The organism is Microbispora sp. H10670 (assembly GCF_014161385.1).
Taxonomy (GTDB): Bacteria; Actinomycetota; Actinomycetes; order Streptosporangiales; family Streptosporangiaceae; genus Microbispora; species Microbispora triticiradicis.
Genome location: NZ_JABBWW010000002.1, coordinates 282,669 through 337,624, shown reverse-complemented (window position 1 = coordinate 337,624; position 54,956 = coordinate 282,669). Strand labels below are relative to the sequence as shown.

Genomic DNA, 54,956 nt, shown 5'->3' with positions numbered 1-54,956 from the left:
CGGCGCCACCGGGGCGCCCGTCCTGCTGCACCCGGCCGACCTGCCGCTGTGGCGGCTCACCCACCCTGACCGGGAGCCCGAGGGCGCCCTGTCCGACGGGCAGATCATCGAGGTGGCCGGGACCCGCCTCGAAGTGCTGCACACGCCCGGCCACGCCCCCGGCGCCTGCTGCTTCCGCGCACCGGACCTGGGTGTCCTCTTCACCGGCGACACGCTGTTCCAGGGCGGACCAGGAGCCACCGGCCGTTCGTTCTCCGACTTCGGGGTCATCATCGGCTCGATCCGCGACCGCCTGCTGACCCTGCCGCCCGAGACCGTCGTGCACACCGGCCACGGCGACAGCACGACCATCGGCGCCGAGCAGCCCCACCTCGACGACTGGATCCGCCGAGGTCACTGATCCCACCCAGGGCACCGGGAACCGCTTCGGCGGGAAAACGAGGGGAAAAGGCCCGCCCGAAAAGCACGCCCTTAACCTTGACGTGATTTCTGCCCGGTGTCATAGTCTGGGTTGCTGATCAGCGCCCGACTCCCATCCCTCGTCCGCCGTCCAGAACAGCTAGGTATGTTAGCGCAAACATTTGTTAGCGCTAACAATCGGCTACGAAGCCGAGCAGGATGTATGGAGGAACGATCCAACATGGCGAGACCCCCCATCCGTTCCGTACACCGGAGAATCCTGACCGCCGGTGCGGCGATCGTGACGGCGCTGGCCGGCGTCACGATCGCGACGGCGCCGACGGCGCAGGCTGCGCCCCCTCCGGCCAGGCCGCAGGGCCCGTGTGACATCTACGCCGCCGGCGGCACCCCCTGTGTGACCGCCCACAGCACCACCCGGGCGCTGTACGCCTCCTACGACGGCCCGCTCTACCAGGTCAGGCGGACATCGGACGACAGGGTCAGGGACATCGGCGTCGTCGCCCCCGTCGGCGGGGCATACCCCGACGCGGGCGGATACGCCGACGCCGACAGGCAGGACTCGTTCTGCGAGGACACGGTCTGCCTGATCACCACGATCTACGACCAGTCCGGCAAGGGCAACCACCTCTACCAGGCGCCCCCCGGCACCTTCCGGGGTCCCGCCGTCGGTGGATTCGACACCCTCTCGATCGCGGACATGGCGCCGATCACGCTCGGCGGCCACCGGGTGTACGGCACCTACATCATGCCGGGCATGGGGTATCGCAACAACAACGCCACCGGCCTCGCGAAGGGGGACGAGCCGGAGGGCATCTACTACGTCATCGACGGCAAGCACTACGACAGCGGCTGCTGCTTCGACTACGGCAACTCCTCGACGAACGGCCGCGCCGTGGGCACCGGCACCATGGAGACCACCTACTTCGGCACCGCCACCGCCTGGGGGAGCGGTAGCGGACCCGGTCCGTGGATCATGGCCGACATGGAGGCGGGCCTGTTCTCCGGATACAACGCGAAGCAGAACCCGGCCGACCCGACCATCGACTCCTGGCGGTTCGTCACCGCCGTCGTCGACGGCGGCGGCGGGAACCAGTGGGACCTGCGCGGAGGCAACGCACAGGAGGGCCCCCTCACGACCTACTACAGCGGAATCCGCCCCGGTTCGCTGACCAACGCCAGCTACTACCCGATGCACAAGAAGGGCGCCGTCCTCCTGGGCACCGGCGGCGACAACGGCAACGGCTCGTCCGGCACCTTCTACGAAGGGGTCATGACGACGGGCTACCCGTCGGAGGCCACGACGGACGCGGTGCAGGCCAACATCGTCGCCGCCAGGTACGACGTGCAGCGGCTGGCCCTGTCGCGGGTCACGACCTTCACCCCGAACTCGTCGCAGGAGGTCACCGAGACGTTCACTAACACCACGGGGGAGGCCGCGCTGAACGTCAACCTGAGCCTGGCCGCGCCCAAGAAGTGGACCGTCCGGGTCAAGGGCACCGATGACACATCCGCGACGTTCGGCCGGGTCGAGCCGGGTGAGAGCGTGCGGGCCGCCTTCACCGTCACCTCGGCGGCGGAGACCGGCGCGGGCTTCCTGGTCGGCGAGGGCAAGTACGTCAACTCCGCCGGCCGGAACAGGCAGTCCACGGAGATCACCCAGGCGGTGCGGAGCGCCCTCCCGATCAGGATCAACGAGGTCCGCTTCCGTACCAGCACAAACGCGACCGACCAGTTCGTCGAGCTCTACAACGCCTCGGGCGCCGAGGTCGACCTCTCCGGCTGGACCCTGACCAACACCCCGAGCGGCTCGGCCGCCACCACCCTGGCGCGGATCCCGGCCGGGACGAAGCTCGCGAGTGGCGACTACTACCTGCTCGGCCTGTCCGGCTCGGGAGTGGCGGCCCCGGTGAGCAAGGGTGCGACCGTCGTCAACGTCAGGAGCACGACCGGCTTCGCGGCCGGCCAGCAGGTCGACATCGACACCGGCTCCGGGCGGGAGACCCGTACGGTCCAGCAGGTCGGGACGGCGGCCACCGCGGCGACGACGCTGTTCATCCCCGTCTCCACCGGACCGTGGATCACGATCCCCCGCGGCTCGTCCAACGTGCCGGTCACGAACGCGGCCGGCTTCGCGGTCGGCGACCGGATCGGCATCGACACGGGCGAGAACTACGAGCAGGCCACGGTCACCGCGGTCGGCAAGGCGGCCACGCAGACGACCCTGTCGGCGGCGGCGTCCGCGGGCGCGACCAACATCAAGGTCGCGGCCGACGCCAACATGACGGTCGGCGACACCCTGACGGTGGACACGGGCGAGAACAAGGAGGAGGTCACCGTCGCCGCCGTCGGCACCACCGGCGCGAACGGCACGGGCGTCGACCTCGCCGCCCCGCTGCGGCTCGCCCACGAGCAGGGCGTCGACGTGTCCGACCGCGGGACGGGCATCAGCTTCTCGCCGCGGACGAAGGAGCCGCACACGAGCGGGGTGTCCGTGCAGGCGCTCGGCAGCGGCATCACCCTCGACCGTCCGCTCGACAACGGTCACGAGATCGGCGCGGCCATGGTGAATCCCCTGGTCACGACGACCGGCTACCAGGGGCAGCCGGCGCCCGACCAGTGGTTCGGAGGCGCCCTGTCCACCGGCGCCGGATCGATCGCGCTGCGGGACGGCACCGGCGCGGTGGTCGTCGACGCCGTCGTCTACGGATCCCAGCAGAGCAGTTCGAGCGGCAACGGGACCATCACCAGCCCCGAGCTCGCCGTCCTGGAAGCCGACCAGGGCGGGGGCGGCTGCATCGCGGTGGTGGCGGGCGCGGCCGCCGGCGCCGGACGGAGCAACGCCCGCTGGCCCGACGGGAACGACACCGACAGCCTCTGCCGCGACTTCGTCACCACCAACGTGCCCACGCCCGGCGCGGCCAACGCGAGGTGACCTGACTCATCGCCGGCCGCTTCCGGTGCCCGCCGCGAACGGCTGGCACCGGAACCGGCGGCCCGAACGCGGGCGACGTGAGCGGACGACCACAGGCGGAAAGCTCCTGTGGTCGTCCGTCTGTGTTGCCCGTCTGTGTTCGCCCGCCTCTGGCCGTCCGCCGCTGCCGACGAGGCCGGCCTAACGTGGGGCGGTGCGCACCCCGGTGACGGCGAACCGCTCGACGTCGGCGATGTGACCGCCGGTGCTCGCGACGATGGTCACCGTCCGGCCCGGGGCGGCACGGAAGTCGAGGGTGGTGGACCAAGGGCGGTTCTCGCCGCCCGCCGAGACGCAGCAGCGCTCGCCGAGCGGGCCGGTGCCACCGGCGCCGCGCGCCTGCACCCGGACGCTCTCGTCCACGCCGGTGATCCTGCCGCCGACCTTCACGGGGGAGGAGACGGAGCTGCCGTACCGGGGGGTGGTGAGGGAGAAGGTGGTGTCGTCGGTGCCCACCACCTCCCAGGGAGCGTCGCCACCGGTGCCGAACCTCACCAGGTGGATGACGGAGGCGATGCCGGGACGACCGCCGCCCTCGCCGCGGATGCCGACGGAGACGCGGGCGTGCGCGCCGTCGACGGTGCTGCCGACCAGCTGGTCGATCCCCTTGAACCCCAGGTATCCCTGGGTGAAGGCGAGAGCGGTCTGCCCGGCGTCCAGGTGCCAGGGCTGGTGCCCGCCCGCGCGGTAGCTCCGCTGCCAGTCGCGCACCTGCGTCTCGTCGGCGAACGGCCACAGCGGCTGGTAGCGGCCTGCCACCAGGGGGCCGCCGGAGGAGGTGGCGAGGGCGGGCGAGGGAGCCGGAGTGCCGGTCACGGCCGCCGAGGGCGCCGGGAGAGACGAGCCGGACGACGGGCCTGTGAACGTCGCGGCTGACGTGGCGCCCGATTCGGCGGCGGGGGACGACCCCGGGCCCGTACCGCACGCCGCCACGAGGAACCCCAGCGTGGCCAGCACCGGGGCCAGCACCGGGGCCAGTACGGCGGGCGGCCGGCGGCGGATCCGGCCGGGCGCGGACGGCGCGCCGGAAAGGGGCGTGCCTGCCACGGGCGTCCGCCGGAGGATGCCGCCGGGTGCGGGCGGCGGGCCGGACAGGGGCGCGTCCAGGCGCGCTCCGCTCCGCGACCGGTGAGTTGCGTTGGTCCTGTCACCACACGGCATTCCGCCAGGCACGATGCTCGCTCCCGCCCGAGACGTCTCCTGACAGAGAGCATGCCCGCCGGAAGCCTCTCGATCCATGGAGTTCGCGATGTCTGGCGGGCCTGCCGCCCAGGAGGCACGGCAGGCGGCGGAAGTCCCGGGGCGAAGGGACTTTCGACCGCTGCGCGACGGGCAGCGGACACGGTGCGATGGTCGCCGGGAGCGGTGTCCCCGCGCCCGCGAGTCGCACGACGTCCGCGAGCCGCCGAGCACCGCGAGCCGCTGAGCACAGGGAGGAAACGGACCATGACCGGACTGGTCGTCGCCGCCGTCGACGGATCGAAGCCCGCGACGGCGGCGCTGGAGTGGGCGGCGGACGACGCGCGGCGCAGGGGGGCCGCCCTGCGCATCGTCCACGTACGCGAGCCGTGGGCGCACCAGTACCCGTTCCACGCCGTGGAGGGGTTCGCCGACTCCTACGGCGAGTTCTGCGAAGGGGTGCTCGCCGCGGCCGCGGAGCGCGCACGTCAGGTCGCCCCGGACCTGGAGGTGACGACGGAACTCGCCGAGGGGACGGTCGTCGAGACGCTGCGCGCCGCGTCGGCCGGGGCCGGCGCGCTCGTGGTCGGCAGCCGGGGGACCGGGGGCTTCTCCGGCCTGGTCCTCGGGTCGGTCGGCCTGGGCCTCACCGGGCACGCTCCGGTCCCCGTCGTGGTCGTACGCAGGCCGCACCGCGACGAGTACCACGAGGTCGTCGTCGGTTTCGACGGATCGCCTCACTCGGAGGCCGCGCTGGAGTTCGCCTTCGAGGAGGCGCGGGCGCGCCGGGCCCGGGTGCACGCCGTGTACGCGTGGGAGGCGCCGATCTTCTCCCCCTTCGCCGCCGGCTATATAGCGACGATGCACGAGGTCTTCGACGAGGAGTCGCGCTCGGCCCGGCTGCGGCTGGCGCCGTGGCGCGAGAAGCACCCGGACGTCCCGCTCGTCGAGTCGGCGGTCTTCGGGCACCCGGTTCCCGCGCTCGCCGAGGCGTCGCTCGTCGCCGACCTCGTCGTCGTCGGGTCGCGGGGGCTGGGCGGCGTGCGCGGCGCGCTGCTCGGCTCGGTCAGCCACGCCGTGCTGCACCGCGCGCACTGCCCCGTCGCGGTCGTACGGCCCCCGGAGGAGACGCGTTGATTTCAGAATCTACAACGTAAAGGCGGCGGCCTTGTGCCGATCCCTCCCGCCGGGTCACCACGAGTACCGTCACCCGCGGCGACATCGCCGGACGAGAGCGTGGGAATGCCGATGACATGGACGTCGAGGCGGGCACGTACGCGCTGGGGCCCAGGTCGGGGCGGTTGCTGGTCCTCACCGGCCGCGCCGGTCTGGGCGCGAAAGCCGGGCATGACCTGACGATCGAGGTCACCAGATGGCGGGGCGAGGCGGTGGTGGCACCGGACGACCCGGCGGCCTCCCGGGTCTCGCTGGAGGCCGAGACGGCCTCGATGCGGGTCAGGGAGGGCACGGGCGGGGTCAAGCCGCTCACCGACTCCGACCGGGTCGAGATCGAGAAGAACATGCGGGAGAAGGTCCTCAGGCCGGACCGGCATCCCACGATCACGTTCCGGTCGACGCGTGTGGGGGGCGACCCCGGGGCGTTCCGCGTCGAGGGCGACCTGACCATCGTGGGCGTGACCCGGCCGGTCGCCGTCGAGGGAGTGCTCGCCGGCGGGCGGGCCCGCGGCCGGGCCACCGTCGTGCAGTCGGAGTGGGGCATCCGCCCCTACTCCGCGTTCTTCGGCGCGCTCAGGCTGCGCGACGAGGTCGAAGTGATCTTCGACGTGCGGCTCGTGCCGGGCTGAGGCGCCCATCATGCACCATGGAGGGGTGAACCGGCTTCCAATGGCGCAAGCCATCAAGCAGGCCAGCGAGCGGACCGCCGAGCAGACCGGCGAGCGGTGGAGCATGCTGGCCGATCTCGTGGCGGACGGCGACGTGGTGGTGCTCAGCGGGGCTGGCCTGTCCACCGAGTCCGGCATCCCGGACTACCGCGGAGAGACCGGACGCAGGCGCAGAGCCGACCCGATGACCTATCACACCTTCGTGAGCAGCGCCTCCGCCCGCCGGCGCTACTGGGCCCGCAGCCATCTGGGCTGGCGGCACATCGTGGAGGCCGCCCCCAACGCCGGTCACCGCGCGGTCGCCGAACTGCAGCGCCGCGGGCTCGTCGCCGGGGTCATCACCCAGAACGTGGACGGCCTGCACGAGGCCGCCGGCGCGCACGGGGTGATCGAACTGCACGGCAGCCTGCACCGGGTGCGCTGCCTCGGCTGCGGTCACCGCGGCGCCCGTCACGAACTGGACCGGCGGCTGCGTGCGGAGAACCCCGGCTGGCACTCCCGCACCGCGCTGATCAACCCCGACGGCGACGCCGTGCTGACCACCGCCGAGATCGAGACGTTCCGTACGGTGGACTGCGAGGGCTGCGGCGGCGTGCTCAAACCGGACGTGGTGTTCTTCGGCGAGAACGTCCCGCCGTCGCGGGTGCAGGAGTGCTACGCGCTGACCGAGCGGGCCGGCCTGCTGCTGGTCCTGGGGTCCTCGCTGACCGTGATGTCCGGTTACCGGTTCGTCCGGCACGCCGCCGCCCGCTCGATCCCTGTCGCGATCATCAACCAGGGGCCGACCCGGGGCGACGGCGAGGCGCTGATGACCTTCGACGCCCCGCTCGGCCCGGCCCTGACCACCCTCCTGGGAGACCTGGCCTAGTGTCCGATGAACGATCACGGCTGGTGCGGTCGATGATCGCTCGTGGTGAGACGTGGTGAGCCAGTGGGACCTCGGCCTGCCGCAGGGCAGGCCGAGGTCCACCGATGACCCGAGTTCCCGTCAGGAAATGGCGCAGCTGACGCCGTTGAGGGCGAACTGGTCAGGCTTGCCGGTATTGCCGGTATGGGTGGCCTGGAAGCCGATGTCGGTGGATCCGCCTGCTGCCAGCGTCTCGTTGTAAGAGACGTTGCGCGCGGAGATCTGACCGCTGGAGCCGGTGTAGGTGGCGTTCCAGCCGTTGGTGATGGTCTGCCCGCCAGGAAGGGTGAACGCCAAGGTCCAACCGTTGATCGTTGAGGTGCCACGGTTGGTGATGTGGATGCTGGCGGTGAACCCGTCGTTCCAGGAGTTCATCGTGTAGCCCACCTCGCAGGCGCCGGCCTGGCTCGGCGACGGCGTGGGGCTCGGCGACGGCGTGGGGCTCGGCGACGGCGTGAGGGTCGGCGAGAGCGAGGGCGAGGGCGTGGGGCTCGGCGAGGGCGTGGGGCTCGGCGACGGCGAAGGGCTCGGGGCCGTGGAGAAGGTGATGTTGGAGACGTAGGAGTTGATGTTCCAGCTCGCGTCCGCGTCGGTCGAACTGGTGACGGGTTTGCCCTGGACGGTGAAGTTGGTGAAATGTACGCCGTTGATGTTCACGGTCGACGAACGACCGTGCAGGTTGACGACCTTCTTCACGTCGGAGGAGACGTTGGTGAAGTAGGCGTCGCGGATCGTCGACGTGTTCTTCACGGTCCGCCAGGACGGCGGCCGGTCCTCCTGCAGGTCGATCAGGCTGTCGGTGTTCTCCACCCTGACGTTCTCCCACCGGGTGTTCGAGACAACGGCCGTGTCGACCGCGTCGATCACCATCGAGCGTCCCGCCTTCACCACGTCGATGTCACGGAACGTGACCCCGTCCATCGACCGCCCTTCCGTCTTGGTGCCGATCTTCGCGCAGCCGGAATTGCTGTAGCAGACGACATGCTCGTGAACGACGTTCTTGGTGTCGATCGCACCGGCGGTGGTTTCCTCGTTCTTGGTCGCCATGTTGTCGTCACCGGTGTAGAGGAAGGCGTTGGACAACAGGCCGTTGGTCGACTCGTCGAAATCCACACCGTCGGTGTTGTTGTAACCCGTCGTGGGCCGACAGTTGATCAGCTTGTAGTTCTTGATGGTGACCTTGTCGCTGCGGTAGACGAGCGTGTTCCAGTAGCTGGAGTCACGGACGATCGGGCCGTCGACCTGGATGTTCGAGCTCTGCTCGATCTTCAGCAACGCCAGATTCAGGCCCTGCGCCCGCAGCGACTTCCCGTTGCCGTCGATGACACCGCGGCCCAGCAGCTTCGCGTTGCTGACCTGGTACACCCGCAGGGAGGCGTGCTGCATGCCCTCGATGTTCACCCCGCCGCTGCCGGTGTTGAAGTCCGCCTTGTTGTTCGAGCCGTAGAGGACGGCGCCGGCGGCCAGATACAACGTCATGTTGCTTTTCAGCCAGAGCTCGCCGACCAGGTACTTGCCCGCCGGCACGTACAGGACGTTGCGGGTCGCTCCCGACGCGGCGTTGATGGCACTTTGGATCTTGGCCGTGACGAGTGTCCCCCCGGTGTTGTCGACCCCGTAGTCGGCCAGGTTCTTGACGTTGGCGTCCCCCAGGTGCGGCGTATCGGACTCGGGCGCGTCAATGAGGATGAACAGCAGCTCTGCGGAGTCGAACTGGACGACCAAGTAGTTCGGGCCGCTGTCGAAAGTGATGGTGTTGCCGCTTCTGGTGACCGCCAGCTTCCGGCTCTTGGGGCTGACGGTGTACGAGTTGAAGCTTTGGGCGACGGTGACGGAGAACCTGGCGGTGCCCGCTTCCGCCATCGAGCAGTGCGCGTAGTGCACCTGCATCTCGGGAGCGAACTTGGTCATCTTCTCGACGAACAGCGGGGAGCCGTCCGCCGTGACGGTGTAGAGGGAACTCTTCATGGCGCCCGGCAGCGTGGGATCGGCGACGCAGCCGCCGGCTGCCAGGGCGGCCGAGTCGTTGCCGGCCGGGCCGGTCGCCGCGATCGCGCCGTACTCCGGCGTCACCAGGGCGGTCGTCCCGACGCCAACGCCAACGGCAAGCAGTGTGCTGATCAATAGCTTCGCCAGTGGTTTTATCTTCACGGGGATTCCTTGTTGTGGGGGGCATGGAGTGCTGAGCGACTCGCATCACGACCGGTAGTCGATCACCTCCTCTCGAAAGGGGCTGATCCCAGCGGATCAGTGGTGTGAATACGTGCGTTTCCCCGCCCGTCAGGCCGGACCGGGAGCGGTCGATTTCCTCACGACGAGTTGCATGGGCACGATCCGGCGCGAGTTGCCGGGCCGTCCGCGTTCGTTGAGCAGGTCGACCAGAAGATCGACGGCCGTTCGGCCACATTGCTCTTTCGGCTGGCAGACGGTGGTGGGTGGAGGAGTCACGAGGTCGGCCGTGGGAATGTTGTCGAACCCCACCCGCTGACGTCTTGCGGCACGCGGACGCGGCGCGCGGTCATGTGGCTGATCAGGCCGAGGGCGATCATGTCGTCGTAGGCGATCACCGCGGTGACGGAGGCAGCGAGGAGGACATCGGCGTCGGCGACGCCACCCTCGAACGTGGGCGACACGGCACCGGCTTCGAAGATCGCCGTGGGTCGTTCCGGGCCGCGCGGACTTTTCGTGTGCCAGCCGTCGAACCATCTCAGAACGGAAACTTTCCACCTGAAAAGCACGAAAGGTAACCTAGGGGTGAGGCGCCTCTCGATCCACACGCCCTCGGCGCCGTCACCCTACGCGGGGCGGCCTCGCCCTCTCATCGACGGGTCCGCTGCCCCTATGACCATTGCCTTTGTCATCGACGCCGATCTGAGGCGCCCGTAAGTAGAGAAACTTTCCAGGCAAACTTTCCTGAATCTTTCAGAGCGGATTCGGCGTACGGCGACGGCCACGCGTCCCAGCACAGCCCAGGCCGGTCCGGCCGCTGATGGATCCTTGATGAGGAGGTACAAATGCCGTCGCGGGCGGACGGGTTATCCTTCCGAATTGGCGGACACGCTCTCGTTCAAGGGCGGGCGCCGGGGTCAGCTCCAGGGCAGGGCGGCGCGGCGGGCCCAGTAGGTCTCCGGATCCTCTGCCGGCTCGGCCAGCGTCTTCTCGGCCTCGTCGTCCCAGATCACGCCGAGCGCCGCGAGATTCTCGCCGAGCTGGCCGATCGTGGCCGCGCCGCTCAGCACGGTGCCCGCCCACGGGCGGGCGAGCACGGCGGCCAGCGCGAGGGCGTCCGGGGTGACGCCCCGCTCGCGGGCGGCGCGGACCAGCGCGGGGGGCGCGCCGCGAGCCGTCAACCGGCCGTTGGCCACGCCCTCCTTGACGATGACGCCGAGTCCGGCGGCGTGCGCCCGGGCCAGGGCGTCGCCCGCCGAACGCTCCAGCAGGTTCCACGTCGACTGCACCGTGTCGAACAGTCCCGTCGCGACCGCCTTGTCGATCGTGTCCGCCTGTGCGGGCCCGGTGGTGGACAGGCCGACGGCGACGCCCCGGTCGCGCAGCGCACGCAGCTCGTTGAGCACGTCCTCGTCGTCGAGCACACCGCTGCCGACCGTGGCGGAGTGGATCTGGTAGAGCGACAGGTGGTCCCCGAGCAGTTCCCGCGTCTCGCCGAGCTGGCGGCGCAGCCGGGCGGCCGACAGGTCCTTCACCTCGTGGCGGTCGGCGTCCATCCGCCAGCCGCCCACGTACTCGTACCCCCACTTGGAGCCGACGACGACCTCCCGCGCGGGGACCCCCCGGTCGGCGAGCCAGCCCGCGAGGAACTCCTCGGCGCGTCCGTAGGAGCGCGCGGTGTCGAAGTAGCGCACGCCGGCCGCCCAGGCGGCGTCCAGCACCTCCCAGGTGCGCGCCCGCATCGCCGCGACGTCCCGGCCGGGCCCGAGGTCCTCCTCGCGCCCGAGCGTGATGTACGCGGGACGCCCGAGCGCCGCGAGCCCGAGACCCATCGGGGTGACCTGGAGGCGGCTGCGGCCCAGCGGCCGGCGGAGCATCTCGTACACGACGCCCCACGTTAGTGGACCTCCGCGATCGGGTACGCCGACAGGCCCCGGCCTGCCCGACGATGCACCCGAGCCAGAGGCGGTGGGAGCGTGACGGAACCGGTGGTGGCGCGTCCGTGCGCCGCGGACGTGCTCACCCGCACGCGCGACCTAATCGATCCCGCGCTGCGCCGCGCGGTGGGCACGCTGCCGCACTCGATGCGCCGCGTGGCCGGGTATCACTTCGGCTGGTGGGACGCCCGGGAGCGGCCGGTCGGCGGCGCGGGCAGCGGCGCGGGCGGCGGCAAGGCGCTGCGGCCGGCGTTCACGCTGCTGGCGGCCGAGGGCGCCGGGGGAGAGGCGACGGCGGCGCTGCCCGCCGCCGTGGCGGTGGAACTGGTGCACAACTTCTCGCTGATCCACGACGACGTGATGGACGGCGACCGGGTCCGCCGGCACCGGCCCACCGCCTGGGCCGTGTTCGGACGCGCCCAGGCGATCCTGGCGGGCGACTCGCTGCTGGCGCTGGCGTTCGCCGTGCTCGCCACCGGAACGGACGGCGGGCCGGACAGCGCGGCAGACGGCAGGACGGACGGCGTGCCGGTGCTGGCCGGGCACGTGCAGTCGCTGCTGGACGGCCAGAGCGCCGATCTCGACTTCGAGGAGCGCGCCGAGGTGGGCCTGGAGGCGTGTGTGCGGATGGCGGAGGGCAAGACCGCGGCCCTCTTCGGGTGCGCCTGCGCCCTCGGCGCGCTGTACGGCGGCGCCACCCCCGATCAGTCCGTGCTGCTGAAGGCGTACGGCGAGCGCGTGGGGCTGGCCTTCCAGATCGTGGACGACCTGCTCGGCATCTGGGGCGACCCGGCGGCCACCGGCAAGGCGGTGCATTCCGATCTGCGTAACCGGAAGAAGTCCCTGCCGGTCGTCGCCGCGCTGGCCTCGGGCACCCCGGCGGGCGCCACGCTCGCCGCCCTGTACCGCCGTCCCGTCGCGGAGCCCGACCTGGCGCGGGCGGCGCGGCTGGTGGAGGAGGCGGGCGGGCGCGCCTGGAGCCTCGCCAGGGTGGACGGCCTGCTGACCGAGGCGCTGGAGTCGCTGCGGGCGGCGGGGCTGACGCCGGAGGCCGCCGCGGGGCTGGAGGCGCTCGCCCGGCTGGCCGCCGACCGCGACCGCTGAGGCGGCTGAGGTTCAGCCGAAGGTGAGCACGACCTTGACTTCGTTCTCCCGCCTCTCGTAGGCGCCCGCATAGCTGTGCAGGGGAACCCTCCGGGAGATCAGCCGGGCGAGCCAGTCGCGGTTCGACACGGCGAGGGCGCCGGCCGCGGCGGTGAAATGGCGGAGGTTGGAGTCGATCGTCCCGATGACCACGGCGTTCTCCAGGACCATCTCACGGTTGAGCATGCCCACGTCCACGGTGATCCGGCGGGAGCCGGGGGTGACTCCGGTCAGGCAGACGATCCCGTAGGGGCCGATCGCCGAGAGGGTGCCGGTGAAGACCTCGGCCGCGCCGCAGGCCTCGACGACCACGTCCGGCTTGAGGGCGGTCACCACATCCTCGATCCAGCCCGTGTGATAAGTCGCGCCGAGATCGGCGACCAGCGCCGCTTTGGGCCCGCCCTTGACGAAGTCGAACACATGCACGTCGAGGCCGCGCTGGACGCCGAGCAGCGCGGCGAGCATGCCGAACGGTCCCGCGCCGGTGACCAGCACCCTGCGCGGCTCGTACCAGGACCGCCTCCCGATCTTCTCGATCTGCTCCCAGGCCTTGGCGACCACCGACGCCGGCTGCAGCAGCACGCCCGACTCGCCGAGACCCGAGTCGAGACGTACGGCACGGTCCGTCTCCACGGACCACAACTCGCTCGCGTAGCCGTCCAGTTCCTTCAACCCCCGCATGGTGTACCGCCCGTTGCGGCACATGTCGGGCTCGCCGTGGGCGCAGGCCACACACGGCACCGGATCCGGATAGCGCACCAGGCCCACGACGAGGTCGCCGGGGGAGAAGCCGGACCCGGCGGGGGCCTGCCGCACGCGGCCGAGGGACTCGTGCCCGATGATCAGCCGCTCCCGGCCCGGCGGGGCGTATCCGTAGTCGCCGGCGATGACCTCCCTGTCGGTGCCGCACACGCCGACGGCGACGCTCTCGACGAGGAGGTCGCCGGGGCCGGGCACGGGGTCGGGCACCTCGGTCAGCGCCAGCGACCCGGCCCGGCGCGGCACGACGGTGAGCGCGCGCATGAGGCATTCCTTCCCCGGGACCGCCCGTCCCACCTGCGGCACCGCCCCCGGCCGGACAAGGAGAACACCAAGGGGAGGGAAAATGTCCTCAGCCCTCCGGGACGTCGTCGAGCAGCCCGGCGTCGTGGGCCAGCAGCGCGATCTGCACGCGGTTGTTGAGGCCGAGCTTGGCGAGGATGCTCGACACGTGCGTCTTCACGGTCGGGACGCTGAGGTGGAGCAGCGCGGCGATCTCGGCGTTGGGCCTGCCCTGCCCGACCGCCACGGCGATCTCCCGTTCCCGGTCGTTCAGCGGCGCCAGGCGTTCCTCCGCCCGCGCCCGCCGTAGGTCCCGGCCCGACTCGGCCACCCGGGCGATGAGCCGCCGGGTCACCGCCGGGGACAGCACCGGATGGCCGCGGGCCACCCGGCGGACGGCGTCGACGATCTCGTCCGGCGGGGTGTCCTTCAGCAGGAACCCGGCCGCCCCCGCGCGCAGGGCGCGCAGCACGTGCTCGTCCGCGTCGAAGGTGGTCAGCACGATCACCTCCGGGGCGCCCTCGCGGGCGCGCAGCGCCTCGGTCGCCGTCAGGCCGTCCATGACGGGCATCCGGATGTCCATCAGCACCACGTCGGGGTGGTGCCGGCGGGCCAGCGGCAGGACCTCCGCGCCGTCTCCCGCCTCGGCGACGACACGGAGGTCGGGTGCGCCGCCGAGCATCATCACGAGGCCGGCCCGGACGAGCGGGTCGTCGTCGGCGATGAGCACGCCGATCGGCGCGGAGTCGGGCGAGATCATGCGGGCCACGGTAGCCAAACCCGCACCTGCCAGGCACCTGGGCCGGTGCCGCCGTCCCGGCGCACGGGCCCGTGCTCCAGCCGTCCCCCGGCCAGGGTGACCCGCTCGGCCAGGCCGATGAGCCCGTGACCCCCTTCGGTCTCCGGCGGGCCGGTCGCGGTGGTGTCGTTGACCACCTCGATCGTCAGGCCGTCGCCGGGCGCCCCCGCCAGCCGCAGGCGGACCTCCGCCCCCGGCGCGTGCCTGCGCGCGTTGGTGAGCGCCTCCTGAACGACCCGGTACGCGGTGCGGCCCGTCCGGTCGGGGACGGCCTCCCGGGGCCGTCCGCCGAGTTCGTCGCGCAGCCTCACCCGCATGCCGGCCTCGCCCGACTCCGCGAGAAGCCGGTCCAGATCGGCCAGTCCCGGCAGGCCGGGCCGCGTGGGCGCGGACCCGCCGGACGGGTCGCCCGACGGGTTGCCTGCTGTGCCGCCTGGTGTGCCGCCGGAGGGGGCGCGCAGCACGCCGATGACCTCGCGCAGGTCCTGCAGTGCCTGGTGGGCGCTCTCCCTGATCACGCGCGCCGCGCGGGCGACGTCGGCGGGGTCGGCGCCGGGGTTGAACTCCAGCGCTCCCGCGTGCACGCTCAGCAGGGACAGCCGGTGCCCGAGCACGTCGTGCATCTCCCGGGCGATGGCCTCGCGGACCAGATGTTGCGCCTGCTCGGCCCGGAGCCTCGCCTCCGTCTCCATCCGGGCCGCGCGGTCGCGCTGCGCCAGCACCAGCCGCCGCCGGTGGTGGACGAACAGCCCCCAGCCGGCCGCCGCGCCCTGCAGGGCCAGGCCCAGCATGAACGTCGCGAGCGGCGGCGTGCCCGGCTCGGGGCGCAACCACGTGAACACGACCGCGGCCAGCACGCTGAGCGCGAACACCACGCCGGAGGTCCGGGGACGCCGGTGGACCGCGACCGAGAAAAGCGCGGCCAGCATCGGGCCCGCGACCATCTCGAAGACGGCCGACAGCGCGACGAGCGTCACGGCGAGCCCGACCGGCCACCGGCGGCGCAGCCACAGCGCGGCGCAGCCGAGCGCGCCCACGACCTGGTCGAGGGGGAACAGCCATCCGGGCGGCAGCGGCACGGTGCCGAGGCGCTCCGCCGACATGAGCAACGCGAACGCCGCGGCGAGCAGGAACATCGCCGTGTCCACGAGCCAGTCACGCCGGGTCCGCCGACGCCGGGGGGTGGCGGGAGCTTCCATACGGCCGCAGCGTACGGCTTCGAGGGAGACGCGCCCACGCGGAGGCGCGAAGTCGATACCGAAGTCGGGGGACGTCCGACTTCGGTCGGAGAGCACGCCGCGCCCGGGCGACCTTCGCCGGACGGAGGGATGCCGACGCCCGATGCCCGGCGGTCCCGCCGGTCCCTAGCGTCGGCGTCATGCGCAAGGTCATCCAGCTGGCCGGGGCGTTCCTGGTCGCCGCGGGAGTCAGCGGCACCATCGACCGTCTGGCCGTGCAGCCGTTCAACGGAGCGATCCTCAACGTCTTCAACCGTCAGGTCATCCCGCGCCTCGCCTTCCTGACCGGCTACGAGGTGTACGCGAACCTGCTCGTCGCGGTCGCCGGCGCCGTCGTGTTCGCCGCCGCGAGGAGGCGCGATGAGAACGCCTGACGCGCGCCGGGCCCGCTGGTCGCTCGCGGCCGGGCTGATGGTGCTCTCGCCGATGTGCGCCGAGTACCTCGCGGGCTACGACGACAGCACGGGCGATCCGTTCGTGCTGATCGCCAGCCTGGTGATCTTCAGTCCGCTGTACGGCGCGCCCGCGTTGCTGATCCGTGAGACGGCCCGCAGGCTGGGGCTGCGCTGGCCGGAGATCCTCGCCCTCGCGGCCGCCTTCGGCGTGCTGCAGGCGGGCGTCATCGACCAGTCCCTGTTCAGCGAGGGCTACCGGGACATCCCGTACTGGGAGGAGATGATCCGCCCGACGTACGTCGAGCCTCTGGGGCTGGCGGCCCACACCGCGCTGGCCTTCGTCGGGGGCCACGCGATCTGGAGCTTCGGCGTGCCGATCGCGCTGACCGAGGCGCTCGCCCCTCGGCTCTCGCGTACGCCCTGGCTGCGCGCGCCCGGGCTGGCCGCCGCCGTGGCGCTGTACCTCGCGGCGGCGACGTTGGTGCTGACCGACCATCTGCGGACCGAGTCCGACCACGCCTCGGCGGCCCAGATCGGGGGCGCGCTGGCCGTCGCCGCGCTGCTCGCGCTTCTCCCCGCCGCCCGCGCCCGGCGCCGGCCTGTGCCCCCTGCTCCTGCCGTGCCGCCCCGGCGCCCGCCCCGGCCGGTCGCCGTCGCCGCGGCCGGCCTGGTGGCGGGCCTCGCCTTCGACCTCCTGCCCGCGACCTGGGCCGGGGTCGCGGGCGGGCTCGCCCTGCTCGCCCTGACCGCCGCCGCGGCCGGACGGCTCGCCCGCTCACCGGCGTGGACCTACCGCCACGTCGCCGCGCTCGCCGCCGGAGCCATGACCGCGCGTGCGGTCGTCGGGTTCTTCGTGGTGCCGCTGGGGAATGTCGCGCCGGTCGCGAAGTACGCGCACAACGTCGCCTTCCTCACCGGCGCGGTGCTGCTCGGCGTGCTCGCGACGCGGCGGCGCGGCACCGTGGACCCGGGTGTGGACCCGGGTGTGGACCCGGGCCGGTGAGCCCAGCGTGCCGCCCCTCCGCCCGGCCCTCCCTCATCTCTCCCTCATCCATCGGCGCGGACGACCTCGCCGGGGTCCTTGTCGTCGCGCAGGCCCCGCCAGGAGGGGTGGCGCAGCCGTCCCTCGCCCGTCCACTCGGCGAACTGCACCTCGCCGACCAGCACCGGCTCCACCCAGCCACAACCTCTGGCCTCCTCGCGGGTGATGCCGGAGAACGGGGGCGTGTCCCGCCGCAGCGGCGCGAGGCGCTCGCCGAGCCGCCGCAGCGCCTCGTCGGTGAAGCCGGTGCCGACGCTGCCGGCGTACCGGAGCAGGCCGCCGTCGTTCACGCCCACCAGCAGCGAGCCGATCGTGTCGGCGCGGCGCCCCTCCCCGGGCCGCCAGCCGCCGACCACGACCTCCTGGGTGCGGACGTTCTTGACCTTCACCCAGTCGGGGGAGCGGCGTCCGGGCAGGTAGGCGGAGACGAGCCGTTTGGCGACGACGCCCTCCAGCCCCAGGCGGCGGGAGTCGGCCAGCGCGTGCTCTCCGCCGCCGGAGTAGTAGGGCGGGATGGCCCAGTGGCGCCCGGCGCGCACGAGGTCCTCCAGGACGCGCCGCCGTTCCGTGTAGGCCGCTCTGGTCATGGTGCCCGCGTCGACGTGCAGCACGTCGAACAGCAGGTACGTCACGGGCGTGGTGACCACCAGATGCCTGACCTTGAGCGGGTCGCGCTGGTGCATGCGCGGCTGGAGCGCCTCGAACGAGGGCCTGCCCTGTTCGTCGAAGGCGACGATCTCCCCGTCGAGCACGGTCGCCCGCCCGCCGGTCGCGCCGGCCAGCCCGGCGATCTCGGGGTAGGCGGGGGTGATGTCCCTGCCGTTGCGGGAGACGAGCCGGAGCGTCCCGTCCTCGACGTACCCGAGGGCGCGGACCCCGTCCCACTTCATCTCGTGCGCGTAGTCGCCCTGCGGCTCGGGCAGCGGCCCGAGCCGGGCCATCATCGGTGCGTACGCCGGAAGGGCGGCCATGCCCCGCTGGTACCCCGGCCGGTCTCCGGATACCCCCCTGACCTGCGCTGACATGCGGCCGGCAGGGCAGGACGCCGTCGCCTGCGCGCACCGCCATCCTCCGAACGGGTGATGCGGGGCGACGTGCCGGGTGATGCCGCGTGATCGGCGCCGCCCCGAACCTTGAGGCATGGAAGCCATCGAGGTGACAGACCTCCGCAAGTCCTACGGGGACACCCGCGCCGTGGACGGGGTGACGTTCACGGTCCGGGCCGGTGAGACGTTCGGGATCATCGGCCACAACGGCGCCGGAAAGACCACGACCGTCGAGTGCCTGATCGGGCTCAGGCGAGCCGACGCGGGCACGGTCCGGGTGCTCGGCGAGGATCCGGCACGCAGGCGGCGGGCCCTGGCTCACCGCCTCGGCGTGCAACTGCAGGACAGCTCCCTGCCGGAGCGGATCAAGGTGGCCGAGGCGTTGCGCATGTTCGGCGCCTTCTACCGGGGCGCGTCCGACTGGCGGCGGGTGATGGAGCGCTGGGGCCTGCGGCCGCTGGCGAGGAAGGCGTACGGCGACCTGTCGGGCGGTCAGAGACAGCGGCTGATGCTCGCGCTGGCCCTGGTCGGCAACCCGGAGATGGTCGTGCTCGACGAGCTGACCACGGGCCTCGACCCGATCGCGCGCCGCGAGACCTGGCGGCTGATCGGCGACCTGAAGGCGGCGGGCACCACCGTGGTGCTGGTCAGCCACTACTTCGACGAGATCGAGGCGCTCTGCGACAGGGTCGCCGTCCTCGCCCGCGGCCGGGTGGCGGCGACGGGCACCACGGGCGAGCTCGTCGCCCGGACCGGAACCGCCTCGCTGGAAGAGGCCTACCTCGCCCTGGAGGGAACGGACCGATGAAGGCGTTCACGGCTCTGACCGCCGCCGAGCTCAGGCTGCTGTCGCGCGACCCCGCCTCGTTGTTCTTCATGGTGGCCTTCCCTTTCATGCTGCTGGTGCTCAAACGCGGCGACGGCGGCGCGGTCCCGGGCTACCTCGCGATGATCGCCGCCATCGGCGGGATGGGCGCGCTGCCGGGCCTGCTGGCCTCGTACCGCGAGCGCAAGGTGCTCAAGCGGCTGGCCACCACGCCGATCTCCCCGGTCCTGTTGCTCGGGGCCCAGCTGGTGTCACAGGTCGCCGCGGGCCTGGCGGGCTCCGCGCTGCTGGTGGTCGTGACGGTCGCGGTGTTCGGCGCGCGGGCGCCCGGCGACGTCCTCATGCTGACCGCGGCCTTCCTGCTCTGCTCGGTGATGGCCTGCGCGCTGGGCTTCGTGATCGCCGCGGTCGTGCGCAACACCAGAGGCGCGAGCCTGATCGGCATGCTGGTCATGTTCCCCATGATCTTCCTGTCCGGCGCGGCCGTGCCCAGGAAGGCCCTGCCCGGCTCGCTGCGTCAGATCGGCGACTTCCTGCCCCTGACCCCGGCCGTGGAGGCCCTGGGAGGCGCCTGGTCCGGCACCGCCGCGCCCTTCCCCCTGCTGATCCTGGCCGGGATAATCGTGGCGGCCACGGCCACCGGCGCGGCGCTGTTCCGATGGGAGTGAGGACGTGAACGTCTGGGAGGCGCGCTGGTCGCGCGCCTTCCACGTGCTGTACTACGCCTGCCTGGCGCTCGGGCTGATCCTCTCGTACGGGGACGGCACGGGCGAGGGCACCGGCCCCGGCCCGCTCACGCTGGGAATCGTCGCGCTCATGGCGGGCTGGCACGGCTTCTTCGTCGTACGGCGGCCGCGGCTGCTCGGGCGGCTGAACCCCATGGCGTTCCACCTGGCGGTCGTCGGCGCGCTCTACCTCGCGCTGGTGGCGCGGGACCGGTCCTTCGACGTCGTCGTCTTCGGGTTGATGCCCCAGCCGTATCTGATGCTGGCGAGCCCCTGGTCCTACGTGGGCGCGGTGGCGACGGTCCTCAGCACGTTCGCCGCCAGAGGCTATCTGGACGAGCCCGGCGTCCTGTGGCGGCTCGTCGGCAGTTCCGGCCTCGTCGTGGCGATCGGGCTGTTCGTCGACTACGTGTCCCGGCAGAGCGCGCAGAACCGGACGGTCGGGGTGCTGGAGGAGCGGGCGAGACTGGCCAGGGAGATCCACGACACCCTCGCCCAGGGGCTGAGCGGCATCGTCACCCAGCTGGAGGCGGCCGAGCAGGCGATGCCCGACCTGGGCGCCGTGCGGAAGAGGATCGCGCTGGCCAAGGAGCTGGCGCGCGACAACCTGCGGGAGGCGCGGCGCTCGGTCGACGCGCTGCGGCCGGGCCCTCTCGCCGGCGCGGGTCCCGAGGCGGCGCTCGCGGAGGTGGCCGCGCGGTGGTCGCGGACGTCGGGGGTGGCGGCGGCCGTGTCGGTGGAGGGGACCCCCCGGCCGCTGCCCGGCGAGGTGCAGACGACGCTGCTGCGGGCGGCGCAGGAAGGGCTGTCGAACGCGGCCAGGCACGCCCGGGCGGGCAGGGTCGCGATCACGCTGACCTACATGGACGACGAGGTGACGCTGGACGTGTTCGACGACGGGGTGGGTTTCGACCCGGACGCGCCCGGCGCGGGGTACGGGCTGGCGGCCATGCGGGAGCGGGCCGGCGGCGTCGGGGGAACGCTGACCGTGGAGTCCGCACCGGGAGAGGGGACGGCGCTGTGCCTGCGGATCCCCTCAAACTGATGATCGTCGACGACCATCCGGTTGTCCGCGACGGACTTCGCGGCATGTTCGACCACGTGGCGGACATCGAGGTGGTGGCGGAGGCGTCCGACGGGTTCGAGGCGCTGGCCATGGCCAGGCGGGCGCGGCCGCACGTGGTGCTGATGGACCTTCGCATGCCCGGCCTGGACGGCGTCGGGGCGATCCGGCGGCTCCGGGCGGACCACCCGGAGATCAAGGTGGTCGTGCTGACCACGTACGACACGGACGCGGACGTGGCGCGGGCCATGGCCGCCGGGGTGGCGGGCTACCTGCTGAAGGACGCGCCGCGCGAGGAGCTGCACAGAGCGGTCCGTACGGCCGCCGCCGGCGGCGCGGTCCTGGCGCCGTCGGTCGCGTCCGCCCTGCTGAGCAGGCCCGCGGCCCAGGAGCCGAGCCCGCGCGAGCTGGAGGTGCTGCGCCTGGTGGCGCGCGGCTCGGCGAACAAGGAGATCGCCAGGACCCTGCTGATCAGCGAGACGACGGTGAAGACGCATCTCAAGCACGTCTTCGCCAAGCTCGGTGTCGACAGCAGGGCCGCGGCCGTCGTCGTGGCCATGGAGCGAGGGCTCATCTAGGGGAGGATCTCCAGGCGGACGTCGAGGCCCTCGTACAGGTAGGGGGACGGGGTGATGATCCGCCAGTCGCGGCGGGTGGCGTGGACGACGGCGTGGGCGGCCACGAGCACGTCGGTCAGGCGCGCGTCGGCCGCCGCGGGCCGGTGCCGGCGCAGGCTCGCCCTGATCGCCTGCGCGTACGGCCCGCCCTCGACGGCGTCGTCGGGCGACAGCGCGCCGGTGACGACCATCGACATGCGCAGGAAGCGTTCGAGGCGGGGCTGGATCGGGCCCAGCGAGAGGACCTGGACGGCGAGCGCGGGCACGAGGAGGGTGACACCGTGCGCCGAGGACTGCCGCACGACGGCCCTGCCGTACATGCTCTTGCCCTCGATCAGGTGGACGACGGCGTCGAGGTCCAGCACGTGGCCGGACAGGACGCCGGCCGGTGGGACGGGGTCGGTCACGCGGCGTCCGCCTTGGCGTCCCCGCCCATGAGGCGGGCCGCGCGGGCGCTGTCGTCGTCGGTGATCCCGTCCTGCCAGCCCGGCCCCCATAAATCGGCCATGATGGCCAGGTCGCCCTGGACGCGCCGCCGCTCGCGCAGCGCCGCGGCGATGTAGGCCGAGGCGTTGCCGGACGCCTGCGCCTCGTCGGCCAGTTCGTCCGGCAAAGAGATCGTAATCTTCTTGGTCATACTCGGAAGGTTACTCAGTCATACCGCCGAAGGTCCACCGGTTCACGGGAAGAGCGGCAGCCGATCCCCGGGCGGTGGCCGCGTCCGCGGGTACAGCCACAGTGGGGAGGACGGATGCGGCTGGCGGGGGCACGGGTGCTGGTCACGGGCGCGTCGTCGGGCATCGGCACGGCGATCGCGCTCGAACTGTGGGCCCGCCGTGCCCGCCTGGTGCTGTCCGGGCGCGACCGGGAGGCGCTCGCCGCCGTGGCCGCCCGGACCGGCGGCGAGGTCGTCCCCGCCGACCTCGCCCACGACCATGCCGGAACCGGGAACGGCACAGGGAACCCGGTCGAGGACCTGGCCGCACGCGCCGGGCCGGTGGACGTGCTGGTCGCCAACGCGGGCGAGGGCTGGAGCGGGCCGCTGACGCGGATGCCCGGTGCCACGGCGGAACGCCTGATCGCGGTCAACCTGACGGCCCACGTGCAGCTCACCCGGCTGCTGCTGCCCGCGATGGCCGAGCGCGGCCGCGGGCACCTCGTCTACGTCGCCTCGATCGCGGGGGTGGTGGGGGTCCCCGGGGAGGCGGTCTACGCCGCGACCAAGGCGGGCCTGCTGGCCTTCGCCGAGAGCCTGCGGTACGAGCTGCCCGGGATCGGGGTGACCACCGTGGTGCCCGGGGTGGTCGACACGCCGTTCTTCGCCCGGCGCGGCACGCCGTACGCGCGCCGCAGGCCCGCGCCCGTGCCGCCGGAGCGGGTGGCGCGGGCCGTCGCGGTCGCCGTCGAGCGCGGCCGCGCCGAGGTGTACGTGCCGGCCTGGCTGCGGCTGCCCGCCCGGCTGCGCGGCGCCGCGCCGGGCCCGTTCCGCGTCCTCGCCCGCCGCTTCGGCCGGCCCTGAGATCGCGTACGGCACGGACTCAGGGGCTGCGCGGTTTCTCAAGGGCTGCGCAGCGCGCGCAGCGACTCGCGCAGCGAGCCGACGGTGGCGAAGACCGCCGTCGGCTCGTAGCCGCAGTGCGCCATGCAGTTGGCGCAGCGCGGGTCGCGGCCCCGCCCGTAGGCGCTCCAGTCGGTGTCGTCGGCCAGTTCCCGGTAGGTCTCGGCGTACCCGTCCGCCATGAGGTAGCAGGGCCGCTGCCAGCCGAAGACCGAGTACGACGGGATGGCCCAGGCCGTGCAGGGGAAGTCGATCCTCCCCTCCAGGAAGTCCAGGTACAGCGGCGAGTGGTTCAGCCGCCAGCGCCCGCGGTTGCCGCCGGCGAACGCCGCGCGGAAGAGCTCGCGGGTCTGCCGCACCCCGAGGAAGCAGTCCTGGTCGGGCGCCTTCTCGTACGCGTACCCCGGCGAGATCATCATCTGGTCGACCCGAAGGTCGTCGTTGAGGTAGTCGAGCACCTCGATCACCGTGCGCGGGCTGTCCCCGGCGAAGAAGGTGGTGTTCGTGGTGACGCGGAAGCCGCGCCGCCGGCACTCCCGGATCGCCGCGACCGCCTCGTCGAACACGCCCTCCTTGCACACCGACGCGTCGTGCCGCTCGCGCAGCCCGTCGATGTGCACCGCCCAGGCGAAGTACGGCGAGGGCGTGAACTGGTCGATCTTGCGTGGGATCAGCAGGGCGTTGGTGCACAGGAAGACGTACTTCCGCCGGGCCACCAGCGCCCGGACCATCTCCGCGATCTGGGGGTGCATGAGCGGCTCCCCGCCGGCGATGGACACCATCGGCGCGCCGCACTCCTCGACGGCGGCCACCGCCTGGCCGACCGGCATGCGCCGCCTGAGCACGTCGGCCGGGTGCTGGATCTTCCCGCAGCCCGCGCACTTGAGGTTGCAGGCGAACAACGGCTCGAGCTCGACCAGCAGCGGGAACCGCCTGCGCCGCCGCAACCGCTGGCGCAGGACGTACCCGCCGACGCGAAGGCTCTGGCGTAAGGGCATCGGCATCAGGGCCGCACCTCCTTCGGAAGTGTGAACTCGACGTTCTCCTCGGTCACCCGCCGTTCCTCCACCTCCAGCGGCCCGAGCCCGCCGAGGGCCGCCACGACGGCGTCCACCAGCGAGGCGGGCGTGGACGCGCTCGCGGTCAGCCCGACCGTCCGCGCGCCGCGCAGCCACTCCAGGGCGATGTCACCGGGGCCGTCGACCAGGCGGGTGATCGGGGCCCCATCAGGACCCGAACGGGCGGCGACCTCGGTCAGCCGCCGGGCGTTGGACGAGTTCGCCGACCCGACGACCAGGACCAGCTCGGCCTCGGCGGCCACCGCCCGCACCGCGCGCTGCCGGTTGGTCGTCGCGTAGCAGATGTCGTCGCCCCGCGGCCCCTCCGCGCCGGGGAAGCGCCGCCGGACCGCCGCCGCGACCTCCTCGGCCTCGTCGGCGGCCAGCGTGGTCTGCGTCAGGCAGGAGACCCCGCGCCCCTCGGCGAGCGACGCGGGCAGGGCCTCCACCGCGGCCTCGTCCTCGGCCGGCACGCCCGCGCCGGGCATCTCGCCGAGCACGCCCTCGACCTCCTCGTGCCCGGCGTGGCCGATCAGCACGACGAGGTCGCCCCGGGCGGCGAACCGGCGGGCCTCCGCGTGGACCTTCGCGACCAGCGGGCACGTCGCGTCGACCACCCGGAGGCCGCGGCGGCCGGCCTCCTCCCGTACGGCGGGCGACACCCCGTGCGCGGAGAACACGGTCACCGCGCCCCCGGGAAGCTCGGGCACCTCGGCCAGGTCGTCCACGAACACCGCGCCGCGCCGCTCCAGGTCCCGTACGACGTGGGCGTTGTGCACGATCTGCTTGCGCACGTACACCGGCGGGCCGAACCGGACGAGCGCCCGTTCCACGGTCTCGATCGCCCGATCGACCCCCGCGCAGAATGAGCGGGGGGAGGCGAGCAGCACCCGCCGGGGGCCCATGGCCGCCGCCCACCGCGCCAGCACCGGGCCGATCCGGGTGAGCGTGCGGCACGCCGCGACCGCGCCGCCCATCGTGGCGAGGCTCAGCAGGGGGGCGGCGGGGGTGTCCACGATCACGCGTACGGCGGCGAAGGGCCGCCCCCGGGCGGCGGCGGCCAGCGGCGCGCTCTCCATGTCGACCGCGATCCCGCCCTCAAGGGCGAGCGCGCGGCGGTCGCGGCCCGACACGACGCGAGGGGAGGTCACGAGCGGGCCGGTGACGGCGCGCAGCCCGGCGCGGGCCAGTTCGCCGGCGAGCAGCGGAGCGGACGGGCACGGCCACACGCGGTCCCCGGAGCGGACCTCGGTGGCGACGAGCACGTCCCCGGGGCGCAGTCCGTCGTCCAGGGCCCCCGCGAAGCCGGTGACGGCGAGGGCGCCGGCGGGCGGGAGCAGGGCCGCCGCGCGCGCCGCCCGGTCCGGCCCCATCCCGACCCGGACGACCCGGACGCGGGAGTGCTCCCGCGCCGGCCGCAGCCCCCGGGCCACGGCCCGGGCCTCCATGCCCAGCGCGGTGCACACGATCAGATCCGTCATGGCGTCCCCTCCTGTGCCCCCTCTTCGGCCCGCAGGTAGCGGCCGAGCGCGCTGACCGGGAACACGAGCCGGTAGAGGTGGTAGTTGATGAAGAAGTCGCCGGGGAACCCGGTCCCGGTGTAGTGAGGCTCGTCCCAGGTGCCGTCCGGGCGCTGCGTGCCGGCCAGCCAGGCCACGCCGCGCTCGACCGACGGGCCCCGCTCCCCGGCGGCCAGCAGGCCGATGAGCGCCCAGGCCGTCTGCGAGGCGGTCGGCTCGCCCCGCCCGATCCAGGCGGGGTCGCGGTAGGAGCGCATGTCCTCGCCCCAGCCGCCGCCGGGGTGCTGGTGGGCCTCCAGCCAGGCCACCGCCCGCCGCACGCAGGGCGCGGCGGGCGGCACCCCGGCGGCGGCGAGGGCGGGCAGCACGGCCCCGGTTCCGTACACGTGGTTCGCCCCCCACCTGCCGAACCACGAGCCGCCGGGCTCCTGCGCCCGCAGCAGCCAGGTCACCGCCCGCCGTACGACGGGGGAGCGGGCCAGGCCCTCGGCGGCGAGCGCCTCGACCACGTGGGCGGTGACGTCGGCCGACGGCGGGTCGATGACCGCGCCGAAGTCGCAGAACGGCAGCCGCAGGCACAGCGCGCGCGTGTTGTCGGCGTCGAAGGCGGCGAAGCCGCCGTCGCGGGAGGCCATCCCCGCCGTCCAGCGCAGCCCCCGCCGGACGGCGTCCCGGGCGGCGGGACGGCCCCACCGGCCCAGTGCGAGGATCACCTCCGCCGTGTCGTCGACGTCGGGGTAGCCGTCGTTGTCGAACTCGAACGCCCAGCCGCCGGGCGCGAGCCCCGGGCGCCGCACGGCCCAGTCGCCGGGCCCCCGGATCTCCTCGCGGAGCAGCCACTCACCCGCCCGGTCCAGCGCCGGGTGATCCCGCGGCAGGCCGGCGTCCAGGAGGGCGATCATCGCGAGCGCGGTGTCCCAGACCGGCGACTGGCACGCCTCAAGCCTGCGCGAGCCGTCCTCCCTGATCGTGAACCGGTCCAGCCCGGCCAGCCCGCGGCGCATCACGGGGTGGGAGACGTCGTACCCGGAGAGGTGCAGCGCGATCAGTGAGTAGACCCAGGGCGGCTGGATGCCGCCCCACGACCCGTCGGCCTCCTGGCGGGCGACGACCCACTCGGCGGCCCGCCTGAGCGCGGCGCGGCGGAGCCCGGCGAGCGGCCGCCGTTCGTACCGGTGCAGCACGTGGTCGAGCGCCGCGAACGCCGCGTCCCAGCCGGTGCGCGGGCCCCGCCGCGCGGGCCTTCCGGTGCGCAGCTCGGCCAGGTTGAACGGCAGCGGGCGGACCGGCCGGTGCGCGGTCACGATCGTCAGCGGCACGATCGTCTGCCGCGCCCAGCAGGCCCAGTCGTACACGTTCAGCGGGCACCACGGGGGCAGGAACACGATCTCCGGGGGGATCACCGGCAGGTCCTCCCACCGCCACTGGCCGAACATCGCGAGCCAGATCCGGGTGAAGACCCTCGTGGACTCGACACCGCCCAGATCGCGTACGAGGGCCGCGGCGGCGCGCAGGTGCGGGGCCGACGGCGGGTCGCCCGCGAGCCGCAGCGCGGTGTACGCCTCGACGGTGGTGGACAGGTCGGCCGGGCCGTCGTGGAAGTTGGCCCAGCCGCCGCCCGCCTGCTGCTGCGACCTGATCCACCGGGCGGCCCCGGCCGTCTCGGCCGCGGTCCGCACGCCGAGGAACTCGCGCAGCAGGAGGTCCTCGGCGTCCATGGTCACGTTGGTCCGCAGTTCGCCCTTCCACCAGCCCTCCGGCGACTGCAGGGCGAGCAGGTGGTCGCGGGCCGCCTCGAGCGCGGTGGCGGCGCGGGACGCGGCGGTGAGGAGCGCGGTCATCGGGCCCACTCTGCTCGCGCGGGCTCCCCGACATGGCCGACATGGCCGAGGTGGCCGAGGTGGCTGAGGTGCAGCCGCACCAGGCGGGCCGCCTCCAGGCCGCTGCGCACGGCGCCCTCCATCGTGTCGGGCCAGCCGGTGTCGGTCCAGGCGCCGGCCAGGAACAGCCCCGGCCAGCGGGTGGCCGCGCCGGGGCGCAGCGCGCCACTCCCCGGGCTCTGGCGGAAGGTGGCCCGCCGTTCCCTGGTGATGAAGAAGTCGAGCAGCCGCACCGTCCGGGTGGCCGGGAGCACCCGCTCCAGCTCCGGGACGAACACCGCGCGCATCGCTGACGTGGGCACGTCGATCCAGTGCCGGGCCGCCGACACCGACACCGTCAGGTACTGGCCCCGGGTCAGCCCGCCCGCCGCCGTCCTGTCGAAGATCCACTGCACCGGCGAGCCGACGACCGCGGCGAACGGCAGGCTGGTGACCGGCCGGTCGTAGACGACGTGCACGTTGACGATCGGGCTCGCTCCGAGCCCCGCCCACGCGTCGCGGTCCGGCGCCGCCTCGGCGGGCAGGAGCCGCGCGGCCTGCCCGTGGGGGACGGCGACGACGACGGCGGAGGTCTCCACCCGCGCGCCGCCGACGAGGACCGACGGCCCCGGCAGGCCGGGCGGGGCCGGCAGGATCGCCTCGGCCTTCGCCGGCAGCCGCACCGCGCCGCCGGCCCGCGCGACGGCGGTCAGCGCCGCGCCGCCGTGCAGTTCGCCGAGCGGGACGGACGGCACCCCGATGTCCGCGGCGTCGGGCCGGCCGAGCAGGGCCGTGCGGAACACCATGGCCGCCGGCCCGAGCGCCGCCTCGTCGGCGGCGATGTTGAGCGCGGCCACGGCGAACAGGTCCCACAGGGCGCGCCGCACGGTGTCCCCCTGACCCCTGGAGGCCAGCCAGGCGCCCAGCGCGGCCCGGTCCAGCGCGGGCGCGGCCGGGTCGAGACCGCGCAGCGCCAGTGCGCCGCGCACCGCCCGGAGACGGTCGGCGGGGGACAGCAGCCGGTAGCGCGCGAGCGCGGGGAGCAGGTGGAACGGCCCGGGCAGCGAGGCCCGGCGCAGCCGCCCCCGCTCGCCGTGCGGGGTGAGCACCCGCACGTCGAAGCGCTCCTGCAGGCGCACCCGCCCGGTCCCGCCGAGCCGGTCGAGCAGGCCCAGATACGCCGTGCAGCAGCGCAGGAAGACGTGCTGGCCGTTGTCGGCGGTCAGGCCGCCGCGGGCGAAGGAGTGGGTGGCCCCGCCGAGCCGGGGCCGCGCCTCGTACAGGGTCACCGGCCACCCGGCCTCCGCGATGGCGAGGGTCGCGGTGATCCCGGCGAGGCCGCCGCCGATCACCGCGACGGGCGGGACGCCGTCCGGGCCGGTCAGGGAGCCGGTCAGGGAGCCGGTCATCGGGCCGTTCGCGGGGCTGCTGATCGGGCTGTTCATGGGGACTCTCCCTGGGACCCGGCCTCGGGCTCCGCCTGGGCCGCGCCCGTGACGGCCCGCGCCGCGACCATCGCCTTGACCCACGGCGCGAGCGACAGCCGCCCGGCCAGGACCCGGGCCGGGTCGGTGGCGATCCGCCCCAGCAGGCGCCGGTAGATGCCGGCCATCGCCGCGGTGCAGGCGGCGCTGCGCCGGTCGAGCAACGGGATCAGCCGCATGCCCTCGGCGTACCAGCCCAGTGCCCGCGCGGCCTCGAACCGGATCAGCCCGGCCAGCCGCTCGGGCGGGTCGGTGAAATCCCCCCTCGCGTCCAGCCCGAGTGTGCAGCCGAACCTCCGCAGGTCGTCGGCGGGCAGGTACACCCGCTCGGCGCAGCGGTCCTCCCGCAGGTCCCTGAGGATGTTGGTGAGCTGCAGCGCCACGCCGAGGGCGTCCGCCCGGCCCGCCGCGCGCCGCAGCACAAGCTCGCCGTCAACGGGTCCGCCACCGGTCCCGTCGTCTCCGTACGCGCCGCCGGCGAGGCCGAACACGCCGAGGGACAGCCGCCCGATCGACCCGGCCACCTGCCGGCAGTAGCCCACCAGGTCGTCGTGGCACCGGTAACGCGCCCCGGCGACGTCGGCGGCGCACCCGTCGATGAGATCCTCGAACGCCTCAAGGGGAAGGGGGAAGCGCGCGGCGGCGTCGCCCAGCGCCACCAGCACCGGATCGGCCGTCACCGGATGAACGGCCCCCGGACCAGGCCCCGAGTACCCAGGCCCCGAGGAACCGGGCCCCATGGAGTCAGGTCCCGAGGAACCGGGCACGGTTTTCAGGGCCCTCAGCAGTTCGCGCTCCCGCTCCAGCCGCTCCAGTCGTCCGGCCACGGGCCCGGCCTCGTCGCCGAGGTCGTCGATCCGCCGGGCGAGCGCGTAGACGGCGCTGAGCGCGCGCCGCTTCGGCGGGGGCAGCAGGCGGATGCCGTACGCGAAGTTCCGCGCCCGGGTGCGGACGACGCGCTCGCAGTGCCCGTAGGCCCGCGACACCGGCATCGGTCCCGGCCCGGCCCGGGGCGCCCGCCCGGCCGGGAGGTCCGCCGCCGCGCCGGCCAGGGGCTCGGGGACGGGATCAGGAATCGCGCCGGGAACCGTCACCGTCCACCTCCTTCAGCACACGCACCCACTCGCGCAGCACCGCGTGACGGCGGGCACGCGGGGCGCCGGCCAGCACGTCGTGCCGGCGGCGTTCGAGCGCCGCGAGCTGCGCCCGGCCGCCCGCGACGTAGCCGGCCACCGCCGTGCGCGTGAACCCGCGCAGGGTCTCCAGGAGCGGCGTCCCCTCGTCGAGGAGGGTCGCCGCGCGACGGGCCTGCAGGGCGATCACCCGGCGCAGTCGCGGGGAGGTGTGCGCGGCGGTCAGATCGGCCTCCCCGGCGCCGAACCTGCGCAGGTCCTCCGCCGGCAGGTAGACGCGGCCGCGGGCGTGGTCCTCGCCCACGTCCTGGCAGTGCTCGATCACCTGGAGCGCCGAGCAGACGAGGTCGGACAGCCGCGCCCGCTCGGGCGTCGCCAGCCCGAACACGTGCAGCACGATCCGGCCGACCGGGTTGGCCGACAGCTCGCAGTAGCCCAGCAACTGGGCGAACGTGTCGTAGCGCCGCACCACCTGGTCGCGCCGGTTCGCCTCGACCAGGTGCAGGAACGGAGCGCTCGGCACGGCCCGGCGGGCGACCAGCGGCGTCAGCGCGCGTACGGCCGGCAGGCGCGGGACGCCGCCCGCGTACAGGCGGCCGATGTCGGCCTCGACGGCGTCGAGCAGGGCGGGCCGCTCTGCCGGGTCCGCCTCGTCACCGGCGTCGTCCACGTATCGGGCGAAGCCGTACACCGCCATGAGGTCGCGGCGGTACCCGCGCGGCAGCAGCCGGGAGGCCACCGGGAAGTTCTCCCGGCGCGCGGCGTCGCGTACGTCCGCTGCGGACATGTCAGGAGAATCTCCACCGAAAATCACCCCAAAACCCGACAGATCGGGCAGTGGCTTTGCGTGTGCGACCTGACGGGCAACCCGGCGTACGCGGACGGGGGCGGACGGAAAGGCGGGCCAAAGAAACGCCGGGCGGGGCCGCCGGGGGCGGGCGGAACCGTTGCCCGCCGTTGGCGCTTCCGGCCGCCGGTAAAAAGCTCTCCCAGGAGGCGCTCTGCGCTCAGGGGAGGTGGGAGCCGAGCGGCCCGACCCGCAGCCCGGCGGCGCGGCAGCGGCCGACCACCTCGGGCAGCGCGCCGAGCGCCGAGCGCCACGACCCGGGGGCGGAGGTGTGGTCGCAGTCGTGCAGCAGCAGCGTGGCGCCGCCCCGCAGGCCGGGAGCCAGGGTCCGCAGCACCGACTCCGGTGTGGCCCGCCGCGTCCAGTCCTCGCCCCACGCCGTCCACAGCACCGGGCGCAGGCCGTGCCACCGCGCCGCCAGCAGCGCCTCCGCGCTCAGCACGCCGTACGGCGGGCGGTACCAGGCGGGCCGCGCGCCGGTGACCTCGGCGACGAGGCGCGCGGCCCGGGCCGTCTCCGCCGCGATCCGGCCCGGCCGGGCGACCAGGGCGTTCACGTGGTGCCAGCCGTGCACGGCCACCTCGTGCCCGGCCCGCGCGACGCTCCGCCCGAGGCCGGGATGGCGGTCGAGCAGCTCGCCCAGCATGAAGAAGGTCGCCCGGCAGCCCAGCCGGGCGAGCTCGTCGAGGAACAGCGGCGTCGACCGGGGATCGGGCCCGTCGTCGAAGGTCAGCGCGACGTGTCCGGGCCGCCCCTCGCCCGCGAGGGCGGGCAGCAGGCGGCGTACGGCGGGCAGCCAGGCCGCGCCCGGCGCGACGTGCACCGCGACGGGCAGCAGGGCCGCCCCGGCGGCGGCCACGCGACGTCTCATCGGATTCAGTATCGCCCGTCCTGTATCAGGTCCTGTGTCCGGATTCGCCAAGCCGGGAACGAGACGGGAGAGGGCGTCCGGTGCCGCGCGTGACCTGGCGGCGCCTCGCCGCGTCGTCGTCCACTCCCTGGGAGGGGCCCATGACACCGCCGGCGGCGAAGGTGCTGATCGTCAGCGCGTCGATGGGGGCCGGTCACGACGGCGTGGCCGCCGAACTGGCCCGGCGCCTCGCCGCCGCCGGGGTCCGGGTGGTGGTCGTGGACGTGCTCGCCCTGCTGCCGCTGCGGCTGGGCACGGTCCTGCGCTGGTGGTACCGCACCGTGATGCTCCGGGCTCCGTGGCTGTACGCCATCGTCTACCGGATCTTCTTCGTGTCGCGGCGGGCCCGGCGAGCTCGCGCGGTGTCGCCGCTGACGGTCGTGGTGGCGGCCGGGCTGAGCAGGGTGGTGCGCCGCCTGCGGCCCTCGCTGGTGGTGCCGGTCTTCCACGTGGCCGCCCAGGCCGCCGGGCACCTGCGGTCGCGGGGGCGGCTGGCCGTCCCCAGCGTGGTCGTGCTGACCGACTTCGCCGCGCACCGCCTCTGGCTGCACGGGGGCAACGACCGGTATCTGTGCCCGGACGCGGCCACCGCCCTTGCCGTGACGGCCGCCACCGGCCGCCCGGCCTTCCGGCACGCCCCGATCGTGCGGCCCGGGTTCGCCGCCGTACGGGCGCCGGGGCGGAGCGGCCACGCACGGCTCGGCCTGCCGGACGGCGACCGGATCGTGCTGGTCGGCGCGGGCGCGTGGGGGGTCGGCCGGGTCGTGCGGACGGCCCGCGCCCTGCGCCGCTCCGAAGCGCGGGACAGGCCGGGAGACGGGCAGGAGAGCGGGCGGTACGTGCCCGTCGTGCTCTGCGGGCGCAACGAGCGGCTGCGCCGCCGCCTGTCGCGGCTGTTCGGCGAGCCGCCGGGGCCGGCGGGCCTCGCCCTCGGCTGGCGTGACGACCTGCCCGGCCTGCTCGCCGCGGCGTACGCGCTGGTGGACAACGCCGCCGGGCTGACCTGCCGGGAGGCGTTCGCCGCGCGGGTGCCCGTCGTGACCTGCCTGCCGATCCCCGGCCACGGCCGGGACGGGGTGCTCGCGATGGCCAGGGCCGGGGTGAGCGTCCACGTCCGCCGTCCCGCCCGGCTGCTTCGGGAACTCCACCGGCTCGCCCCCGGTTCGCCCGCCCGCGCCGCGCTGACCGCCCGCGCGGAGGCCCTGTTCGACGCCGAACCGGCGGAGGCCCTGCTGCTCCGCTTCGCGCGGCCGGACGGCGCGGCCCTCACGGTCTCCTGACGGCCTCGTGCAGCGGCGCGTGCCGGGACAGCAGCACGCTGCCGTACAGGATGAGGGCCATGCCGGTCAGCTCGGGCAGCACCCACGGGCCGGTGCGGATGCCCTCGCCGAACAGGGCCACGCCGTACGCCGTGCTGGCGACGGGGTCGGTCACGGTCAGGGCCGGCTGCACGGCGACGAGGGGCCCGCTGTGCAGGGCGTTCTGCAGCAGGAAGAGGCTGCACAGGCCGGCGGCGACCATGGCGTACAGCGACCAGGCGCCGGACAGGGCCCGCAGCCCGTCGGGCAGCACCTCGACGGTGCGCTTCATCAGCACGGCGGTGTAGGCGAAGCCGAGCCCGGCGGAGACCCCGAGCAGCACGGCGCGGGTGGCGCCGCCGGAACTGATCGCGACCGCCACGCAGCCGGCCACGAGCCCGGCGGTCACGCCCGCCGAGATCGTCCAGCCCAGCACACCTGGCAGGCGGTCGCCCGGAGAGGGGGAGGCGGCCCCCAGGAACCCGGCCAGTCCCGCCGTCAGCGCCGCGACGGCCAGCCACGTCATCGGGGAGACGCGGATCCGGAACATCCAGCCCGCCACCAGCATCGTGATCGGCAGTTCGGCGACGAGCAGGGGCTGCACGAGGGCGAGCCCTCCGGACGAGAGCGCGGCGGCCTGCAGCAGGAACCCGGCGATCAGCGCTCCGATGCCGCCCAGCCAGGCGGAACTGCGCAGCAGGTGCAGGATCAGCCCCAGCCGGAACGCCTCGCCGGGGGGCATGCGGCGGGCGGCCCGGCGCTGCAGCACCGACGCGACGGCGTTGGCCGCCGCGGCGAGCACCGCCAGAACTACAGCGATCATGGCCCCCTCCGCGTCGCCGCCCCCTCAGCCGGACCTCATCGGTACCCTCCCCGGCCGCACATACCGCTATCTCCCAATGAATGCTCTGAAGGCAATTTATCCCGCAAAACCGATTAATAAGCGAGATATTACGCAAAGTAGAGAATTGCTGGATTTGTGCGGGTATGGCCGTCCGCGCAAACGCAACCAGCAGGAAAGGCGGGACCAGTCATGGTTGGACCTACCGGCATCGAGCGTCACCCCGACATCGCCGAACTGCGTCAGACCTACGACCGGGCGGGTTCGACGGCCCCCGCTCAGGTACTGGAAGGGCTCTCCTTCCTGGCGGGTCTCTATCTGGCGCTCTCGCCCTGGATAGTCGGGTTCTTTCGCTTCCCCGGGCTGACCATCAGCAACCTGATCACGGGCCTCGTGGTCAGTGCCCTGGCCCTCGGGCTCGCGTCCGCCTTCGGACGCACCTACGGCATGGGGTGGCTGATCCCGCTACTCGGTGTCTGGGCGCTGGTCTCGCCCTGGGTGGTGCGCGGTGGAGGCGAGGCCACCACCAGCACCGTCTGGAACAACGTCGTGACCGGCATCGTGATCTTCGCGCTCGGCGCCGCCGCGCTGGGCATGGCGCAGGTGTACCGCCGGCACGAGCGGGGCGAGCGGAGCGGGCACCGGCTCGGCAACTGGTGACCGGCCGTCCGGCGGCCCGCCGCCCCGCGCGGCGGGCCGCTCGGCCGCGCCCTGGCGGAGCGTCACGCTGAGGCGGGCCGACGCGTCCCTGAGATAGCCGACGAAGGCGCGCAGGGCGGGATTGGGATTGGTCGGCCGGATCGCGGCGCCGACCCGGCGGTAGAGCCGGGGGCCCTCCACCTGGCAGACCTGGACGCCCGCCGCGCCCTGCACGCCGAGGCTCGGCACGAGGGCCACGCCCAGCCCGGCCCGCACCAGGCCGAGCGTCACCTCGTAGTGGTCGCTGCGGCAGCGGATCGCGGGGGTGAAGCCCTCCAGGGCGCTGGCCCGCTCCAGCACCGACACGGGGGTCTCGGTGCCGAACGTGGTGATCCACGGATCGTCGGCCAGGTCGGCCAGCCGTACGCGGGGCCGGTGCCCGGCGGGATGGCCGAGCGGCATCACCAGGAGTTGCGGCTCGTCGAAGAGGTGGACGACCTCCACGCCCTTCGGCGCCTTCCACGGATCGAGCGCGTGCTCGAACACGACCAGCACGTCGAGCTCACCACGCTCCACGTCGGCCAGCAACTCGTGCGGCTGCCCGAGCACCAGGTCGAGATCGACGCCGGGATGGCGGGCCGTGAACGACGACAGCGCCATCGGCAGCAGCCGGTAGCCCGCCGAGGCGAAGAACCCGATCCGGAGCTGCCCGGCGTCCGCCCGCGCCTGCGCGAGCAGGTCCTTCTCGGCGGACTCGATGAGGTCGAGCACCTCCTGGGCCCGCCCGGCGAGGCGGCGACCGGCGGCCGTCAGCCGAAGGCTGTGCGCGGCCCGCTCCACCAGCCCGACCCCCGCCTCCTCCTCCAGCCGGGCGAGCTGGTGCGAGACGGCGGACGGCGACAGCCGCAGGGTCTTGGCGGCTCCGGCGATGCTCCCGGTCCTGAAGACCTCCAGGAGCACCCTGAGGCGGTGGCTGCTGAGCATGCCACCCAGTATCGGGCCGCGTCCGCGCTGGTCACGCCCGAGCGGCGGCGCCCGTCACGGTGGCGGCGACAGCGACGCCCGCCTGCCGCACGGCCCGCACGAGGGCCTGCTCGGAGCCTTCCGGCCCGTGCGCGAGCACCGCGTAACCCTCCCACCTGGCCGCCGCGATCACGCCGACGTCGGCCCGCGTCCCGGCGTCCGTGCCGGTCTTGTTCGCCACCCACACCCCGGCGGCGTACGGCAGGACCCGCGGCGGCTCGCGGTCCTCCGGCTCGTGCGGCAGGAGCGCCGGGACCAGGCCGCGGTCGGTGTTGCACGCCATCCAGCCGAGCAGCAGCCGCTGCCACGGCTCCCGGCCGTACGCCACGGACCGCATGAGACCGGCGAGCTCACGGGCCGTCCCGGTGGCGAACGCGGGCGGGTGCGCGGGCAGCCGCGGTTCCCGGATCCTGTCGTGGACGCGTGTCCCGGCCAGCCCGAGCGCGCCGGCCGCGGCGTCCACCCGGGCAAGCCCGAGGCGCCGGAGCAGCGCGTTCGTCGCGGTGTTGTCGCTGACGGACGCCGTCAGCACGGCGAGGTCGCCGATGGTCCAGCGGCGGGCCGACAGCTCGGTGAGCAGGCCCGAGCCCCCCGCGTAGTCCTCGTCGAGCAGCGCGACCGGCTCGGCCGGATCGAGCGCGCCGGACGCGACGTCCCGCGCGAGCGCGGCGAGCAGCAGCACCTTGCCCGTGCTGGCGAGCGGCAGCACCACGTCCTCGTTCACCCCGAGCAGGCCGGGCACGCACACGGCCAGCGTCCCGGGGCAGGACGCCGCCAGCTCCGCCAGCGAGCCGCGCGCGGCGCCGGAGACGTCCCCCGGCCCGGCGTCGCGGGGGAGCCCGCCCCCGTCCCCGGCGTCCCCCGCGTCCCAGATGTTCACAGCGCCAGCACCCGTCCCGGGCGGGCGCCCGTCTCCTCGCCGTCACGCACCACGACCGCGCCGCCGACCACCACCGCGTCGACGCCCGTGGGCGGCAGCAGCGGCTCGGTGAAGGTGGCCCGGTCGGCCACCGCCGCCGGATCGAACACCACCAGGTCGGCGTGCGCGCCGTCGCGGATCACGCCCCGCCCGGTCAGCCCGAAGCGCGCCGCCGCCATCCCGGTCATCTTGTGCACCGCCTCCTCCAGGCCGAACAGCCCGAGCTCGCGTACGTATCTGCCGAGCACCCGGGGGAAGGTCCCGGCCCAGCGCGGATGCGGGCGACCGCCCGGCTTCGGCACGCCGTCGGAACCGATCATCGCGTACGGCGCGGCCAGCACCCGCCGCACATCCTCCTCGATCATGGAATGACTGATGATCGTCACCTCGCCGTCCTCGGCGACCAGCAGGTCGGCGGCCACGTCGAGGGGATCGGCGCCCGCGGCGGCGGCGAGGTCGGCGATCGTCGCGCCCTCGGCCCGCGGATGGCGGGGCGCGCAGGCCACCGAGATCCGGTCCCAGCCGCCGTTGCCGACCGTGTTCTCCCAGCCGGGCACGCCCTCGGCGATGGCCCGGCGCATCCGGTCCCGCTGGGCGGGGTCGCCGAGCCTCGCGGTCAGGGCGCGCAGCCCGCCGTCGTTCGCCCACGGCGGCAGCATCGCGGCCAGCGCCGTGCTGCCCGCCGTGTAGGGGTAGACGTCGCAGGTGACGTCCATGCCGCCCGCGCGCAGCTCCGCGAGGCGCGGCAGGGTGCGCTCGGTGCGGCCCCAGGCGTACCGCCCGGCGGTCTTGTGGTGCGACACGTGCAGCGCCGCGCCGCTGCGCCGGGAGATCTCGACGGCCTCCTCCAGCGCCTCCTCCACCCGCGACATCTCGTCGCGCAGGTGGGTCACGTACGGCTTGCCGTGCCGGGCGGCCACCTCCGCCAGCGCCACCACCTCGGCGGTGCCGGCGTACGAGCCGGGGGTGTAGATGAGGCCGGTGGACAGGCCGGCGGCGCCCTGCGTCAGGGACGCGTCGAGCAGCGCGCACATCGCACGCAGCTCGGCGGGCCGGGCCGGCCGGTCCACCGGGCCGAGCACGCCCGCCCGGAGCGTGCCGTGGCCGACGAGCGAGGCCAGGTGGTTGGCCCGGGGCACCCCGGCGTGCGCGGCGGCGAAACCCGCGAAGTCGGCGTACGCGCCGACGTCGCCGCCGAAGGTGATCCGGGTCTCCGCCCGCATGGCGGCCAGCCGCTCCTGCAGGGCAGGGAACAGGCTCGACCCGCAGTTGCCGCAGATCTCGGTGGTGACCCCCTGCAGCACCGAGGCCCGCACCAGCTCCCGGCCGGACCCGTCTCCTGATCCGTTCCCCGGCCTGTCGCCGTCGCCGGCCGGGCCGAGCAGAGCCACGCCGTCGGAGTGCGTGTGGACGTCGACGAACCCGGGGGAGACGACCCGCCCGCGCGCGTCGAGCACCTCGGCGGCGTCGGCCGCCGAGCCCGGCGACGACCCGGACCCCGGGCCGGACGACGAGCCGGGGGGCAGCACGGTCAGCCGCCCGCCGGAGACCCCGACGTCGGCGGGCCGGGCCGGGCGGCCGGTGCCGTCGACCACCAGCCCGCCCCGGACGAGAAGGTCGAAGCGGGTCCCCGCCCCCGTCACGGAAGCCTCCTCGTCACCCGATCCGTCCCCGTCACTGTCCCCGAGATCTCCGGGGTCGCGGGACGCCGCCCGCCCGGCCGTCCCGTACGAGCGGCCGCGCCCGGGTTCACAGGACCTGTCCCAGGAAGGCGCGCAGCCGGTCGTGCCGGGGCGCCGCGAGCACCTCGCGGGGGTCGCCCCGCTCGACGACGACGCCGTCGTCCATGAATACGAACTGGTCGCCGACCTCGCGGGCGAAGCTCATCTCGTGGGTGACGACCATCATCGTCATGCCGCTCGCCGCGAGGTCCCGCATGACGGCGAGCACCTCCTGCACGAGCTCGGGGTCGAGCGCGCTGGTCGGCTCGTCGAACAGCATCAGGCTGGGCCGCATGGCCAGGCTGCGGGCGATGGCCACCCGCTGCTGCTGCCCGCCGGACAACTGCGCGGGGTAGTGGTGCGCGCGGTCGGCCAGGCCGACCCGCTCCAGCAGCTCCGCCGCCTGCCGCCGGGCCTGGGCGGCGGGCGTGCGGAGCACGGTGACCGGCCCCTCCATGACGTTCTCGATCGCGGTGCGGTGCGGGAACAGGTGGAACCGCTGGAACACCATGCCGATGCCGCGCTGCTGGCGGGACAGCTCGGCCGGGCGCAACGCGTGCAGCCGCCCGCCGCGCTCGGCGTAGCCCATCAGCTCGCCGTTCACCCAGATGCGGCCGGAGTCGATCGTCTCCAGGCGGTTGACGCAGCGCAGCAGCGTCGACTTGCCCGACCCGGACGGCCCGACGACGCACACCACCGAGCCGGCGGGGACGTCGAGGTCGATGCCCTTGAGCACCTCCAGCGGGCCGAACCGCTTGCGCACGGCGCGGATCCGCACCATCGGCAGGCCGGACGGCTGCCCGGGTGGCCGGCCGGGTGACTGAGCGGGGGCGCTCACGAGGGCTCCTTGGACGTCAGGGGCCGCAGGTTGCGGCGTACGCGGGAGGACAGCCGCACGTGGCCGCGTTCGAACCGCTTCTCCACGAAGTGCTGCCCGACGCTCGCGATCGTGGTGAGCACGACGTACCAGATCGACGCGACGACGAGCATCGCGATGACCTCGAAGTTGCCGAGGTAGATGCGCTGCGCCACGGTGAGCAGCTCGGCCCCGGCGATGACCGAGACCATCGACGTGGTCTTCAGCATGGAGATGAACTGGTTGCCGGTCGGCGGGATGATCACCCGCATGGCCTGCGGCAGCACCACACGGCGCAGCACCTGCCGGTGCGACATGCCGAGCGACTCGGCGGCCTCTCGCTGGCCCGGGTCCACGGAGCGGATGCCGGCGCGGACGATCTCCGCCATGTACGCGCCCTCGTTGATCGCCAGGCCGAGCAGCGCCGCGGTGAACGGCGTGATGATCTCGTTCGCCTGCCACTCGATCAGCTTGGGCCCGCCGAACGGAACGCCGATCGCGAAGGTGGGGAAGACCAGCCCGATGTTGAACCAGAAGATCAGCTGCACCAGCAGCGGCGTGCCGCGGAAGAACCACGTGTAGAGCGCGGAGGTGCCGCGGAGCACGGGGTTGTCCGACAGCTGCATGACGGCGGCGAGCACGCCCAGCGCCAGGCCGATGGCCATGGACAGCACGGTGAGCTGGATGGTCACCCACAGGCCGCCGAGGATCCTGCCGTCGGCCAGGTAGGCGACGATGACGTCCCAGTGCAGGTTCTCGTTGACGATGACCGTGTAGGCCAGCCACACGAGAAAGAGCAGGGCGGCCGCCGCGCCGAGCCACCGGCCGGGCCGCGCGGGGCGCACGGCGTCGATCGGCAGTTCGGCGGCGGGCGCCTTCTCCTGGGTCACTTCCACGGCTGGGTGTTGACCAGCACGCCGTCGACGGCGTTGGCCGTCACGCCGTAGGAGTCCAGCACGGCCTTGTAGCCGCCGTCGGCCTGAAGCTCCTCCATCGCCTTGGCGACGGCGTCGCGCAGCGCGGTCTTCCGCTTGTCGACGGCGATGCCCCACGGCCCGGCGTCGTACTGCTCGGACAGCACATCGTACTTGCCGGTGTCCTTGGCGTACATGACGGCGACGGGGTAGTCGACGATGGTCGCGGTGGCGCGCCCGGAGTCGATCGAGAGCAGGCCGGTGGGCGCGTCCTCGCTCTGCATGATCTTCATCTTGGTGGCGCACTTCTCGTTCTGCTTCTCGCCGATGGCGAGGTTGGAGCTGCCCTTGGCCAGCACGACCGTGCGGCCGCACAGGTCGTCGAGGTTCTTGATCCCCTCGGGGTTGCCCTTCTTGACCATGATCGCGCCGCCGGCGTTGAAGTAGTCGACGAAGTCGACCGCCGCGCGCCGCTCCTCGGTGTCGCTCATCGAGGACATCACGATGTCCCAGCGCCCGCCCTGCAGGCCCGGGATGAGCCCGTCGAAGGCGGCGTTGGTGATCGAGAACTTGAGCCCCAGCTTGGCCGCGATGGCCGCGCCGAGGTCGGGGTCGACCCCGGTGAGCTCCTGGGTGCCCTTCTTGTACATCTCCATCGGCGGGTAGCCCTCGGAGGTGGCGACCCGCAGTGTGCCGGTCTTGCGCACGTCCTCCGGGACCAGGTCCTTGGCGGTCTTGTTCGCCGTCGCCGCCGCGTTGTCGCCCGCGGCGGTCTCCGACGACGAACGCCCGCAGCCGCCGGCGAGCGCCGACACGACCAGCGCGCCGACTATGGCTACAGATAGGCGCTTTGTCATGGAACCTCCTGTTTCGCGAACGATTGAGCTTATGCTGGCGACAGGAGGTCACGCTCGTAAGGATCGTGAACGCTTGCGGCCCTGAGCATCGACGTTCTCGATGCTCAGGGCTCCGTGGTCAGCCCGCGCGGGTGGGCAGGGCGTGGGAGTGGGCCGGGCGGGAGGCGGTCGCCGCCGGCCGCAGCCCCGCGCGAACCCCGCCCCGCAGCCCTGCCCGCACCCCGCCCCGCATCACCGCTCCGACCACCGCCACCTGGGGGCGCTGGCCGACCGGCGGCCGTGCCGGACGGGCTCCGGCCGTCCAGCAGACGGCGCCCGCGGCGACGGCCGTCACCAGCGTCAGCCACCCCAGGGCGCGGCCCGTCCGCAGGCCGTACCCGGAGGCGAGCCAGTAGAGCGAGAGCAGCAGCCTGGCCCGGCCGCGGGAACTGCCGAGCCGCCGCATGTCCATGGCGCCGAACGCGAAGTCGGCGGAGGTCCTGGCGTCGTCCACGCCCGGCCGCAGCCGCTCGTACAGGACGGCCAGCCGGGCGGCGTCCGGCGATCCCGGCGCCCATGGCGACCTCGGCGACTCCTGTGGCGGCTTCCGCGACCGAGATGCTCCCTGCGGCCGGGACTCCTGCGGCCCGGCTGATCCGTGGGACCGTGGCGAGGGCGGGGCCGGGGATTCCGGAGACCCGGCGAACCCCGCCTCGTCCCAGCCGCGCCACAGGTGCTCGTCGGCGAGGACGCGGCGGCGGCTCCACCACCGGACCGGCGGCCAGCCCAGCCGCAGCCGCATCCCGCCGGGCGTCGCCGCGAACAGGCACTCCCGCAGCCGCAGGCGTTCCGGGCGGCGCAGCCCGCCGAGACCGCACCCGCGAAGGTCGGCCCCCGTGAGCGTGAGCGCCGCGGCGTCGAGACCGTCGAGCGAGGTCACCCGCAGCCGGCCGGAGCGCCGGGTGACCGCCGACGTCCCGGCGAGGACGGCGCCCCGCAGGTCGAGATCGGCGTCGGACAGCCGCGCGACGAGCGGCCCGGCGACGTCCGCCGTCCGGAGGATCACACGGCACCCGCCGGTCTCCACGTGCAGCGCCGCCCCGGCCCGCACGCCCGCGAGGGACAGCCGCCGCCCGACCCGCATCGGGCCCAGGTAGGCCGCGTCCTGGAACCGCGTTCCCTCGAAGGCGGCGGTCGCCGCGCAGACCGCGCCGCGGAAGGAGACGGCCCGGTGGAAACGGGCGCCGCGGAAGACGACGTCCCCCGCGAACACCGCCGCGTCGAACGCCGCGAACCCGCGGAACTGCGTTCCCTCGAACGAGACGTCCCGTCTGCCGTGGAACGAGGCGTTCGGTGCTCCTGGGAACGAGGCGTTCCGCGCCTCCGCGAGCGGGGTGCTCCGGGTCCCCTCCGAAGAGACGTTCGGTGTGGCCCGGAAGGGCGGGGCGCCGGGGGACGGCGTGCCGCCGGGCGTGCTCCCGGCGGGGAGGTCGCCGCCGAAGCGCGCCGCGCCGAACAGGGCGTCGCCGCGGATCGTGGCGTGGTCGAAGGCGGCGTGGCCGCGCACCCGCGCGTCGTGCAGGGACAGCTCGCGCGCGAACCGGGCCGCGCGGAAGGAGACGTTGCGCAGGAATCTGGCGCCGTAGAAGGAGGCGAGCCGGTCGAACCGGGCGTGGTCGAAGGTCGCGTCCCCGGTGAAGGCGACCTCGCCGAAGCGGGCCTGGCCGGTGAAGACCGCGTGGTCGAACCTGGCCCGTCCGACACGGCGCTCAAGACGGTCCAGCAGGTGGGCGAGCAGGTCCTCCGCCACGGTGGTGCCGCGCAGGTCGAGCGCCTGGCCCGGCGCGAGGTCCCGCAGGACGGCGCCGGTCTCGGCGGGGGTCAGGTGCGCCAGGCACCGGCCGTACGGCTCGCGGGCGATGCCCGGGCAGCCGGGGGAGGCGCCGCACGTCCTCCAGACGACGTCCAAGAGGGCGATCTTCGGCCGGGATGTCATGTCAACGTCATACATGATGTCCCATCTCGGGACGCTAAAGCGTGATGGATAGGTAACACTGTGTATCCGCCGGGCGACCGTCCCACCGCCGCGTCCTGCCGTTTGCCCTGGCCGGGCAGGGGTACGCGGGGTGCATGTCTGAGCAGTCGAACTCCACACCGCCACCGCAGACGCAGTCGTATCCCGGCCGGACGGGCGAGATGAGCCCTGAGCCGAGAGACGAGATGCGCGACTACACCGGCCGCGACCTGCTGGCCGGAAAGCGGGCCCTCGTCACCGGGGGCGACTCCGGCATCGGCCGGGCCGTCGCCGTGGCGTTCGCCAAGGAGGGGGCGGACGTCGCCATCGCCTACCTGAGCGAGCACGAGGACGCCGAGCACACCAGGAAACTGGTGGAGCAGGAAGGCCGCAACTGCGTACTCCTCCCGGGCGATCTCGCCGACCCTCGCCACTGCGAGGAGGTCGTCGAGCGCACGGTCCGCGAGCTCGGCGGCATCGACGTGCTGGTGAACAACGTGGCCACGCAGACCCCCGTGCGGGGGCTGGAGGAGCTGTCCGACGAGCAGTGGGAGCACACCTTCGCCGTCAACATCCACAGCTACTTCCGGGTGACGAAGGCCGCGCTGCGGCACATGCCCGAGGGCGGGTCGATCGTGAACACCTCGTCGATCAACGGGCTGCGCGGCAACAAGCAGCTGATCGACTACTCTGCGACCAAGGGCGCGATCAACGCGTTCACCTACGCGATGGCCCAGGTGCTGGTCGACCGGGGAATCAGGATCAACGCCGTGGCTCCGGGCCCGGTCTGGACGCCGCTCATCCCGGCCACCTTCCCGGAGGAGAAGGTGGAGAAGTTCGGCGAGCAGGTGCCGATGGGCCGCCCGGCCGACCCGGACGAGATCGCCCCGTCGTACGTGTTCTTCGCGGCCAACCGGCTCTCGTCGTACTACACGGGTGAGGTCCTCGCGCCGATCGGCGGCGAGACGCTGCCCGGATAGCCGGGCGAGGACGGCGTGGGCCGCCCGGGTGGATCCTCCCACCCGGGCGGCCCCGGTCGTCCGCCCGCCCGGCCGCCGCGGACGGGGCGGCGACGGGACGGGTGGCGGCGGTCACCCGTTCTCGTTCAGGCGGCGGCTCTGGTCCTGCAACTCGTCGATCAACGTGGAGGCCTCGGCCTTACTGAGCCCCTCGGGCACGTCACGCCCGGCCTCCCGGGCCAGTGTGCGCAGGTAGGACTCCTGCGGCGCGGTCATCGGCTCGTCCCCGGTCGCCCAGTCCTCGGGGTCCTTCTCCACCGGTCCTCGGTCCATCGTCCCTCCAATGTCGAACTGCCGTTCGCTCTACCCGTCGCCGGGAGACGTAACCCGGTGGAGGGGAGAGGCCGGCACCCGTCACCTCGCGGCGGGATGACGGAGGTAGCGGGCCCGGGTCAGTTCGGACACCTCCTGCTCCGGCGGGCGCCGCAGCACCCGCGAGGCCAGCAGGCCGCCGGTGGCGCACCCGGCCGCCAGCGCCGCGGCCGCGGCGAGGACCGACCCCGCACGGCCGGCCCGGGGCTCGGGCCGTACGGCGCCGGCCCGCCAGGCGCGCAGCCACAGCGCCTCGGCCGCCGCGTCGAGGAGATAGGTCGGCCTGATGCGGCCGGTGGGCACGCAGAGCAGGTCGGCGGTGAGAAGCGTCGCGGCGGTGGCCATGCCGAGACGGCGCGCCTGCCGGACGCCGTCCGGCGTGCGCGCGGCGCGGACCTGGGTCCAGCCGATCCCCACCAGCAGGCCCGCGACGGTCCGTTGCAGCCAGCGGTCGGTCTTCGGGCCGTACACCTTCTCGAAGCTCGTCAGGTGCAGGAGCGGCCACAGTCCGCCCGCGATGTTGAAGAGGCCGTGGGCGCGGGCCAGGACCACCGCGCCCCTGTCGTCCTGGGTGGTCATAGGCCCTCGATGCCCACCCTCAAAACGGACAAAACGCGGGCCGGTTCGCGGCGGAGGCCAAGGGTAGGCCGTGGAAGGAGCGGCGGCGGGAGGTCCTCATGCCAGGAAATTTCAGGGTTCGTCCACTCGGCGGCGCGACGGGATGCATCCTTATGATCATCATCTCGATCGTCGCGTCGATCCTGCTCACAATCGTGGTGAACGCCCTGATCCGGTGAGGATTCCACGGCTGGAGCGCGCGATGCGCTCGCATAAACCAAAAAGCGGGTTTCGGTTGGCATAATTCACGTCGTGATGGGAAAACGCGTTCCCATTCTCGCCTTGATGATTCCCGGGCGATGACAAATGAAACAAAGCGCCTATATCATCGCCGACCGTGGCTGAAAGCGATCTTTCGAGCCCGTCTCTTGTCGATGACTTGTATTTCGTCCTGCACGACAATGCGACGGGTCATCCACACCTGCATTCACGGCTCGCGGGGCTGGCACTGGCCGGCGGCGTCCTCGCCGAGCTGATGCTCGCCGAGCGGGTGACCCTGGATCTCACGTCGAACCCCGAGCGCCTCCACGCGGCGGCCGGGGAGGACAGCGATGACGCCTTCACCAGGAGGGTGCTCGGCCACGTCGTCGCCGAGCCGTACCATCCGGTGAGCACGTGGCTGCTGTTCCTCGCCCGTACGGCCGAGGCCGAGGTGACCGCCAGGATGATCGCCGCGAAGCTGCTCAAACCACCGGTCAGGCACCTGCTGAAGCAGCAGCCCCCGGCTCCGGCGGACATGAGCACGGCCGCGTGGCCGCTCGCCCGCCTGAACCTCGCCGTCCAGCGCCGCACGCCGCCGAACCCCCGGGACAGAGTCCTCCTGGGACTGCTGGACGCCGCCGGCTGTGCCCAGCGGGTGCTGTCGGAACACGATCCCCGCTTCGTGGCCGCGGTGATCGCCATGCTCCCGGCCCCCATGCAGAGACTCGTCGCCCAGACCAAGGCCGCCGTCGGCCAGGCCGTCCTCAGCCGCCGGTGACCGCTCGCCCCCCAAATCCCCTCACGGAGTTCCAGGTGTCCCTGACAGAGCAACGGCCGAGCGCCGTCTCCGCCGCACTGGCCCAGGACCGGCTCGGTGTGCCGTCCATCGTGTTCTTCGTCATCTCCGCGGCGGCGCCCCTCATGGTCGTCGCGGGTTCGGTGCCCACGGCGTACGCGGTGACGGGCGTGATCGGCGTGCCGCTCGCGTTCCTGCTGCTGGGCGGGGTCTTCTCGCTCTTCGCCGTCGGCTACGTGACCATGGCCAGGCACGTGGTGAACGCCGGCGCCTTCTACGCCTACGCCGCGCAGGGTCTCGGCCGGACGCAGGGCGTGGTGACGGCGTGGGTGGCGCTGCTCGCCTACAACGCGCTGCAACTCGGCCTGTACGGCATCATCGGGTCGGCGGCGGAGCCGCTGCTCCTGGACTGGTTCGGCGGTTCGCCCCCGTGGTGGGTCATCGCGCTGGGGGCCTGGGCGCTGACCGGTCTGCTCGGCCTGCTGCGGGTCGACATCAACGGCCGGATCCTGTCCGTCCTGCTGGTCAGCGAGATCGCCGTCGTCCTGCTGTTCGACCTGGGCGACCTGTTCGGCGGCGCGCGGAACGGCGTCAGCTTCGAGGGCTACAGCCCCGCGGCGCTGTTCGTGCCCGGCGTGGGCGCCGCCCTCGCCACCGTCGTCGCGGGCTTCGCCGGCATCGAGTCGTCGGTCGTCTTCGCCGAGGAGTCCAAGGACCGCCTCCGCACCGTGCCCGTCGCCACCTACCTGGGCATCGCGGTCATCGCCATCCTCTACTCCATCTCCGCCTGGGCCCAGACGGTGCCGACCGGCCCGGACGGGATCGTCAAGGCGGCGACCGAGCAGGGTCCCACGCTCGTCTTCGGCCAGGCGGCGGAGCACCTGGGCGGCACCGTCGCGACGGTCGGCTCGGTGCTGTTCGTGACCAGCAGCATCGCCTGCATGATCGCCTTCCACAACACCACGGCCCGTTACATCTTCGCCCTCGGCCGGGAGAACGTGCTGCCCTCGGTGTTCGGCCGCACCTCGGCCCGCACCGCCGCGCCGATCTCCGGGTCGGTGCTGCAGACCGCGCTCGGCCTGATCGTGATCGCGATCTACGCCGTCTCGGGACTCGACCCCGTGACGAAGCTGTTCTTCACCTTCGGCGCCTTCGGCGGCCTCGGGCTGCTGACCCTGCTCACTGTCACCTCGATCTCGGTGATCGTGTACTTCTCCCGCGACCTCCGGGGAGAGACGGCCTGGCGGACCCGTTTCGCCCCGGCCCTGTCGATCGTGGCGCTGCTCGTGATCATCGCGCTGACGCTGGTCAACTTCGACACGGTCCTCGGGGTCGCGCCCGACTCGCCGATCCGGTGGATCCTGCCCTCCATCTACGTCGTCGCGGTGGTGTTCGGCGTCGTCTGGGCCCGGGTGATCAGGGCGACCCGGCCCGAGGTGTACGCCGGCATCGGCCTCGGCGCCCAGGCCGCGGCGGGAGGCCCCCGGTGAGCGCGGCGGACGCGGCGGGTCCGGTGATCAGCCGGATGACGGACGCGGAGGCGACCGGCCACCTGATCGCGGAGACCTTCCACGTCGACGCGATCACCGCGTGGCTCGTCCCGCGACAGGAGGACCGCCTGCCCCTCCAGCGGAGGTTCTTCACCATGTACGCCGCGCACGCGATGGAGCACGGCGACGTCTACGGCATCCACGAGGCGGGCGAACTGGCCGGGGTGGCCGTCTGGTTCACCGCGCCGTTCCCGGAGATCCCCGGCGAGCGGGCGGAGATCGACGCCTTCACCGGGGAGAACGCGGGGCGCTACCACATCCTGGGCGAGCTGCTGGAGAAGCACCACCCGCGCGAGCCGCACCACTACCTGAACTTCATCGCCCTGGAGCGGGGGAGGACCGGCCGCGGCCTCGGCACCATGCTGCTGGAGGAGCACCATCGCCGGCTCGACGCCGAGGGGGCGCCCGCCTACCTGGAGGCGAGCAGCGAGGCGAGCCGGCGGCTCTACCTCCGCCACGGCTACGTGGACATGCCGGAACTGATCCGGCTGCCCGGAGGCCCGGTCATGTATCCCATGTGGCGCGAGCCCCGGCCGCCCGCGGAATAGCCGTACGGGCGTGGCATCCCGGCCGCCGGTGACGTCCCGCGCCTCACGGCTTCCAGCCGGTGGTGCGCAGCCAGGTCTCGAACGTCGTCAGACCGGGATGCTCGGCCCGCAGGGCCTTCAGGTCGACACCGCCGGCCGGGTGCTCGTCGAAGAACTCGAACATCCGGGCCAGGTGCTCGTCGAACGCGCGCACCTGCTCGATCGGCGTCTGCTCGAAGTGGGCCGGCAGGCCGCTCACCCGGCCGAACGCGGCGGCGATCTCCGGCGGGGTCAGCTCGTCCGCGCCGATGTCGACGGTCCGGCCGACGTACCCGCCGGGACGCTCGAAGGCGAGGGCGGTGAAGACCCCGATGTCCCTGACGGAGATCAGCTGCATCGGCGTTCCGGGCCGCGCGGGAAGCCGCAGGACCAGGGTGCCGTCCTCCACGGAGGGACGACTGTAGGTGAGGAAGTTCTCCATGAAGGAGACCGGGCGCAGGATCGTCGCCGGGAGCCCGAGCGCGTGGATCTCCCGCTCGATCCGTGCCTTGCTCTCGAAGTGGGGGATGCCGGAGTCGGCGTCGGTGCCGGGGAGCGAGCTGTACACCAGGTGCCCGAGGCCGGCCTCGGCGGCCAGCCGGACCACCGTCAACCCCCGCCGTTCCTCGGCGGCGGCGCCCTCGACGGTGATCCTCGGTCCCTGCATCATGGTCAGCGCCAGGAAGACCCCTTCGGCGTCCCGCATGGCGCGGCGCAGCGACGCCTCGTCGTCCAGGTCGCCCACCGCGAGCTCGGCCCCCGCCTGCTCCAGGGACGCCGCGGCGGGGGAGCCCGGGTCGCGCACCAGGGCGCGCACGGTCCGCCCGCGGGCGAGCAGTTCGCGGGCGGTGGCGCCGCCCTGCCGCCCGGTGGCGCCGATCACCAGTACGCGATCACTCATGACACCCGCCTCCCTGGGAGACTCGCCCTGTGAAGGATCATGGCCGTCACGATAACGAGGCGGCGTCCGGCGGTCCTGGCACTCGTGCTGCCAGTCTCGCGCCCGGCCGCCGCGTGAGGGACTCGGACCGCAGGGCCGAGCTCGGCGCGTTCCTGCGTGCCCAGCGGGCCCGCCTGCGGCCCGCCGACGTCGGTCTGCCGGAAGGCGATCCGGCCCTGCGCCGCACCCCCGGACTGCGGCGCGAGGAGGTCGCCGAGCTCTCGGGCGTCGGCGTCACCTGGTACACCTACCTGGAGCAGGGGCGGGACATCTCGGCGTCGGCGCAGGTCATCGACGCGCTGGCCCGCGCGCTGCGGCTCGACCCCGACGAGCACCACCACCTGCGGGACCTCGCGGGCCTCGCCCCGCCCGACACGCCGCCTCCCGGCGGGGAGCAGGCGGCGGCAGCGGCCCGGCTCCGGCGCCTGGTCGACGCCGCCGCGCCGAACGCCGCCTCCCTCTACGACGCGTGCTTCGACTATGTGGCCTGGAACACCTCCTACACCCTGCTCCGTCTTGATCCGCTGACGTTCCCGCCGTGCCGGCGGAACCTGCTGTGGATGATGTTCACCGACGCCGCGAACCGCGCCCGCATGGTCGACTGGGAGCCCGCGGCCCGCGCCGTGATCAGCCAGTTCCGCGCCGCGATGGGACGCAGGCCCGGCGACCCGCGGCTCGCGGCGCTGGTTGAGGAGCTCAGTGAGGTAAGCCGGGAGTTCCGCGAATGGTGGGCCGACTACCCCGTGCGCCGCTTCCGGCCGGCGACGGTAGGGATCGACCATCCCGAGATAGGGCGGCTCGACCTGGAGATGTTCAAGATGCGCCCGATGGGACACCCCGATCTCGTGCTGGTGCTCCAGGTGCCGGTGGGCGAGGACGCCCGCAGACGGGTCGCCTCCCTACTCGGCCGGACCGGCCGGGACTAGCCGCCGCCGGTCTCCTCGGCCCGGGTGGAGACGTAGGCCCCCTGCCCCTCGATCGTGTACACGAGGCCCTCGCCGCTCAGCACGCCGACGGCACGGCGGACGTCGCCGGGGCTGAACCCGTGCTCGCGCACCAGGCGCTCCTCCGAGGGCAGGGGACGGTCCGGCTCGATCCGGCCGTGCACGATCTCCTCGCGCAGCATCGCCGCGAGCCGCCGGTACGCCGGGACCGGCTCGCCGGAATCGTCGGTGACAGCCACGTCATGGCCCTGCCCGGCGGCCGGCGGTCCAATCCTGCCCGTTCCGGTCCTGCCGCGCCGATCCCGCGCCGATCCCGCGCCGATCCCGCGCCGATCCCGCGCCGATCCCGGGCCGATCCGTTGCCGATCCTGTGCCGATCCCGCGCCGGGACCGGCCGCGGCTCAGCGGTGGCTCAGCGGCGGCCGGGCTCGACCAGGACCTTGAGCCCGCGCCGCGAGACGGCGGCGGTGAACGCCTCCGCCGTGGCCGTGAGCGGGAAACGCTCGGTGATCAGCGCCGACACGTCGACCAGCCGGTCCGCGGCCAGCCGGATCGCCCGGGGATAGGTGAGGTTCATCCGCCGGACGAGGGCGATCGTCAGGCCCTTGCGCCGGGCGAGCGACGCGGGGAAGCAGGTGCGGTCCTCGTCGGGGATCCCGGCCAGCACCACCCGCCCGCCGGGCCGGACCGCGGTCATGGCGAGGCGTACGGCGTCGTCGTCGCCCGCCACCTCGAACGCCACCCGGACGCCGAGGCCCGCCGAGCCGTCGACCTCCCGCCACACGCCGGGCTCCGCCGCCTCCTCGGGCGACAGCGCCAGGCCGGCTCCGTACCTCAGGGCGGCGGCGCGGCGGTGCGGCAGCGGGTCGACGGCGACGACGGCGCAGGCTCCGGCGAGCCGGGCGAGCCGGATCACGAGCAGGCCGATCGGCCCGCAGCCGACGACGGCGACGGGCGCGCCCAGCGGGACGTGCCCGAGGTCCACGGCGTGGATCGCGACGCCCAGCGGTTCGAGCATGGCACCGTCGCCGTCGGAGAGCGCGGCGGGCAGCGGGTGCAGCAGGTCGTCGGGCCAGGCGATCCGCTCCCGCAGGCCGCCGTCGAGCGTCCCGTGCCCGGCGAAGCGGACGTCCGGGCAGAGATTGCCGTAGCCCGTGGCGCAGACCGCGCAGCGGCCGCACGGGATCGCCGGGTCCACCGCGACCCGCGTGCCGTCCCGGGGACCGCCCTCGATCACCCCCGCGATCTCGTGTCCCACCACGAGCGGCGTGTCCAGCACCGCGTCGCCGATGCCGCCCTCGGCGTACCAGTGCAGGTCGGAGCCGCACAGGCCGACCGCGGTGACCCGCACCAGGCTCTCGCCCGGGCCCGGGACGGGCGGCGGCTCGTCGCTCAGCCGGATGTCGCCCACCTTGTGCAGCCGGGCGGCCTTCACGCTCCGCCCTCCGCGTCCCTCGGCGCCATCGCCGCCCCCTGAGATCGTCTTCCCGTCGATCGTAACCCCGGTGATCGCAAGCCTGCGGCCGTGAGTTCCGTGATCGCCGGCCCGGCGGCCGCGTGGGCGGTGACACGCCCGAGGGCCGGCCCCGTCCACCGGAGCCGGCCCCCGGCATCACCCTGTCGGTGATCGCGGGCCCGGTGGTCGCGGGCCCGGTGGTGACACGCCCGAGGGCCGGGCCCGTCCACCGGGCCCGGCCCCCGCGACGGTCACTGCGACGGTCACTGCGACGGTCACTGCGAACGCGACTGCCCGGTCATCTGCCTGGCCTGGTCGCGGGTGTCCTCGGTGACCTGCCTGGCCTGGTCGCGGGCCTCGTCGCGGGTCGTCCTGGTCGCCTCGGCCGCCGTGTCGCGCACCTGCTGGACGGCCTCCTTGGCGTCCTCGCCGACAAGCTGCGCGGTCTCCTGGACGGCCTGCTTGACCGGCTCGGCCAGCTCACCCGCCCGATCCTTGACCTGCAGGGCCGCCCGCTCCTCGGCGGCGGTCTTCGGCAGCAGGCTCGCGGCCAGCAGGCCCGCCCCGAAGGCGATCAGCCCGGCCGCGAGGGGGTTGCCCTGCGTGCCGCGCAGCGCCTGGCGCGGCGCGCTCCGCACGGTCTCCGCGGCCTGCTGGGCGCCGTGCCGTACGGTCTCGCCGGCCTCGGCCGCCGCGTGCCGCACCGTCTCGCCCGCCTCCGCGGCCTTGTCGCGGACCGTTCCCACGGTGTCGCCGGCCTGGTCGCGAACCGTGTGGGTGGCGTGTGCCGGCACCCCCATCACCTTCTCCCTCACCGATCGCGCCGTCTGGCGCAGACTGTCCGTACGACGCCGCACGATGCGCGACGGGCTCGTCCTGTCGGCGAGCCGGTCCACGTCGGCGGCGAGTTCCGCCCGAGTGGCATCGATCTCGGCCCTTATCTCCTCTGGGCTCGCGCCCATCGCACGTCCTCCTTCAGGGTCTCGATGGTCTGCTCGGGCGTGGGGTTCACCTCGCGCATGCGCTCCTTGCCCCGCGCGAACAGCACCCCGCCGATCACGGCCCACACGGCCGCGACGATGAGCGCGGCCCAGGCCAGGTCCATGACGTTGCCGAGGCCGAACACGACGGCCAGCGTGACGAGGAGCGCCACCATGTATCCGGCGAAGCCGGCGCCGCCGAGCATTCCGGCGGCCTTGCCGGCCTTGCCCGCCTCCTGGCGGATCTCGGCCTTGGCGAGTTCCACCTCCTGGCGGAACAGCTTGGACAGGTCCTCGCCGATCTCGCCGACCAGCTTGCCCAGTGAGGGCTCGGCCGGTGGGCTGGGGTAGCTCATCGCGGTTCACCTCCGGGGAGACCGCCGGGGAACCCACCGCTGTGCCCGCGGCCGTTCCCGTCGCCGTCCGCGTACCCGTCGCCGCGCCCGTTCGTGTACCCGTCCGTGCGGCCGTCGGTGCGGTCGTCACGGAACTCGCCGGCCGGATACCGGGCGCCGGTCTCGTATCCAGTGCCGTTGCCACTGCCGGTTCCGTACGACGGGGAGGCGACACCGGTGCCCGGACGGCCGGTTCCCGGGCCACCGGTGCCCGTGCTGATTGATTCCCCGGTCAGGCCGTTTCCGGCGCCGTCGCCGTACCGGACCGGGGAGGGGGACCCGGGAGCGTATGCGGTGCCGCGCCCGTAGTCAGGGGCGGAGCCGTATGCGGTGCCGGAGCCGAACCGCCGCGCGTCGTCCGTTTCCGCCGGGTCCTCGGCCGTGGCGACGGCCTTCACCGCGCGTCCGGCGAGGAACCCCGCCACCAGGGCGCCCGCCAGGAACAGGCCGGGACGGCGCCGCGCGAAGTCCTGCACGTCGCGCACCGCGCCGGTCAGGCCTTCGGTCTCCAGGTAGTCGGCCGTGCGGCGGCCCCGGTCGGTCACCTGCCTGACCACGTCGCGCACGGGGGAGTCGGGCGTGACGCCGTCGGCGGCGGACTCCAGCTGCTCGGTCCACTGCCGGATCGCGCCGGCCGCGCGCCTGCTCTGCTGCCACGCCTGCTCGTCGGTACGCCTGCGAAGCTGGTGGACCACGTGCCGCGTCTGGTCCTTGGCCTCCTGGGCGACCGTGCGCACCTGGTCCTTGGCGGTCGCGGCGACCTCGCCGGCGGCCTCCTTGGCCTGCTGCGCCGTCTGCTGAGCCGTCTCGCGGACCTGCTGCGTCGTACCCTGCTGACCGGTGCCCTGCGTCACGCCCTGCTGGGTCGTCCCCCGCAATGCCGTCTCCCGGGCCGCCTCCTCCTGCCGGAGCGTGCCCTGCGGCTGCCCGCTTCCCCCCGCGTATGTTCGCGTCTCGGGATGGAAGTCGCTCACGAAAGCCTCCTTGGGTCGAATTCGTCCCTGAGCCGCGAGCTACCCTCGATATTGGAACGGACGCCCATAAAGCGGAAAAAGGTAAAAAATTCGTCTTGACAGGATCAAGAGGGGCAAACGGCCACGCGGTCGAACCCGGCCGGCGCTCTCCGGTCCCGTCGGCGGGGCAGGATGGGATCATGTCCGAGACCTTCCTCCCCGGCGCGATCAAGCTGCCCGACGGCACCCCGATCCGCGGACGCGGTCTGCGGTACCCCGCTCCCGAGGGCGTCCCGCCCGAGCGCGGCCTCTATCTGGGCGGCGCCCGGCTGAGGCGCCGGCACGACTCCGGCCTCACCTGGGCGCACGAGTGGATCGACTGGCCCGACTTCCTGCTGCCCCGCGACGGGGAGAGCGCGGCCGGCCTCATCCGGGCGCTGCACGGGCACGCCCGCGCCGGCCAGGCGGTGGAGGTGGCCTGCGGCGGAGGCGTCGGGCGCACGGGCACCGTCATCGCGTGCCTGGCGATCCTGTCGGGCCTGCCCGCGCACGAGGCCGTGGCCTGGACCCGGGCCAACTATCACCGGCGCGCCGTCGAGACGCCCTGGCAGCGCCGCTGGGTGCTCCGCTTCCCCGCGCTCTGAAGACCGGGCCGCGGGCGCCGCCGCGGAACCGGGCCGCCCGGGTGGAGACCGGCGTGAAGCGGCCGGCGTCACACCGCGCCGTCCCCCGGTGCCGTCATGACGTGTGTGAGAGCGGGAGGGCGGTGACGGGCGACTATGGCCCATATGGTTGGGTTCGTCTGTGTTTGTCGACGTGCTGGGGCTGGCCGCCGTGGGTCTGGTGGCCGGAGTGGTCAGCACGGTGGTGAGCCTGGCCTCGATCGTGTCGTATCCCGCCCTGCTGGCCTTCGGGCTGCCGCCCCTGGCCGCGAACGTCACCAACACGGTCGCGTTGCTGTTCACCGGCGTGGGCGCGGCGGCCGGTTCGCGGCCGGAACTGGCGGGCCAGCGCTCGGTCGTCGGCCGTCTCGGGCTCTTCGCCGCCCTGGGCGGCGCGGCCGGCGCGGGCCTGCTGCTGGTCACGCCCGCGCGGATGTTCGAGATGGTCGCTCCATGGCTGGTCGGCGGCGCCTCGCTGCTGTTGCTGCTGCGCCCGCCCCGCGCGGGACAGGTGAGCCTCGGCGGGGAGAGCGGCCTGGCGCTGCGTGTCGCCGTGTTCTGCGTCGCGGTCTACACGGGCTACTTCGGCGCCGCCGGAGGGATCATCATGTTCGCGGTGCTCGCGGCGGCGCTCGACCGGTCCCCGGCGGGGGTGAACGCGGTGAAGAACCTCGTGGGCGCGCTCGCCAACGCCGTCGCGGCCGTCTGGTTCGCTCTGTTCGGCCCGGTCGACTGGGCCGCGGTGGGGCCGCTCGCCGCGGGGTTCCTCCTC

55 protein-coding genes and 1 pseudogene (2 of these 56 cut by a window edge) are annotated in these 54,956 nt (G+C 73.7%); 22 read left to right on the top strand and 34 right to left on the bottom strand.

All coding sequences use genetic code 11. From position 1 onward, the window contains the following. Positions 1-400, top strand: partial view of an MBL fold metallo-hydrolase gene (locus HHX33_RS05200; protein WP_182873559.1) — the 3' portion only. It extends 230 nt beyond the left edge of the window; only the last 400 of its 630 coding nucleotides appear in the window; the start codon falls outside the window, past its left edge; its stop codon occupies positions 398-400. 240 nt (positions 401-640) lie between these two features. Further along, a complete protein-coding gene (locus tag HHX33_RS05195) occupies positions 641-3,352 on the top strand; it encodes an arabinofuranosidase catalytic domain-containing protein (protein WP_182873558.1) in 2,712 nt (903 codons plus the stop codon). A gap of 180 nt (positions 3,353-3,532) precedes the next feature. On the opposite strand, the gene HHX33_RS05190 is transcribed toward HHX33_RS05195, so the two are convergent. Further along, positions 3,533-4,438 carry a hypothetical protein gene (locus HHX33_RS05190; protein WP_220501495.1) on the bottom strand — a complete coding sequence of 302 codons (906 nt, stop codon included), beginning with the start codon at positions 4,436-4,438 and terminating at the stop codon, positions 3,533-3,535. Between the two features lie 399 nt (positions 4,439-4,837). Here HHX33_RS05190 and HHX33_RS05185 point away from each other — a divergent pair, with 399 nt between their 5' ends. From HHX33_RS05185 to HHX33_RS05175, 3 genes are all read left to right on the top strand, one after another. Beyond that, positions 4,838-5,707, top strand: coding sequence for a universal stress protein (locus HHX33_RS05185; RefSeq protein WP_182873557.1), 870 nt, complete (start codon positions 4,838-4,840; stop codon positions 5,705-5,707). Positions 5,708-5,823: 116 nt separating this feature from the next. Continuing rightward, positions 5,824-6,375 carry a YceI family protein gene (locus tag HHX33_RS05180; protein ID WP_182873556.1) on the top strand — a complete coding sequence of 184 codons (552 nt, stop codon included), beginning with the start codon at positions 5,824-5,826 and terminating at the stop codon, positions 6,373-6,375. Between the two features lie 103 nt (positions 6,376-6,478). Beyond that, on the top strand, positions 6,479-7,282 hold the full coding sequence (locus HHX33_RS05175) for an NAD-dependent protein deacetylase (RefSeq protein WP_220499210.1): 804 nt from the start codon (positions 6,479-6,481) through the stop codon (positions 7,280-7,282). A 120-nt stretch (positions 7,283-7,402) separates the two neighbouring features. Here the strand turns inward: HHX33_RS05175 and HHX33_RS35610 are convergent, their stop codons facing one another. From HHX33_RS35610 to HHX33_RS05155, 4 genes are all read right to left on the bottom strand, one after another. Further along, positions 7,403-9,472, bottom strand: a complete 2,070-nt coding sequence (locus HHX33_RS35610; RefSeq protein ID WP_310741222.1) for a cellulose binding domain-containing protein — start codon at positions 9,470-9,472, stop codon at positions 7,403-7,405. A gap of 129 nt (positions 9,473-9,601) precedes the next feature. Continuing rightward, the gene (locus HHX33_RS37650) at positions 9,602-9,769 is read right to left on the bottom strand and encodes a substrate-binding domain-containing protein (protein ID WP_396784211.1); all 168 of its coding nucleotides are present in this window, start codon (positions 9,767-9,769) and stop codon (positions 9,602-9,604) included. Further along, positions 9,766-10,059: a substrate-binding domain-containing protein gene (locus HHX33_RS05160; RefSeq protein WP_182873554.1), complete on the bottom strand. Its 294-nt coding sequence runs from the start codon at positions 10,057-10,059 to the stop codon at positions 9,766-9,768. The genes HHX33_RS37650 and HHX33_RS05160 overlap by 4 nt, the downstream gene beginning before the upstream one ends. A gap of 348 nt (positions 10,060-10,407) precedes the next feature. Continuing rightward, positions 10,408-11,367, bottom strand: a complete 960-nt coding sequence (locus HHX33_RS05155; RefSeq protein WP_182873666.1) for an aldo/keto reductase — start codon at positions 11,365-11,367, stop codon at positions 10,408-10,410. Between the two features lie 99 nt (positions 11,368-11,466). Here HHX33_RS05155 and HHX33_RS05150 point away from each other — a divergent pair, with 99 nt between their 5' ends. Next, positions 11,467-12,531 carry a polyprenyl synthetase family protein gene (locus HHX33_RS05150; RefSeq protein WP_310741221.1) on the top strand — a complete coding sequence of 355 codons (1,065 nt, stop codon included), beginning with the start codon at positions 11,467-11,469 and terminating at the stop codon, positions 12,529-12,531. Between the two features lie 12 nt (positions 12,532-12,543). Here the strand turns inward: HHX33_RS05150 and HHX33_RS05145 are convergent, their stop codons facing one another. The 3 genes from HHX33_RS05145 to HHX33_RS05135 form a co-directional block, all read right to left on the bottom strand. Next, positions 12,544-13,593: a glucose 1-dehydrogenase gene (locus HHX33_RS05145; RefSeq protein WP_182873553.1), complete on the bottom strand. Its 1,050-nt coding sequence runs from the start codon at positions 13,591-13,593 to the stop codon at positions 12,544-12,546. Positions 13,594-13,681: 88 nt separating this feature from the next. Next, on the bottom strand, positions 13,682-14,371 hold the full coding sequence (locus HHX33_RS05140; RefSeq protein ID WP_182873552.1) for a response regulator: 690 nt from the start codon (positions 14,369-14,371) through the stop codon (positions 13,682-13,684). After that, a complete protein-coding gene (locus HHX33_RS05135) occupies positions 14,368-15,609 on the bottom strand; it encodes a sensor histidine kinase (RefSeq protein WP_182873551.1) in 1,242 nt (413 codons plus the stop codon). The genes HHX33_RS05140 and HHX33_RS05135 overlap by 4 nt, the downstream gene beginning before the upstream one ends. A 179-nt stretch (positions 15,610-15,788) precedes the next feature. On the opposite strand from HHX33_RS05135, the gene HHX33_RS05130 reads away from it, so the two are divergent. After that, complete coding sequence (locus HHX33_RS05130) at positions 15,789-16,022, top strand: hypothetical protein (RefSeq protein WP_117408205.1); 234 nt, start codon at positions 15,789-15,791, stop codon at positions 16,020-16,022. Continuing rightward, positions 16,009-17,046, top strand: coding sequence for a hypothetical protein (locus HHX33_RS05125; protein WP_182873550.1), 1,038 nt, complete (start codon positions 16,009-16,011; stop codon positions 17,044-17,046). Before HHX33_RS05130 ends, HHX33_RS05125 begins: the two co-directional genes overlap by 14 nt. Before the next feature lie 44 nt (positions 17,047-17,090). Here HHX33_RS05125 and ligD read toward each other — a convergent pair whose 3' ends face one another. Next, entirely contained in the window at positions 17,091-18,056 is a 966-nt protein-coding gene (gene ligD / locus HHX33_RS05120; RefSeq protein WP_182873549.1) for a non-homologous end-joining DNA ligase, read from the bottom strand. 169 nt (positions 18,057-18,225) lie between these two features. Here ligD and HHX33_RS05115 point away from each other — a divergent pair, with 169 nt between their 5' ends. The 4 genes from HHX33_RS05115 to HHX33_RS05100 are packed head-to-tail and all read left to right on the top strand — an operon-like array spanning position 18,226 to position 21,323. Next, positions 18,226-18,939, top strand: a complete 714-nt coding sequence (locus HHX33_RS05115) for an ABC transporter ATP-binding protein (RefSeq protein ID WP_182873548.1) — start codon at positions 18,226-18,228, stop codon at positions 18,937-18,939. Further along, on the top strand, positions 18,936-19,625 hold the full coding sequence (locus HHX33_RS05110) for an ABC transporter permease (RefSeq protein ID WP_182873547.1): 690 nt from the start codon (positions 18,936-18,938) through the stop codon (positions 19,623-19,625). The genes HHX33_RS05115 and HHX33_RS05110 overlap by 4 nt, the downstream gene beginning before the upstream one ends. Before the next feature lie 4 nt (positions 19,626-19,629). Continuing rightward, a complete protein-coding gene (locus HHX33_RS05105; protein ID WP_182873546.1) occupies positions 19,630-20,727 on the top strand; it encodes a sensor histidine kinase in 1,098 nt (365 codons plus the stop codon). Then, the gene (locus tag HHX33_RS05100) at positions 20,727-21,323 is read left to right on the top strand and encodes a response regulator (protein ID WP_182873545.1); all 597 of its coding nucleotides are present in this window, start codon (positions 20,727-20,729) and stop codon (positions 21,321-21,323) included. The genes HHX33_RS05105 and HHX33_RS05100 overlap by 1 nt, the downstream gene beginning before the upstream one ends. Here HHX33_RS05100 and HHX33_RS05095 read toward each other — a convergent pair. Beyond that, positions 21,320-21,769, bottom strand: coding sequence for a hypothetical protein (locus tag HHX33_RS05095; protein WP_117410271.1), 450 nt, complete (start codon positions 21,767-21,769; stop codon positions 21,320-21,322). The two genes, HHX33_RS05100 and HHX33_RS05095, sit on opposite strands and share 4 nt — an antisense overlap. Further along, positions 21,766-21,999, bottom strand: coding sequence for a ribbon-helix-helix domain-containing protein (locus HHX33_RS05090; protein WP_117410272.1), 234 nt, complete (start codon positions 21,997-21,999; stop codon positions 21,766-21,768). Before HHX33_RS05090 ends, HHX33_RS05095 begins: the two co-directional genes overlap by 4 nt. 114 nt (positions 22,000-22,113) lie before the next feature. Here HHX33_RS05090 and HHX33_RS05085 point away from each other — a divergent pair, with 114 nt between their 5' ends. Next, positions 22,114-22,881 (top strand): SDR family NAD(P)-dependent oxidoreductase, encoded by a 768-nt coding sequence (locus tag HHX33_RS05085; protein ID WP_182873544.1) that lies wholly within the window; start codon positions 22,114-22,116, stop codon positions 22,879-22,881. A gap of 38 nt (positions 22,882-22,919) precedes the next feature. Here HHX33_RS05085 and hpnH read toward each other — a convergent pair whose 3' ends face one another. From hpnH to HHX33_RS05050, 7 genes are all read right to left on the bottom strand, one after another. Beyond that, positions 22,920-23,924 (bottom strand): adenosyl-hopene transferase HpnH, encoded by a 1,005-nt coding sequence (hpnH, locus tag HHX33_RS05080; RefSeq protein WP_182873543.1) that lies wholly within the window; start codon positions 23,922-23,924, stop codon positions 22,920-22,922. Next, on the bottom strand, positions 23,924-25,459 hold the full coding sequence (ispH, locus tag HHX33_RS05075) for a 4-hydroxy-3-methylbut-2-enyl diphosphate reductase (RefSeq protein ID WP_182873542.1): 1,536 nt from the start codon (positions 25,457-25,459) through the stop codon (positions 23,924-23,926). The genes hpnH and ispH overlap by 1 nt, the downstream gene beginning before the upstream one ends. Beyond that, entirely contained in the window at positions 25,456-27,339 is a 1,884-nt protein-coding gene (shc, locus tag HHX33_RS05070) for a squalene--hopene cyclase (protein WP_182873541.1), read from the bottom strand. Before shc ends, ispH begins: the two co-directional genes overlap by 4 nt. Beyond that, positions 27,336-28,802: a hydroxysqualene dehydroxylase HpnE gene (hpnE, locus tag HHX33_RS05065; RefSeq protein WP_259402150.1), complete on the bottom strand. Its 1,467-nt coding sequence runs from the start codon at positions 28,800-28,802 to the stop codon at positions 27,336-27,338. Before hpnE ends, shc begins: the two co-directional genes overlap by 4 nt. Next, complete coding sequence (locus HHX33_RS05060) at positions 28,799-29,935, bottom strand: phytoene/squalene synthase family protein (protein WP_310741220.1); 1,137 nt, start codon at positions 29,933-29,935, stop codon at positions 28,799-28,801. Before HHX33_RS05060 ends, hpnE begins: the two co-directional genes overlap by 4 nt. Further along, entirely contained in the window at positions 29,910-30,761 is an 852-nt protein-coding gene (gene hpnC, locus HHX33_RS05055) for a squalene synthase HpnC (RefSeq protein ID WP_182873540.1), read from the bottom strand. Before hpnC ends, HHX33_RS05060 begins: the two co-directional genes overlap by 26 nt. Before the next feature lie 220 nt (positions 30,762-30,981). Further along, on the bottom strand, positions 30,982-31,692 hold the full coding sequence (locus tag HHX33_RS05050) for a polysaccharide deacetylase family protein (RefSeq protein WP_111701308.1): 711 nt from the start codon (positions 31,690-31,692) through the stop codon (positions 30,982-30,984). A gap of 140 nt (positions 31,693-31,832) precedes the next feature. Between HHX33_RS05050 and HHX33_RS05045 the strand changes: the two genes are divergently transcribed. Continuing rightward, positions 31,833-33,011 (top strand): MGDG synthase family glycosyltransferase, encoded by a 1,179-nt coding sequence (locus tag HHX33_RS05045; protein WP_182873539.1) that lies wholly within the window; start codon positions 31,833-31,835, stop codon positions 33,009-33,011. On the opposite strand, the gene HHX33_RS05040 is transcribed toward HHX33_RS05045, so the two are convergent. Next, the gene (locus HHX33_RS05040) at positions 32,998-33,852 is read right to left on the bottom strand and encodes a DMT family transporter (protein ID WP_182873538.1); all 855 of its coding nucleotides are present in this window, start codon (positions 33,850-33,852) and stop codon (positions 32,998-33,000) included. The two genes, HHX33_RS05045 and HHX33_RS05040, sit on opposite strands and share 14 nt — an antisense overlap. A 210-nt stretch (positions 33,853-34,062) precedes the next feature. Between HHX33_RS05040 and HHX33_RS37645 the strand changes: the two are divergent. Next, positions 34,063-34,407, top strand: a pseudogene (locus tag HHX33_RS37645) (SPW repeat protein); the annotation flags it as partial. Here HHX33_RS37645 and HHX33_RS05030 read toward each other — a convergent pair. The 7 genes from HHX33_RS05030 to HHX33_RS37065 all read right to left on the bottom strand — a co-directional run bounded on the left by HHX33_RS05030 (position 34,336) and on the right by HHX33_RS37065 (position 42,774). Then, positions 34,336-35,493, bottom strand: a complete 1,158-nt coding sequence (locus HHX33_RS05030) for a LysR family transcriptional regulator (protein WP_259402149.1) — start codon at positions 35,491-35,493, stop codon at positions 34,336-34,338. The pseudogene HHX33_RS37645 and the gene HHX33_RS05030 overlap by 72 nt on opposite strands. Before the next feature lie 31 nt (positions 35,494-35,524). After that, the gene (locus HHX33_RS05025) at positions 35,525-36,412 is read right to left on the bottom strand and encodes a serine hydrolase (protein ID WP_310741219.1); all 888 of its coding nucleotides are present in this window, start codon (positions 36,410-36,412) and stop codon (positions 35,525-35,527) included. Beyond that, entirely contained in the window at positions 36,409-38,094 is a 1,686-nt protein-coding gene (locus HHX33_RS05020) for an N-acyl-D-amino-acid deacylase family protein (RefSeq protein ID WP_182873537.1), read from the bottom strand. Before HHX33_RS05020 ends, HHX33_RS05025 begins: the two co-directional genes overlap by 4 nt. Before the next feature lie 106 nt (positions 38,095-38,200). Continuing rightward, positions 38,201-38,953, bottom strand: a complete 753-nt coding sequence (locus tag HHX33_RS05015; protein ID WP_182873662.1) for an amino acid ABC transporter ATP-binding protein — start codon at positions 38,951-38,953, stop codon at positions 38,201-38,203. A gap of 53 nt (positions 38,954-39,006) precedes the next feature. Then, on the bottom strand, positions 39,007-39,924 hold the full coding sequence (locus HHX33_RS05010) for an amino acid ABC transporter permease (protein ID WP_310740551.1): 918 nt from the start codon (positions 39,922-39,924) through the stop codon (positions 39,007-39,009). Continuing rightward, positions 39,915-40,799, bottom strand: coding sequence for an ABC transporter substrate-binding protein (locus HHX33_RS05005; protein ID WP_182873536.1), 885 nt, complete (start codon positions 40,797-40,799; stop codon positions 39,915-39,917). Before HHX33_RS05005 ends, HHX33_RS05010 begins: the two co-directional genes overlap by 10 nt. Positions 40,800-40,917: 118 nt before the next feature. Next, positions 40,918-42,774: a pentapeptide repeat-containing protein gene (locus HHX33_RS37065; RefSeq protein WP_182873535.1), complete on the bottom strand. Its 1,857-nt coding sequence runs from the start codon at positions 42,772-42,774 to the stop codon at positions 40,918-40,920. A gap of 134 nt (positions 42,775-42,908) precedes the next feature. Here HHX33_RS37065 and HHX33_RS04995 point away from each other — a divergent pair, with 134 nt between their 5' ends. Next, on the top strand, positions 42,909-43,772 hold the full coding sequence (locus tag HHX33_RS04995) for an SDR family oxidoreductase (protein WP_182873534.1): 864 nt from the start codon (positions 42,909-42,911) through the stop codon (positions 43,770-43,772). Between the two features lie 111 nt (positions 43,773-43,883). Here HHX33_RS04995 and HHX33_RS04990 read toward each other — a convergent pair whose 3' ends face one another. Then, on the bottom strand, positions 43,884-44,084 hold the full coding sequence (locus tag HHX33_RS04990) for a DUF3072 domain-containing protein (protein ID WP_111701298.1): 201 nt from the start codon (positions 44,082-44,084) through the stop codon (positions 43,884-43,886). Between the two features lie 81 nt (positions 44,085-44,165). Continuing rightward, a complete protein-coding gene (locus HHX33_RS34905; RefSeq protein ID WP_220501494.1) occupies positions 44,166-44,702 on the bottom strand; it encodes a hypothetical protein in 537 nt (178 codons plus the stop codon). A 418-nt stretch (positions 44,703-45,120) separates the two neighbouring features. Between HHX33_RS34905 and HHX33_RS04980 the strand changes: the two genes are divergently transcribed. Genes HHX33_RS04980 through HHX33_RS04970 form a run of 3 tightly spaced genes read left to right on the top strand, consistent with a single transcriptional unit; the run spans position 45,121 to position 47,836 of the window. Further along, entirely contained in the window at positions 45,121-45,720 is a 600-nt protein-coding gene (locus HHX33_RS04980; RefSeq protein WP_182873533.1) for a GOLPH3/VPS74 family protein, read from the top strand. Between the two features lie 35 nt (positions 45,721-45,755). Next, positions 45,756-47,228, top strand: a complete 1,473-nt coding sequence (locus HHX33_RS04975; RefSeq protein WP_111701296.1) for an APC family permease — start codon at positions 45,756-45,758, stop codon at positions 47,226-47,228. Continuing rightward, on the top strand, positions 47,225-47,836 hold the full coding sequence (locus HHX33_RS04970) for a GNAT family N-acetyltransferase (protein ID WP_182873532.1): 612 nt from the start codon (positions 47,225-47,227) through the stop codon (positions 47,834-47,836). The genes HHX33_RS04975 and HHX33_RS04970 overlap by 4 nt, the downstream gene beginning before the upstream one ends. Before the next feature lie 43 nt (positions 47,837-47,879). Here the strand turns inward: HHX33_RS04970 and HHX33_RS04965 are convergent, their stop codons facing one another. Beyond that, positions 47,880-48,755 (bottom strand): NmrA/HSCARG family protein, encoded by an 876-nt coding sequence (locus HHX33_RS04965; protein ID WP_182873531.1) that lies wholly within the window; start codon positions 48,753-48,755, stop codon positions 47,880-47,882. Positions 48,756-48,868: 113 nt separating this feature from the next. Between HHX33_RS04965 and HHX33_RS04960 the strand changes: the two genes are divergently transcribed. Continuing rightward, entirely contained in the window at positions 48,869-49,720 is an 852-nt protein-coding gene (locus HHX33_RS04960) for a helix-turn-helix transcriptional regulator (RefSeq protein WP_182873530.1), read from the top strand. On the opposite strand, the gene HHX33_RS04955 is transcribed toward HHX33_RS04960, so the two are convergent. From HHX33_RS04955 to HHX33_RS04935, 5 genes are all read right to left on the bottom strand, one after another. Then, positions 49,717-49,977 (bottom strand): winged helix-turn-helix domain-containing protein, encoded by a 261-nt coding sequence (locus HHX33_RS04955; protein ID WP_182873529.1) that lies wholly within the window; start codon positions 49,975-49,977, stop codon positions 49,717-49,719. The genes HHX33_RS04960 and HHX33_RS04955 overlap by 4 nt on opposite strands. Before the next feature lie 173 nt (positions 49,978-50,150). Further along, the gene (locus HHX33_RS04950) at positions 50,151-51,173 is read right to left on the bottom strand and encodes an alcohol dehydrogenase catalytic domain-containing protein (protein ID WP_182873528.1); all 1,023 of its coding nucleotides are present in this window, start codon (positions 51,171-51,173) and stop codon (positions 50,151-50,153) included. Between the two features lie 296 nt (positions 51,174-51,469). Further along, positions 51,470-52,156 (bottom strand): DUF3618 domain-containing protein, encoded by a 687-nt coding sequence (locus tag HHX33_RS04945; RefSeq protein WP_111701290.1) that lies wholly within the window; start codon positions 52,154-52,156, stop codon positions 51,470-51,472. After that, positions 52,132-52,530, bottom strand: a complete 399-nt coding sequence (locus HHX33_RS04940) for a phage holin family protein (protein ID WP_182873527.1) — start codon at positions 52,528-52,530, stop codon at positions 52,132-52,134. The genes HHX33_RS04945 and HHX33_RS04940 overlap by 25 nt, the downstream gene beginning before the upstream one ends. Beyond that, positions 52,527-53,543 carry a hypothetical protein gene (locus tag HHX33_RS04935; protein ID WP_182873526.1) on the bottom strand — a complete coding sequence of 339 codons (1,017 nt, stop codon included), beginning with the start codon at positions 53,541-53,543 and terminating at the stop codon, positions 52,527-52,529. Before HHX33_RS04935 ends, HHX33_RS04940 begins: the two co-directional genes overlap by 4 nt. A gap of 179 nt (positions 53,544-53,722) precedes the next feature. Between HHX33_RS04935 and HHX33_RS04930 the strand changes: the two genes are divergently transcribed. Beyond that, positions 53,723-54,166 (top strand): protein-tyrosine phosphatase family protein, encoded by a 444-nt coding sequence (locus tag HHX33_RS04930; RefSeq protein ID WP_182873525.1) that lies wholly within the window; start codon positions 53,723-53,725, stop codon positions 54,164-54,166. 160 nt (positions 54,167-54,326) lie between these two features. Continuing rightward, positions 54,327-54,956, top strand: the 5' portion of a protein-coding gene (locus tag HHX33_RS04925) for a sulfite exporter TauE/SafE family protein (protein WP_310741218.1). 123 nt of this gene lie beyond the right edge of the window; only the first 630 of its 753 coding nucleotides appear in the window; its start codon is at positions 54,327-54,329; the stop codon falls past the right edge of the window.

Excerpts from the sequence above, each read along its gene's own strand:
- HHX33_RS05195 (WP_182873558.1), top strand. The coding sequence starts at position 641 with ATGGCGAGACCCCCCATCCGTTCCGTACACCGGAGAATCCTGACCGCC.
- HHX33_RS05185 (WP_182873557.1), top strand. The coding sequence starts at position 4,838 with ATGACCGGACTGGTCGTCGCCGCCGTCGACGGATCGAAGCCCGCGACG.
- HHX33_RS05180 (WP_182873556.1), top strand. The coding sequence starts at position 5,824 with ATGGACGTCGAGGCGGGCACGTACGCGCTGGGGCCCAGGTCGGGGCGG.
- HHX33_RS05175 (WP_220499210.1), top strand. The coding sequence starts at position 6,479 with ATGCTGGCCGATCTCGTGGCGGACGGCGACGTGGTGGTGCTCAGCGGG.
- HHX33_RS05155 (WP_182873666.1), bottom strand. The coding sequence starts at position 11,367 with ATGCTCCGCCGGCCGCTGGGCCGCAGCCGCCTCCAGGTCACCCCGATG.
- HHX33_RS05145 (WP_182873553.1), bottom strand. The coding sequence starts at position 13,593 with ATGCGCGCGCTCACCGTCGTGCCGCGCCGGGCCGGGTCGCTGGCGCTG.
- HHX33_RS05140 (WP_182873552.1), bottom strand. The coding sequence starts at position 14,371 with ATGATCTCGCCCGACTCCGCGCCGATCGGCGTGCTCATCGCCGACGAC.
- HHX33_RS05135 (WP_182873551.1), bottom strand. The coding sequence starts at position 15,609 with ATGGAAGCTCCCGCCACCCCCCGGCGTCGGCGGACCCGGCGTGACTGG.
- HHX33_RS05130 (WP_117408205.1), top strand. The coding sequence starts at position 15,789 with ATGCGCAAGGTCATCCAGCTGGCCGGGGCGTTCCTGGTCGCCGCGGGA.
- HHX33_RS05125 (WP_182873550.1), top strand. The coding sequence starts at position 16,009 with ATGAGAACGCCTGACGCGCGCCGGGCCCGCTGGTCGCTCGCGGCCGGG.
- ligD (WP_182873549.1), bottom strand. The coding sequence starts at position 18,056 with ATGGCCGCCCTTCCGGCGTACGCACCGATGATGGCCCGGCTCGGGCCG.
- HHX33_RS05115 (WP_182873548.1), top strand. The coding sequence starts at position 18,226 with ATGGAAGCCATCGAGGTGACAGACCTCCGCAAGTCCTACGGGGACACC.
- HHX33_RS05110 (WP_182873547.1), top strand. The coding sequence starts at position 18,936 with ATGAAGGCGTTCACGGCTCTGACCGCCGCCGAGCTCAGGCTGCTGTCG.
- HHX33_RS05100 (WP_182873545.1), top strand. The coding sequence starts at position 20,727 with ATGATCGTCGACGACCATCCGGTTGTCCGCGACGGACTTCGCGGCATG.
- HHX33_RS05090 (WP_117410272.1), bottom strand. The coding sequence starts at position 21,999 with ATGACCAAGAAGATTACGATCTCTTTGCCGGACGAACTGGCCGACGAG.
- HHX33_RS05085 (WP_182873544.1), top strand. The coding sequence starts at position 22,114 with ATGCGGCTGGCGGGGGCACGGGTGCTGGTCACGGGCGCGTCGTCGGGC.
- hpnH (WP_182873543.1), bottom strand. The coding sequence starts at position 23,924 with ATGCCGATGCCCTTACGCCAGAGCCTTCGCGTCGGCGGGTACGTCCTG.
- ispH (WP_182873542.1), bottom strand. The coding sequence starts at position 25,459 with ATGACGGATCTGATCGTGTGCACCGCGCTGGGCATGGAGGCCCGGGCC.
- shc (WP_182873541.1), bottom strand. The coding sequence starts at position 27,339 with ATGACCGCGCTCCTCACCGCCGCGTCCCGCGCCGCCACCGCGCTCGAG.
- hpnE (WP_259402150.1), bottom strand. The coding sequence starts at position 28,802 with ATGAACAGCCCGATCAGCAGCCCCGCGAACGGCCCGATGACCGGCTCC.
- hpnC (WP_182873540.1), bottom strand. The coding sequence starts at position 30,761 with ATGTCCGCAGCGGACGTACGCGACGCCGCGCGCCGGGAGAACTTCCCG.
- HHX33_RS05050 (WP_111701308.1), bottom strand. The coding sequence starts at position 31,692 with ATGAGACGTCGCGTGGCCGCCGCCGGGGCGGCCCTGCTGCCCGTCGCG.
- HHX33_RS05045 (WP_182873539.1), top strand. The coding sequence starts at position 31,833 with ATGACACCGCCGGCGGCGAAGGTGCTGATCGTCAGCGCGTCGATGGGG.
- HHX33_RS05040 (WP_182873538.1), bottom strand. The coding sequence starts at position 33,852 with ATGATCGCTGTAGTTCTGGCGGTGCTCGCCGCGGCGGCCAACGCCGTC.
- HHX33_RS05030 (WP_259402149.1), bottom strand. The coding sequence starts at position 35,493 with ATGCTCAGCAGCCACCGCCTCAGGGTGCTCCTGGAGGTCTTCAGGACC.
- HHX33_RS05015 (WP_182873662.1), bottom strand. The coding sequence starts at position 38,953 with ATGGTGCGGATCCGCGCCGTGCGCAAGCGGTTCGGCCCGCTGGAGGTG.
- HHX33_RS05005 (WP_182873536.1), bottom strand. The coding sequence starts at position 40,799 with ATGACAAAGCGCCTATCTGTAGCCATAGTCGGCGCGCTGGTCGTGTCG.
- HHX33_RS37065 (WP_182873535.1), bottom strand. The coding sequence starts at position 42,774 with ATGACATCCCGGCCGAAGATCGCCCTCTTGGACGTCGTCTGGAGGACG.
- HHX33_RS04995 (WP_182873534.1), top strand. The coding sequence starts at position 42,909 with ATGTCTGAGCAGTCGAACTCCACACCGCCACCGCAGACGCAGTCGTAT.
- HHX33_RS04990 (WP_111701298.1), bottom strand. The coding sequence starts at position 44,084 with ATGGACCGAGGACCGGTGGAGAAGGACCCCGAGGACTGGGCGACCGGG.
- HHX33_RS34905 (WP_220501494.1), bottom strand. The coding sequence starts at position 44,702 with ATGACCACCCAGGACGACAGGGGCGCGGTGGTCCTGGCCCGCGCCCAC.
- HHX33_RS04965 (WP_182873531.1), bottom strand. The coding sequence starts at position 48,755 with ATGAGTGATCGCGTACTGGTGATCGGCGCCACCGGGCGGCAGGGCGGC.
- HHX33_RS04945 (WP_111701290.1), bottom strand. The coding sequence starts at position 52,156 with ATGGGCGCGAGCCCAGAGGAGATAAGGGCCGAGATCGATGCCACTCGG.
- HHX33_RS04940 (WP_182873527.1), bottom strand. The coding sequence starts at position 52,530 with ATGAGCTACCCCAGCCCACCGGCCGAGCCCTCACTGGGCAAGCTGGTC.
- HHX33_RS04930 (WP_182873525.1), top strand. The coding sequence starts at position 53,723 with ATGTCCGAGACCTTCCTCCCCGGCGCGATCAAGCTGCCCGACGGCACC.